At 70.3% G+C, this 55,300-nt stretch carries 46 protein-coding genes and 2 pseudogenes; 25 read left to right on the plus strand and 23 right to left on the minus strand.

Annotation, left to right across the window (positions count from 1 at the left end):
• Positions 1–96 precede the first annotated feature (96 nt).
• Positions 97–978, plus strand: a complete 882-nt coding sequence (locus AB0M47_RS20600) for a diacylglycerol kinase family protein (protein WP_363415901.1) — start codon at positions 97–99, stop codon at positions 976–978.
• Positions 979–1,023: 45 nt separating this feature from the next.
• Here the strand turns inward: AB0M47_RS20600 and AB0M47_RS20605 are convergent, their stop codons facing one another.
• Positions 1,024–1,737, minus strand: coding sequence for an HAD-IA family hydrolase (locus AB0M47_RS20605; protein WP_363416007.1), 714 nt, complete (start codon positions 1,735–1,737; stop codon positions 1,024–1,026).
• Between the two features lie 134 nt (positions 1,738–1,871).
• Between AB0M47_RS20605 and AB0M47_RS20610 the strand changes: the two genes are divergently transcribed.
• Positions 1,872–4,628, plus strand: coding sequence for a DEAD/DEAH box helicase (locus AB0M47_RS20610; protein WP_363415904.1), 2,757 nt, complete (start codon positions 1,872–1,874; stop codon positions 4,626–4,628).
• Positions 4,629–4,739: 111 nt separating this feature from the next.
• Positions 4,740–5,591, plus strand: a complete 852-nt coding sequence (locus tag AB0M47_RS20615) for an MHYT domain-containing protein (protein ID WP_363415907.1) — start codon at positions 4,740–4,742, stop codon at positions 5,589–5,591.
• Here the strand turns inward: AB0M47_RS20615 and trxA are convergent.
• The 4 genes from trxA to AB0M47_RS20635 form a co-directional block, all read right to left on the minus strand.
• Positions 5,560–5,904, minus strand: a complete 345-nt coding sequence (gene trxA / locus AB0M47_RS20620) for a thioredoxin (protein WP_363415910.1) — start codon at positions 5,902–5,904, stop codon at positions 5,560–5,562. The two genes, AB0M47_RS20615 and trxA, sit on opposite strands and share 32 nt — an antisense overlap.
• The gene (locus AB0M47_RS20625) at positions 5,901–6,248 is read right to left on the minus strand and encodes a MerR family transcriptional regulator (RefSeq protein WP_363415913.1); all 348 of its coding nucleotides are present in this window, start codon (positions 6,246–6,248) and stop codon (positions 5,901–5,903) included. Before AB0M47_RS20625 ends, trxA begins: the two co-directional genes overlap by 4 nt.
• A gap of 34 nt (positions 6,249–6,282) precedes the next feature.
• Positions 6,283–6,489: a hypothetical protein gene (locus AB0M47_RS20630; protein ID WP_363415916.1), complete on the minus strand. Its 207-nt coding sequence runs from the start codon at positions 6,487–6,489 to the stop codon at positions 6,283–6,285.
• Between the two features lie 69 nt (positions 6,490–6,558).
• A complete protein-coding gene (locus AB0M47_RS20635) occupies positions 6,559–7,704 on the minus strand; it encodes a geranylgeranyl reductase family protein (protein ID WP_363415918.1) in 1,146 nt (381 codons plus the stop codon).
• A 58-nt stretch (positions 7,705–7,762) separates the two neighbouring features.
• On the opposite strand from AB0M47_RS20635, the gene AB0M47_RS20640 reads away from it, so the two are divergent.
• Positions 7,763–8,557, plus strand: coding sequence for a hypothetical protein (locus AB0M47_RS20640; RefSeq protein ID WP_363415921.1), 795 nt, complete (start codon positions 7,763–7,765; stop codon positions 8,555–8,557).
• Between the two features lie 27 nt (positions 8,558–8,584).
• Here AB0M47_RS20640 and AB0M47_RS20645 read toward each other — a convergent pair whose 3' ends face one another.
• Entirely contained in the window at positions 8,585–9,697 is a 1,113-nt protein-coding gene (locus AB0M47_RS20645; protein ID WP_363415924.1) for a neutral zinc metallopeptidase, read from the minus strand.
• A 96-nt stretch (positions 9,698–9,793) separates the two neighbouring features.
• Between AB0M47_RS20645 and AB0M47_RS20650 the strand changes: the two genes are divergently transcribed.
• Complete coding sequence (locus AB0M47_RS20650; protein WP_363415926.1) at positions 9,794–11,395, plus strand: ABC-F family ATP-binding cassette domain-containing protein; 1,602 nt, start codon at positions 9,794–9,796, stop codon at positions 11,393–11,395.
• Positions 11,396–11,411: 16 nt separating this feature from the next.
• Here the strand turns inward: AB0M47_RS20650 and AB0M47_RS20655 are convergent, their stop codons facing one another.
• Complete coding sequence (locus AB0M47_RS20655; protein WP_253762146.1) at positions 11,412–12,473, minus strand: hypothetical protein; 1,062 nt, start codon at positions 12,471–12,473, stop codon at positions 11,412–11,414.
• Between the two features lie 395 nt (positions 12,474–12,868).
• On the opposite strand from AB0M47_RS20655, the gene AB0M47_RS20660 reads away from it, so the two are divergent.
• The 3 genes from AB0M47_RS20660 to AB0M47_RS20670 all read left to right on the plus strand — a co-directional run bounded on the left by AB0M47_RS20660 (position 12,869) and on the right by AB0M47_RS20670 (position 15,938).
• Entirely contained in the window at positions 12,869–13,096 is a 228-nt protein-coding gene (locus tag AB0M47_RS20660) for a helix-turn-helix domain-containing protein (protein WP_027343421.1), read from the plus strand.
• A gap of 39 nt (positions 13,097–13,135) precedes the next feature.
• Entirely contained in the window at positions 13,136–13,927 is a 792-nt protein-coding gene (locus AB0M47_RS20665; protein ID WP_253762147.1) for an enoyl-CoA hydratase/isomerase family protein, read from the plus strand.
• Positions 13,928–14,006: 79 nt separating this feature from the next.
• A complete protein-coding gene (locus tag AB0M47_RS20670; protein ID WP_363415930.1) occupies positions 14,007–15,938 on the plus strand; it encodes an ABC transporter ATP-binding protein in 1,932 nt (643 codons plus the stop codon).
• Between the two features lie 182 nt (positions 15,939–16,120).
• Here the strand turns inward: AB0M47_RS20670 and AB0M47_RS20675 are convergent, their stop codons facing one another.
• The gene (locus tag AB0M47_RS20675; RefSeq protein WP_363415933.1) at positions 16,121–17,032 is read right to left on the minus strand and encodes an RIO1 family regulatory kinase/ATPase; all 912 of its coding nucleotides are present in this window, start codon (positions 17,030–17,032) and stop codon (positions 16,121–16,123) included.
• A 202-nt stretch (positions 17,033–17,234) separates the two neighbouring features.
• Here AB0M47_RS20675 and AB0M47_RS20680 point away from each other — a divergent pair, with 202 nt between their 5' ends.
• The gene (locus AB0M47_RS20680; protein WP_363415936.1) at positions 17,235–17,648 is read left to right on the plus strand and encodes a hypothetical protein; all 414 of its coding nucleotides are present in this window, start codon (positions 17,235–17,237) and stop codon (positions 17,646–17,648) included.
• Between the two features lie 175 nt (positions 17,649–17,823).
• Here AB0M47_RS20680 and AB0M47_RS20685 read toward each other — a convergent pair whose 3' ends face one another.
• On the minus strand, positions 17,824–18,396 hold the full coding sequence (locus tag AB0M47_RS20685; RefSeq protein WP_363415939.1) for a helix-turn-helix domain-containing protein: 573 nt from the start codon (positions 18,394–18,396) through the stop codon (positions 17,824–17,826).
• Positions 18,397–18,506: 110 nt separating this feature from the next.
• Here AB0M47_RS20685 and AB0M47_RS20690 point away from each other — a divergent pair, with 110 nt between their 5' ends.
• Both AB0M47_RS20690 and AB0M47_RS20695 read left to right on the plus strand, forming a co-directional pair.
• Complete coding sequence (locus AB0M47_RS20690) at positions 18,507–19,361, plus strand: carbon-nitrogen hydrolase family protein (RefSeq protein WP_363415942.1); 855 nt, start codon at positions 18,507–18,509, stop codon at positions 19,359–19,361.
• A gap of 42 nt (positions 19,362–19,403) precedes the next feature.
• Positions 19,404–20,060 (plus strand): HAD family hydrolase, encoded by a 657-nt coding sequence (locus tag AB0M47_RS20695; protein ID WP_253762154.1) that lies wholly within the window; start codon positions 19,404–19,406, stop codon positions 20,058–20,060.
• 3 nt (positions 20,061–20,063) lie between these two features.
• On the opposite strand, the gene AB0M47_RS20700 is transcribed toward AB0M47_RS20695, so the two are convergent.
• The 5 genes from AB0M47_RS20700 to acnA form a co-directional block, all read right to left on the minus strand.
• Complete coding sequence (locus tag AB0M47_RS20700) at positions 20,064–21,152, minus strand: glycerophosphodiester phosphodiesterase (RefSeq protein WP_363415945.1); 1,089 nt, start codon at positions 21,150–21,152, stop codon at positions 20,064–20,066.
• Between the two features lie 73 nt (positions 21,153–21,225).
• Entirely contained in the window at positions 21,226–21,783 is a 558-nt protein-coding gene (locus AB0M47_RS20705) for a hypothetical protein (RefSeq protein WP_363415948.1), read from the minus strand.
• A gap of 120 nt (positions 21,784–21,903) precedes the next feature.
• Positions 21,904–23,682: a glycosyl hydrolase family 18 protein gene (locus tag AB0M47_RS20710; protein ID WP_363415951.1), complete on the minus strand. Its 1,779-nt coding sequence runs from the start codon at positions 23,680–23,682 to the stop codon at positions 21,904–21,906.
• 206 nt (positions 23,683–23,888) lie between these two features.
• The gene (locus AB0M47_RS20715) at positions 23,889–24,254 is read right to left on the minus strand and encodes a group 1 truncated hemoglobin (protein WP_363415954.1); all 366 of its coding nucleotides are present in this window, start codon (positions 24,252–24,254) and stop codon (positions 23,889–23,891) included.
• 195 nt (positions 24,255–24,449) lie between these two features.
• Positions 24,450–27,194: an aconitate hydratase AcnA gene (gene acnA / locus AB0M47_RS20720; protein ID WP_363415957.1), complete on the minus strand. Its 2,745-nt coding sequence runs from the start codon at positions 27,192–27,194 to the stop codon at positions 24,450–24,452.
• Between the two features lie 172 nt (positions 27,195–27,366).
• Between acnA and AB0M47_RS20725 the strand changes: the two genes are divergently transcribed.
• From AB0M47_RS20725 to AB0M47_RS20735, 3 genes are all read left to right on the plus strand, one after another.
• The gene (locus tag AB0M47_RS20725) at positions 27,367–27,726 is read left to right on the plus strand and encodes a glyoxalase (RefSeq protein ID WP_363415960.1); all 360 of its coding nucleotides are present in this window, start codon (positions 27,367–27,369) and stop codon (positions 27,724–27,726) included.
• Positions 27,727–27,789: 63 nt separating this feature from the next.
• Positions 27,790–28,674: a septum formation family protein gene (locus tag AB0M47_RS20730; RefSeq protein WP_363415963.1), complete on the plus strand. Its 885-nt coding sequence runs from the start codon at positions 27,790–27,792 to the stop codon at positions 28,672–28,674.
• Positions 28,675–28,713: 39 nt separating this feature from the next.
• Positions 28,714–29,202 carry a glutathione peroxidase gene (locus AB0M47_RS20735; RefSeq protein ID WP_253762167.1) on the plus strand — a complete coding sequence of 163 codons (489 nt, stop codon included), beginning with the start codon at positions 28,714–28,716 and terminating at the stop codon, positions 29,200–29,202.
• A 49-nt stretch (positions 29,203–29,251) separates the two neighbouring features.
• Here the strand turns inward: AB0M47_RS20735 and AB0M47_RS20740 are convergent, their stop codons facing one another.
• The 3 genes from AB0M47_RS20740 to AB0M47_RS20750 all read right to left on the minus strand — a co-directional run bounded on the left by AB0M47_RS20740 (position 29,252) and on the right by AB0M47_RS20750 (position 33,500).
• Entirely contained in the window at positions 29,252–31,228 is a 1,977-nt protein-coding gene (locus AB0M47_RS20740; protein ID WP_363415966.1) for a discoidin domain-containing protein, read from the minus strand.
• A gap of 222 nt (positions 31,229–31,450) precedes the next feature.
• Positions 31,451–31,600, minus strand: coding sequence for a hypothetical protein (locus tag AB0M47_RS20745; RefSeq protein ID WP_363415969.1), 150 nt, complete (start codon positions 31,598–31,600; stop codon positions 31,451–31,453).
• 313 nt (positions 31,601–31,913) lie between these two features.
• Positions 31,914–33,500, minus strand: coding sequence for a gamma-glutamyltransferase family protein (locus AB0M47_RS20750; RefSeq protein WP_363415972.1), 1,587 nt, complete (start codon positions 33,498–33,500; stop codon positions 31,914–31,916).
• 95 nt (positions 33,501–33,595) lie between these two features.
• Between AB0M47_RS20750 and AB0M47_RS20755 the strand changes: the two genes are divergently transcribed.
• Positions 33,596–34,480 (plus strand): septum formation family protein, encoded by an 885-nt coding sequence (locus AB0M47_RS20755; protein ID WP_363415975.1) that lies wholly within the window; start codon positions 33,596–33,598, stop codon positions 34,478–34,480.
• 41 nt (positions 34,481–34,521) lie between these two features.
• On the opposite strand, the gene AB0M47_RS20760 is transcribed toward AB0M47_RS20755, so the two are convergent.
• Complete coding sequence (locus tag AB0M47_RS20760; RefSeq protein ID WP_363415978.1) at positions 34,522–35,709, minus strand: FAD-dependent monooxygenase; 1,188 nt, start codon at positions 35,707–35,709, stop codon at positions 34,522–34,524.
• A gap of 55 nt (positions 35,710–35,764) precedes the next feature.
• Here AB0M47_RS20760 and AB0M47_RS20765 point away from each other — a divergent pair, with 55 nt between their 5' ends.
• The 5 genes from AB0M47_RS20765 (at position 35,765) to pulA (ending at position 44,202) form a co-directional block, all read left to right on the plus strand.
• Positions 35,765–36,376 carry a PadR family transcriptional regulator gene (locus AB0M47_RS20765; RefSeq protein WP_363415980.1) on the plus strand — a complete coding sequence of 204 codons (612 nt, stop codon included), beginning with the start codon at positions 35,765–35,767 and terminating at the stop codon, positions 36,374–36,376.
• A complete protein-coding gene (gene mmuM, locus AB0M47_RS20770) occupies positions 36,373–37,245 on the plus strand; it encodes a homocysteine S-methyltransferase (protein WP_363415982.1) in 873 nt (290 codons plus the stop codon). Before AB0M47_RS20765 ends, mmuM begins: the two co-directional genes overlap by 4 nt.
• A 10-nt stretch (positions 37,246–37,255) precedes the next feature.
• Entirely contained in the window at positions 37,256–38,083 is an 828-nt protein-coding gene (locus AB0M47_RS20775; protein WP_363415985.1) for a phosphoribosylaminoimidazolesuccinocarboxamide synthase, read from the plus strand.
• Between the two features lie 41 nt (positions 38,084–38,124).
• Complete coding sequence (locus tag AB0M47_RS20780; protein ID WP_253762182.1) at positions 38,125–38,415, plus strand: hypothetical protein; 291 nt, start codon at positions 38,125–38,127, stop codon at positions 38,413–38,415.
• 174 nt (positions 38,416–38,589) lie between these two features.
• On the plus strand, positions 38,590–44,202 hold the full coding sequence (gene pulA / locus AB0M47_RS20785; RefSeq protein WP_363415988.1) for a pullulanase-type alpha-1,6-glucosidase: 5,613 nt from the start codon (positions 38,590–38,592) through the stop codon (positions 44,200–44,202).
• A 180-nt stretch (positions 44,203–44,382) separates the two neighbouring features.
• On the opposite strand, the gene AB0M47_RS20790 is transcribed toward pulA, so the two are convergent.
• Together AB0M47_RS20790 and AB0M47_RS20795 are read right to left on the minus strand one after the other, a co-directional pair.
• Entirely contained in the window at positions 44,383–44,505 is a 123-nt protein-coding gene (locus AB0M47_RS20790; RefSeq protein WP_363415991.1) for a hypothetical protein, read from the minus strand.
• Between the two features lie 75 nt (positions 44,506–44,580).
• The gene (locus tag AB0M47_RS20795) at positions 44,581–46,074 is read right to left on the minus strand and encodes an aminopeptidase P family protein (protein ID WP_363415994.1); all 1,494 of its coding nucleotides are present in this window, start codon (positions 46,072–46,074) and stop codon (positions 44,581–44,583) included.
• A 133-nt stretch (positions 46,075–46,207) separates the two neighbouring features.
• On the opposite strand from AB0M47_RS20795, the gene asnB reads away from it, so the two are divergent.
• Entirely contained in the window at positions 46,208–48,151 is a 1,944-nt protein-coding gene (asnB, locus tag AB0M47_RS20800) for an asparagine synthase (glutamine-hydrolyzing) (protein ID WP_363415997.1), read from the plus strand.
• Between the two features lie 6 nt (positions 48,152–48,157).
• Positions 48,158–49,102 carry a PfkB family carbohydrate kinase gene (locus tag AB0M47_RS20805; RefSeq protein ID WP_363416010.1) on the plus strand — a complete coding sequence of 315 codons (945 nt, stop codon included), beginning with the start codon at positions 48,158–48,160 and terminating at the stop codon, positions 49,100–49,102.
• 104 nt (positions 49,103–49,206) lie between these two features.
• Here AB0M47_RS20805 and AB0M47_RS20810 read toward each other — a convergent pair whose 3' ends face one another.
• On the minus strand, positions 49,207–50,082 hold the full coding sequence (locus AB0M47_RS20810) for an MBL fold metallo-hydrolase (RefSeq protein ID WP_363416000.1): 876 nt from the start codon (positions 50,080–50,082) through the stop codon (positions 49,207–49,209).
• A 191-nt stretch (positions 50,083–50,273) separates the two neighbouring features.
• Positions 50,274–50,651, minus strand: a pseudogene (locus tag AB0M47_RS20815) (hotdog domain-containing protein); the annotation flags it as partial.
• Between the two features lie 120 nt (positions 50,652–50,771).
• On the opposite strand from AB0M47_RS20815, the gene AB0M47_RS20820 reads away from it, so the two are divergent.
• Together AB0M47_RS20820 and AB0M47_RS20825 are read left to right on the plus strand one after the other, a co-directional pair.
• Positions 50,772–51,986, plus strand: a complete 1,215-nt coding sequence (locus AB0M47_RS20820; RefSeq protein WP_363416002.1) for an acyltransferase — start codon at positions 50,772–50,774, stop codon at positions 51,984–51,986.
• Positions 51,987–52,142: 156 nt separating this feature from the next.
• A complete protein-coding gene (locus AB0M47_RS20825; RefSeq protein WP_363416013.1) occupies positions 52,143–53,501 on the plus strand; it encodes a replication-associated recombination protein A in 1,359 nt (452 codons plus the stop codon).
• 279 nt (positions 53,502–53,780) lie between these two features.
• On the opposite strand, the gene AB0M47_RS20830 is transcribed toward AB0M47_RS20825, so the two are convergent.
• Positions 53,781–54,113, minus strand: a complete 333-nt coding sequence (locus AB0M47_RS20830; RefSeq protein WP_363416005.1) for a hypothetical protein — start codon at positions 54,111–54,113, stop codon at positions 53,781–53,783.
• Positions 54,114–54,375: 262 nt separating this feature from the next.
• On the opposite strand from AB0M47_RS20830, the pseudogene AB0M47_RS20835 reads away from it, so the two are divergent.
• A pseudogene (locus AB0M47_RS20835) lies at positions 54,376–55,300 on the plus strand (hypothetical protein); the annotation flags it as partial.

The following is a 55,300-nucleotide window of genomic DNA, read 5'->3' on the forward strand; positions in this document are numbered from 1 at the left end:
ATTGATCACCGTGGAGGGGGTGGGGGGCGGGACCGCGGCGGAAAGCGGCGGGGTGGCGGTGGGGTGAGGGCGGGAGTAGTGGGAGAGGGCGGAGTGATGGGGTCGGTGGCGGTGCTGATGAACCCGACGGCGGGTCGGGGTCGCCATGCGCATCTGCGTGATCAGGTCGCGCGGGTGCTGGGCGCCGACGCCGAGGTGCTCGCTGTGCGTACCACTGAGGAGGCGGAAGCCGCGTGCCAGGCGGCGGTCGCCGGCGGCGCACGAGCTGTGATCAGCGTGGGCGGGGACGGGACGCTGCATCGCGCGGTGCAGGCGGTGGCCGGGACGGGCGTGCCGCTGGGCATCGTGCCGGCTGGGACCGGGAACGATGTCGCCGCGTGTCTGGGGGTGCCGGCGGACCCGCGGGCAGCTCTGGAAAGCGCCGCCGCCGCGCTGCGAAGCGGGCAGACCCGTGACTTCGATCTTGCCCGGCTGGAGCGCGACGGTGTCGTGCGCTGGTCCGCGGGGGTCACCGGGCTGGGCTTCGACACGCTGGTCAACGAGCTGGCCAACCGGATGCGGTTCCCGCGCGGTCCGCGCCGCTACGACGTGGCGATCGTGCTGGAGCTGGCTCGCATGCGGCCGCGCCGCTACCGGATCACCGTCGACGGCGTCTCCGAGGAACTGGACGCCGTGCTGGTCGCGGTCGGCAATACCGCGCGGTACGGCGGCGGCATGCGGATCTGCCCGGCCGCGGACCCGACCGACGGGCTGCTTGATCTGGTCCTGGCCGGTCCGGTCTCGCGGTTCACGCTCATGCGGATCAAACCCCAGGTGTACGCGGGAACGCACGTCACCCATCCGGCGGTTCGCCAGCTGCGCGGCCGCGTCATGACGGTCGAGTGCGACGGGATCACCAGCTACGCCGACGGGGAGCAGTCGCTGCCCCTGCCGATCACCTTCACCGCCGTGCCCGGAGCGCTCCGCGTGCTCGGCTGACGGTATGGGTATGAGCGATTTATGGCCTGCCCGTTTTGGTGGGATTCAGCACGGGACTGCCAGGTTCAGGGCCGCGCTCAGGCCGTTGGCCTGACCCGGTTCGGCCGGCGGCAGGACGAGTGCGCGCAGGCCGGCGTGCACGGCTCCGGCGTCGGCCGGGGTGTCGCCGACCATCAGCGCCCGTTCCGGCTCGGCCCCGAGCGCGGCGCACGCCCGCAGGAAGATCTTCGGATCGGGTTTGATCAGGCCGACCTCGTAGGACAGCGTCACCGGCAGGTCGCCCAGGCCCCAGGCGGTCAGATGCGGCCGGATGTCGAAGCCGATGTTGGACAGCACCCCGACCGACACCCCGGCCTCGCGCAGCGCCTTGATCGTCGGGACGGCGTCGGGGTACACGACCCAGCCTTCCGGGGTCAGCACCCGTTCGTAGATCGCCTCGGCGAGTCCGTCCACCCCGGCGTCGACCGTCTCGCACAGCCCGATGTACGCCGCGCGGTGGGCGTACGCGGAGAAATCGCGATCCGACCAGACCTCGGCGAGGTGGATGGGAATCCGGGCGGTCCGCTGCGCCACGCCGGGCAGGCCGCCGGCGGTGGCGTACCGGTCGGCGAGGACGGTCAGCCGGCCGGGGTCCAGCGCCACCCCGAGCTGGACCAGGGCCGCTCCCACCCAGGTCACCGGAGGCTGTGTCGTGGCGAGCGTCCCGTGGAAGTCGAAGATCACGGCGTCGAGCAGGCGATCGGGCACTCCCGGGAGCATTCGGTTGGGCACGCCAGCACCATACCTACATGCAGGTTGAGGACCCCAGCAACTAGGCTCGGCGGTATGTTGCGCCGCCCCTCCTCGCGGAGGCCCCGGAGTTCCCATAGGCCCGCCTGGGTGAGGAGTCCGAGATGACCAGCCCCGCGGAGCAGTACGCGGCCGCCAAGCGCCGGGCCGAGACGCCCCGGCTGACCGAGTTCATCGCCGGTCTGGAATTCCAGCTCGACGACTTCCAGCAGCGCGCCTGCGCGGCCCTGGAAGCTGGCTCGGGCGTGCTCGTCTGCGCGCCCACCGGCGCGGGGAAGACGGTCGTCGGCGAGTTCGCCGTGCACCTGGCCCTCCGCGAGGGCCGCAAGTGCTTCTACACCACGCCGATCAAGGCGCTGTCCAACCAGAAGTACCACGATCTGGTGCAGGTGCACGGCGCGGCCAAGGTCGGCCTGCTCACCGGGGACAACGCGATCAACGGCGACGCTCCGGTGGTCGTGATGACCACCGAGGTGCTGCGCAACATGCTGTACGCCGGTTCGCAGTCCCTCCACGGTTTGTCCTATGTGGTCATGGATGAGGTGCACTACCTGGCCGACCGGTTCCGCGGCGCGGTCTGGGAAGAGGTCATCATCCACCTGCCCGACTCGGTGAACCTGGTGTCGCTGTCGGCGACGGTGTCCAACGCCGAGGAGTTCGCGGACTGGCTCGTCACCGTACGCGGCCAGACCGAAGTCGTCGTCAGCGAACACCGCCCGGTCCCGCTGTGGCAGCACATGCTGGTCGGCAAGCGGATGTTCGACCTGTTCCACGACGCCGAGGCGGCCCGGTCCCACGAGGTGCACCCGGAACTGCTGCGCTACACCCGCGAGGTCAGCCGCCGCCTGGAGATGGGCGACATCCGCGGCCGGGGGCGCGGCGGCCGGGGCCGCAAGGCGATGATCTACCGCCCGGAGATCATCGAACGCCTCGACCGCGAGGGCCTGCTCCCCGCGATCGTGTTCATCTTCAGCCGCGCCGGCTGTGACGCCGCCGTCCAGCAGTGCCTCCAGGCCGGGCTGCGGCTCACCAGCCCGGACGAGCGCGCCGAGATCCGCGCGATCGTCGAACGCCGGATGAGCAGCGTGCCCAACGAGGACCTGAACGCCCTCGGCTACTGGGAATGGCTCGACGGCCTCGAACGCGGCCTCGCCGCCCACCATGCCGGGCTGCTGCCGCTGTTCAAGGAGATCGTCGAAGAGCTGTTCGTCCGAGGTCTGGTCAAGGCGGTCTTCGCGACCGAGACGCTGGCCCTCGGCATCAACATGCCGGCCCGCTGCGTCGTCCTCGAACGGCTGGTCAAGTACAACGGCGAAGCCCACGTCGACCTGACCCCGGGGGAGTACACCCAGCTCACCGGCCGGGCCGGGCGGCGCGGCATCGACGTCGAGGGCCACGCCGTCGTCGTCTGGGGACCGGACGTCGACCCCCGGCACGTCGCCGGGCTGGCCTCGACCCGCACCTATCCGCTGCGGTCCAGCTTCCGGCCGTCGTACAACATGGCCGTCAACCTCGTCGGCTCGGTCGGCGCCGACCGAGCGCGGGACCTCCTGGAGGCCTCGTTCGCCCAGTTCCAGGCGGACCGGTCGGTCGTCGGCGTCGCCAAGCAGGTCCAGCGCAACATCGAGACGATGGACCAGTACGCCCACGAGGCCGGCTGCGACAAGGGCGACTTCGCGGAGTACTTCGCGCTACGGGTGGCGATCGCCGACCGGGAACGGCACCTGGCCAAGCAGACCCAGCAGCACCGCCGGTCCGAGGTGGCGCGATCGCTGGAACAGCTCAAGCCCGGCGACGTGATCCGGGTGCCGTCCGGCCGTCGCGCCGGGCTGGCCGTCATCCTCGACGCCGGCGTCGGCGGATTCGGCGAACCCCGGCCGCTGGTGGTGACCGAGGACCGCTGGGCCGGCCGGCTGGCCGCCGGGGAGTTCAGCGTCGCCGTCGAGGTGCTCGGCCGCGTACGCCTGCCCAAGCACGTCAACCACCGCAATCCCGGGGAACGCCGGGACATCGCGGCGAGCCTGGCCGCCCTCGGGCTCGAACGCGGGCGGGGCTCCGGTCGGCGAGGCGGCCGGGCCAAGGCGCCCACCGGCGACGACGACGAGCTGCTGCGCCTGCGCCACCTCATGCGCAAGCACCCCTGCCACGCCTGCCCCGAACGGGAGGACCACGCCCGCTGGGCCGAGCGGCGGCATCGGCTCGAACGCGACACCGACCAGATGCGCGCCAAGGTCGCCAGCCGGACCGGATCGCTGGCGCGTACCTTCGACCGGGTCTGCGACCTGCTCACCGCCCGTGGCTACCTCGTGCCCGGGGTGTCGGCGCTGGACGGTGGCGGAGTCACCGACGCCGGGCGGATGCTGGCCCGCATCTGGACGGAGTCCGACCTGCTCATCGCCGAGGCCCTGCGGGACGGCGTCTTCGACGGGCTCGGCCCGGCCGAGCTCGCCGCCGCCGTGTCCGTCGTGGTCTACGAGGCCCGCCGCGAGTCCGAGGACCGGGCTTCGCTGCCACGCGGCCCGGTCACCGACGCGGTCGAAGGCGTCCTGCGCGTCTACGGCGGGCTCATCGGCGAGGAACGCGACCGCGGCCTGCCGCTGACCAGGGAACCCGACCTCGGCTTCGTCTGGCCGATCTACCGGTGGGCCCGGGGCGAACCGCTCGCCAAGGTGCTGGCCAGCGCGAACGCCCTCGAGGGTGAACTGCCGGCCGGCGACTTCGTCCGCTGGGCCCGCCAGGTGGTCGATCTGCTCGGCCAGATCGGTGAGGCCAAGGGCACGCCCGACGGCGTACGCACGACCGCCCGCCAGGCCATGGATCTCATCAACCGTGGCGTACTGGCCTATACCTCAGTCGGGTGATCGGCTGAGGCGGAGACCCCTTCCGGCTCTGTTACCTTGACCCGGGCCCCTGTCATCGGCGTGAAACAGCCGCCAATGCGGGGCCCGGGGGGCACGGTTCGAGGGGGAGGCATGGCCGGAGTCTTGTCGGCTGAGATTCACCATTTCACATACGGTCCGATCACACCGATCCTCGCGTACGCGGTGTCGGTGCTCGGCTCGCTGCTCGGGTTGACCTGCACCGCCCGCGCCCGCCGGCTCGATCCGGGTGCGCGTCGCGGCGGGTGGCTGATGCTGGCGGCCTGGGCGATCGGCGGCACCGGCATCTGGACCATGCACTTCATGGCGATGCTCGGCTTCGGCGTGAACGGCGTCGCCCTGCGCTTCGACATCCCGATCACCGTCGCGTCCGCCGTGCTCGCCGTCGCGGTCGTCGGCATCGGACTGTTCATCGTCGGCCTCGGCAAGCCCAACGTGCTCCGGGTGCTGTTCGGCGGGCTGTTCACCGGGCTCGGCGTCGCCTCGATGCACTACACCGGCATGGCGGCGCTGCGCGTCGACGGCTCGATCACGCACAGCCGCAACCTCGTCATCGCCTCCGTGGTCATCGCGGTCGTCGCCGCCACCGTGGCCCTCTGGTTCACCCTGGTCGTCTCCAAGCCCGGCACCACCTTCGCGTCGGCCCTGGTCATGGGCATCGCCGTGTGCGGCATGCACTACACCGCCATGGCCGGCGTACGCGTCAACGCCAGCCAGCCGACGCTGCACCTGCACGGGGCGACCGCCGGCACCATGCTGCTGCCGATCATCGTCCTCGTCGTGCTGGTCGTCGTGCTGCTCTTCTACGCACTGCTCTCCGAGCCGAAGGAGGAGGACGCGGCGGCCCGCGCCTTCCTCGATCGGCAGGCCGCCGAGCGCCTCGCGGCGCAGCAGTCGGCCCCGGCGGCGCAGCCTATCGGCGTACGCCGGACGCGGCTGCGCTGATCGCCTCGTCGAGCTTGGCCCGCAGCCGGCCCGCCGGCTGAGCGCCGACCACCTGCCAGACGACCTCGCCGCCGGAGAACAGCGCGAACGTCGGCATCGCCATGATCCCGTACGCCCGAGCGGTGGCCGGGTTCTCGTCCGCGTTGAGCTTCGCCACCTGGGCGCGGTCGGCGTACTCGCCGCTGAGCTGGTCGAGCACCGGCGCCATCTTGTGACACGGCGGGCACCACTCGGCCCAGAACTCCACCAGCACGGGTGCGTACGCCCCCAGCACCTCGTCGGCGAAAGTGGCGTCGGTGACAGACAGGGTCATGAGTTCTCCTCCAGTTCCAGGCTCACCCGGCGGCGGATCTCGACCAGCCGCCCGATGCTCGCATCCAGATCGGCGAGCTTGCGGCCGAGCACCGCGACCGAGCCCGGGCACTGCCCGCCCGACGCGTGTCCTGATCGGAGGCACTCCACGAACGGCCGGGTCTCCTCCAGCGAGAACCCGATCTCCAGCAGCGACCGGATCTCCTGGACGAGGCGCAGATCGTCCTCGCCGTACTCCCGATAGCCGTTGGCGGTCCGGCGGGCGCTGAGCAGCCCGTGCTCCTCGTAGTACCGCAGCGTGCGGGCGCTCGTCCCGGCCTGGTCGGCCAGCTCACCAATGCGCATGGGGCAACGGTAAACCTTGACGCCCGCGTCAACGCTACTGTGACGCCGGTCGCCATTCGCCCGTCGAGAGCACGCCGGTGGCGTAGTCGCTCGCCTGCCCGGAGTCGTCGAACCACCGGATCGCCCGGCGTCCACCCGGCTCGGTCAGCCGGACCTCCCACGCCCCGAGAAGGCTGCTCCGGACGAGCAGCTCCAGCGGCGTCCCCTCGACGTCACCGATCCAACGCCCCGCAACGGTCATCAGAAGAGGGTAGAAAACGGGCCTTCAGGACGGTCAAGCTCGACGCGCCCGACGCGTGTGCCGACGCCGTCAGATGGCGCTCAGCAGAGCCATCCCGGCGCGCAGCGAGCGGCGCTCCATCGCGTCCGCGAACGTCAGCTCGCCCCGGCACATCCCCGCGAACGCGCGCCAGCCCGCCTTGGTCGCCATCACGGTGTGGAAGGGCGCCGGGTGCTTGCGGAACGCCGCCAGCAGCCGCCGTCCGGCCGCCATCTCCGGCAGCAGGTCCTCGCTCACCATCCGCGCGTACGCCCCGACCAGCTCCGCGGGCCGGTTGCGGTGGGTGGCGGCGGCCTGCCCGGCCAGCCGTCCCGAGCGCAGCGCGAAGCTGATGCCCTCGCGTGTCCACGGCTCCAGCAGCCCGGCCGCGTCGCCGGTCAGCAGCACCCGGTCCAGCCCCAGCGGCGAGTCGTCGGCGCGGCACCGGGTCAGGTGGCCCGAATCGTGCATCGGCTCCAGCCCGTCGAGCCCGAGTCTCGTCACGAAATCCGACAGGTACGCCTTGAGCCCGGACCCGTCGCTGCGGTCCCCGATGACTCCGACCGTGAGCCGATCCCCCTTCGGGAAGACCCAGCCGTACGACCCGGGCAGCTTGCCCCAGTCGATCAGCATCCGGCCCTCCCAGTCGCGGGCGCGGGCCCGGGTGACGGGAAGTTCGACCTCCAACCCCACGTCGACCTGGGAGAACGTCGCTCCGACGTGGCGCGCGGAGACTCCGCCGGAGCCGTCGGCGCCGATGATGACCCGGGAGGTCACCGTCTCGCCGCTGACGAGCCGGGCGACCGCCCGTTCCGGGTCCTGCCCGATCGATCGGACCAACGCCTGCTCCCGGATGACCGCGCCCGACTCCTGCGCCGCCTTCCGCAGCGCGTGGTCGAACTCGTCGCGTACCACCATGGAGATCAATGGCTGGTCCATTTCGCGGGTGAACTCGCGGCCCCCGCGCAGCGTGAAGGTCGACGCGCGCACCTGTGCGCGAGCCGGGACCGAGATCCAGCTGGACGCGACGCCGAGTGAGGTGGAGACGAGCCCGCCGCCGCACGTCTTGTAGCGCGGGTGGGTGGCGCGTTCCAGGACCACGGTGCGAGCGCCGCCACGGGCGGCGGTGATCGCCGCAGCGAGGCCCGCCGGCCCGGATCCGATGACCGCCACGTCCCAGTCTGCCGCTCGTGTCACGCTCGCCAGCATATGCGTGGGAGTGATTCCCGGAGTGCCGGGGTGAATCTTCAACCAGATGCTGGATTACCGCATTTCAAATGTCCTATCTAGAACTATTGTCCGCTCGTGTCCGATCGGCGTAGCGTCAACGCCCGTCAGAACCCGCCGCACGGGCGGGTTCTTCGCTGGGGGGAGGAGTCCAATGTCGGTCGATGTGGACAGGCAAGCCGAGGAGAACCTGCGGGGTCTCGTGGACGGCTGGCGAGCGGGACTCGACGCACCGAGGGTGGAGTACCTTAAGCCGGTGGCGGAGTTCGTGTTGAGCAGGCATCTGCAGGGTGAGCGCGTGCTCCAGCTCATCGATGCAAGCTTCGACAAGGTGAACGAGCGCTTCGATCGGGTCGACAAGAGCCTGAAGGGCGTGGGCGAGCAGCTCTCGGTGGTCGATAAGCGCATCGATCGGCTTGAGACCGGTCAGGAGGCGCTGCGGACCGAGATGAACCACGGCTTCGCGGCGATCGACCACCGGTTCCGGAGCCTGGAGATCGTCAACTCCGCGACGGAGCGTCGGCTCGAGCTGGTCGAGGAACGGCTCGACGCCCTGAACGAGAAGGTCGACAAGCGGTTCGAGGCCGTCGACAAGCGGTTCGCGGCGATGGACGACAAGTTCGACAAGCGGTTCGCGGCGATGGACGACAAGTTCGCCGCTATGGACGACAAGTTCGCCGCCATGGACGACAAGTTCGAGAAGCAGATGGCCGCCATGGGCGACCGGATGACCGCGCAGTTCGAAGAGTTCGCCGGGCGGATCCTGACCGGCGTGCAGGCGCAGCTGGCGACGGCCGGAGTCGGCCGCTCAGACCGCGAGTAGCGGGACAGCCCGGGGCTGGCCGCCGGCTCAGCCGAAGGTGTTGCACTGCTGGGGATCGCCGGTCTGATACCCCTGCGTGAACCACTGCTGACGCTGCGCTGAGCTGCCGTGGGTGAAGCCCGCCTCGTTGATCTGTCCGCCGGACTGCTGCTGGATGCGGTCGTCGCCCACCGCGGCGGCCGCGTTCAGCGCCTCCTGGAGGTCGGCCGTGGTGAGGCTCTTGAAGATCGGTACGCCGCTGGCGTCGGTCGTCCCGGACGCGGCCTTCGCCCACACCCCGGCGTAGCAGTCGGCCTGGAGTTCCATGGCGACGGAGTACTTGTTGGCGTTGGCCGGGTCGCGTTGCTGCGCGCGGCGTACCTGGGCTTCGGTGCCGAGCAGGTTCTGGACGTGGTGGCCGTATTCGTGGGCGAGGACGTAGGCCTGCGCGAAGTTGCCGGGCGCGCCGAACCGGTTGGCCAGTTCGTCGTAGAAGCTGAGGTCGATGTAGACGCGTTTGTCGCCGGGGCAGTAGAACGGGCCGACGCCGGACGTGGCCGCTCCGCAGGCGGTGGAGACCTGGCCGGAGAAGAACCGGGTCGGCACGATCTCGTAGTTCTTGCCCATGGTCTGCGGCAACGACTTCTGCCAGTACGCCTGGATCGAGTTGATGTACGCCAGGTTTCGGCAGGCCGGGTCGTCGAACCGGTTCGGGTTGCTCTTGGCGCACGTCGAGGCGAGCGAAGAGCTGTTCGCGCTCGGATTGGTACCGCCGAGTCCGCCGAGGTCGCCGAGGCCGGACAGGTTGCCCCGGCCGAGGCAGCAGAACAGGCCGATGCAGACGACCGCCACGAGCACGATGATCAGCAGCCCGCCCCTGCCCATCTTGCGGCCGCCCTGGCCGGCCTGCCCGCTCTGGCCCGCCTGGTTCTGGCCGCCGCCGCGGAAGATCATCGGCAGTAGGCCGCTCAGGCAGCCGGCCATGCCCGCGCCCCCGCCGCCGAGACCACCGCCGCCCCCGCCCCCGCCGCCCGATGAGCCGGGGAAGTTCATGCCCGGGAAGCCGCCGCTGGGGGGCTCGCTCCCGCTGCCGCCACCGCCGGAGCCGCGAATGTCCTCGACTTGACTCGGGTCGAGGTCGGCGTTCTCGTTGAGCGACATGCGCCTATTGTCGCGGTTTGCGAGCGATGTGCGGGCGGTTTCACAGCCTCTGCGCTGGAAAACCGCTTCGGGCCCCCCGGTAGACTCGGGGCCACCATGATTACCGCAACCGGGCTCGAGCTGCGCGCCGGCAGCCGCATCCTGCTCTCCGACGCGATCCTCCGAGTTCAGCCCGGCGACCGGATCGGTCTGGTCGGCCGTAACGGCGCGGGCAAGACGACCTCGCTGAAAGTGCTCGCCGGCGAGGGCCAGCCTTACGCCGGGAAGCTGGAGAGCCGGGGACCCGTCGGCTACCTCCCGCAGGATCCGCGTACGGGGGATCTTGAAGTCACCGCGCGCGACCGGGTGCTGTCGGCCCGTGGGCTCGACGCGCTGCTGCGGGAGATGAAGGAACTCGAGCTGCTGATGGCCGACGGCGACGACCGCGCCGTCCGCCGTTACGGAGCGCTGGAGGACCAGTTCGCCGCGCTCGGCGGGTACGCGGCCGAGGCCGAGGCCGCCCGGATCTGCGCCAACCTGGGTCTGCCCGACCGAGTGCTGGCCCAGACCATCGGTACGCTCTCCGGCGGTCAGCGGCGCCGGATCGAGCTGGCCCGCATCCTGTTCCGCGACCTGGGTCAGCCCGGCGGCGGCATCCTGCTCCTCGACGAGCCGACCAACCACCTCGACGCCGACTCGATCACCTGGCTGCGCGGCTTCCTCGCCGGGCACAAGGGCGGTCTCGTGGTCATCTCGCACGACGCCTCGATGCTGGAGGCGGTCGTGAACAAGGTCTGGTTCCTCGACGCCAACCGGGCGACCGTCGACGTCTACAACGTCGGCTGGAAGAAGTACCTGGAGCAGCGGCAGACCGACGAGCGGCGGCGGCAGCGGGAGCGCGCCAACGCCGAGAAGAAGGCCGGCGCCCTCATGGCACAGGCCGACAAGCTGCGGGCCAAGGCCACCAAGACGGTCGCCGCGCAGAACATGGCCAAGCGCGCCGAGAAGCTGATCGGCGGGCTCGAAGAGGTGCGATCCGCCGACAAGGTCGCCAAGGTGCGGTTCCCGACTCCGGAGCCGTGCGGGAAGACGCCGCTGACGGCGTCCGGGCTGTCGAAGGCGTACGGGTCGCTGGAGATCTTCACCGGCGTGGACGTCGCCGTCGACAAGGGCTCCCGGGTCGCCATCCTCGGGCTCAACGGCGCGGGGAAGACCACGCTGCTGCGCATGCTGGCCGGCGTACTGTCGCCCGATACCGGCGAGGTGCTGGCCGGGCACGGGCTGCGCATCGGTTACTACGCCCAGGAGCACGAGCAGCTCGACGTCCAGCGCACGATCCTGGACCACATGCGGTCGGCCGCGCCCGACCAGACGGACACGGACCTGCGGCGGATCCTCGGCGCGTTTCTGTTCAGCGGGGACGACGTCGACAAGCCCGCGGGCGTGCTGTCCGGCGGCGAGAAGACCCGGCTGGCGCTGGCCACCCTGGTCTGCTCCGGGGCGAACGTGCTGCTGCTCGACGAGCCGACGAACAACCTCGACCCGGTCAGCCGGGAGCAGGTGCTCGACGCGATCGCCCGCTACCCGGGCGCGATCGTGCTGGTGACGCACGACCCCGGCGCGGTGACGGCGCTCAAGCCGGACCGGGCGATCCTGCTGCCCGACGGCGTCGAGGACGCCTGGAGCGACGACCTGCTGGAGCTCGTCGAGCTCGCCTGACAGGTCATTGCCGGAATCACCACGGCGTCGCCAGCACCGCCTCCACGACGACGGCGGTGAGCGCCCCCACCCCGGCCAGCACCAGCGGCGGGGGTGGGATCGGCCCGCCGCGCTGCTCCGGCGCCACCGCGGCGACCGTCAGCCAGGGGAAGTACGCCAGCCACGCGTGCTCGATGCCGCCCCGGGCCAATCCGGCGGCCACCGAGAAGACCACGGCGGCCCCTGCGCCCGCCAGGAACGGCCATCCGGGCGTGTTCCGCAGTTTGCGTATGCCGGGCACCAAAGCGGGTCCTGCGGCCAGCAGAAGGGCAACGAGGCTGATCGCCGCCCAGGGCAGGGCGGGCCGGGCCGGTTCGACGCGGACGGCGAAGTCGTTGTGGGCGCTGAGCAGTCCGTCCAGCCAGTTGAACCCGGCGGCCCAGGCAGCCAGCACGGGCAGCAGCACGCCCAGGCCGCCGGCCCAGTTCAGGGCGGCCCGGCGACGGGCGAAGTTCAGGCATACCACCGTCAGGCCCAGCCACGCCGCGGCGTACGAGAAGAGCGCGGCCGTGCCGAGCGCGATGCCGGAGACGAGCGACCAGGCCAGGGCGCGGGTGCCGTGTCTGATCGTGGCGCGAACCCCGGCGGCGATCGTCGCCGCGCCCAGCGTGCCCACCAGGGCGTCGATCGAGACCGCCAGCCAGACCGCCCAGGTGGCCAGCAGGAGCAGCGGGGCGTAACTGCGGGCCGCCGCCTCACCGCAGACCTCGCGGACCGCGGACAGCACGAGCGGGGCCACCAGCGCGCCCAACGCCGTGACGGCCAGGCCGAGCAGCAGATGGTCGGTCAACCCGGCCCGCTGCAACGCCCAGAGCAGCATCACCGGGCCCGGCGGGTGCCCGCGGCTGGCGATCGACTTCTCCGCGGCGGTGGCGGTGTAAGCGCGCAAGTACTCCCAAGGGTGATCACCCATCGCGGTGACATCGGTCAGGTAACTGTCCGGACTCAGCAGTGCGCGGGTGAATCCGTCGGCACCGTCCACGTAGGCCAGACCGACCGACCAGAGGAGCAATCCGCAATAGGAAACGATTACGAGCATTCCCCACCGTGCGGAATGGAACCAGCCGCGATGCGCAAAAGTAAGGACCGAAAGCGCAATCAGTGGTGCCAGCACCGTCGCCGGGCCGATCTCAACTCGATAACGGCCGAGAAATGGCGCGCTCGCGGTACCGAGTGCGACTCCGGCGCGAACAGCTAGCCAGGTCGCGGCGGTACCCACCGTGACCAGCGCCAACCAGGTGAAAAGGTCGTCACGTTCACGTCTGCGCGCGCCTGCGAGGTCATCGGTCACCACGGCGGATCAGGCTATCGGGTAGCCGACAGTGGCGTGCGTGTCGGTTGGCGTGTAGTTGATATCTAGCGCATGATCGTTCCAGGCGGTCTAATAGATGAGACCGCGTAACCGCACCATCTTTCGGACGTGAGGGATTCACGATGGCAGCCACCGGCACAGCTACCACCACAGAGAAGGGTCGCCGGATCGTCGGGACCGAGCGGCAGACCCTGGCGAAGGACCTCGTCAAGCGGTACACCTCCGGGGAGAGCATCCGCGCTCTGGCCTCGTCGACGGGCCGTTCCTACGGGTTCATTCACCGGGTGCTCACCGAGGCGGGCGTCCAGCTGCGTCAGCGGGGCGGCGCCCGTCGCCGCAAGAAGGCCTGACCGCCTTTTCCCCCGGACAAGCGGATACGATCTGCAGGCATGACCTCGCGATCGCCACAGGACGTGCACCCGGCCGGCGACACCCCGCCGGCCGGTGTACGGATGGAGGCTGACGGTCCGATCGCGACGATCACGCTTGATCGTCCCGAAGTTCTGAATGCGCAGACCACGGCGACGTGGGAAAGCCTGCGCGACATCGGTTCGGCGCTGCGCGCCGACGTCAGAGTGGTGGTGCTCCGCGGCGAGGGGCGGGCCTTCTCGGCCGGATTAGACCTTGCCCATGCCCAGGCCAACCTGGGTGAGCTCGCCGCGGTGCCCCCCGACGAGGCCGAAGTCCGGATCGGGCGCTTCCAGGAGGCGTTCTCCTGGTTGCGCCGCACCGACATCGTGACCATCGCCGCGGTGCAGGGCCATGCCATCGGAGCCGGTTTCCAGCTCGCGCTGGCCTGCGACTTCCGGGTCGTCGCCGACGACGCCCGGTTCGCCATGAAAGAAGTGACCTTGGGCTTGGTGCCCGATTTGACGGGCACCAAGCGCCTCGTCGACCTCGTCGGCTACTCGCGCGCCCTCGAACTCTGCGCGACCGGGCGTACGGTCGGCGCGGAGGAGGCCGAGCGGATCGGGCTGGCCACTGTTCGCGTACCGCGAACAGAGCTGGACCAGGCTGCCCGGGATCTGGCGGCCGCGCTGCTCGCGGCCGATCGCAACGCCCTCATCGAGATAAAGGCGCTGATCGCGGGCGCTTCCCACCGGTCGTACGCCGAACAGGCGCTCGCCGAACGGCAGGCTCAGGTACGCCGCATTCGGGAGATCGCCGGGCTGGGCGAGTAGCGCCACCCATGCGCCCGGGCGGGAATGTCAGCCTCGCCTTGTAGGTTTGCCTTTCAGGATCTTCCTGGGAGGGCGACACATGTCGATGATGGGCGGGGGCGGCGGGGGCTGGGGCATGATGCGTGCCCTCCGCGAGGAGGACGCGGTCAAGCAGCACAAGCTGACCAGCGGCACGTTCAAGCGCGTCATGCGCTTCGCCCGGCCATACCGGCGCGACATCACCATCTTCCTCATCACCGTGGTGGTGTCCGCCGCGATCGGGGTGGCGACCCCGGTCCTCGCCGGTGACGTCGTCAACGCCATCACCAGCAACAAGGCCTCGGCCGGCGCCACCGTCATCCGGCTGGCGATCATCATCGCCGGGCTCGCCATCGCCAGCGCCGGCCTCTCCCTCGCCCAGCGGTGGTACTCCGCCCGCATCGGCGAGGGCATCATCTACCGGCTGCGCAGCGAGGTCTACGACCATGTCCAGCGGATGCCGCTGCAGTTCTTCACGCGTACGCAGACCGGCGCGCTCGTCTCCCGGCTCAACAACGACGTCCTGGGCGCCCAGCGGGCATTCACCTCGACGCTGTCCGGCGTGGTCAGCAACGTCATCCAGCTGGCTCTGACGGCCGGCGTGATGCTGAGCCTCAACTGGCAGATCACCGCCCTGTCGCTGGTGTTGCTGCCGGTCTTCATCCTGCCCGCTCGCCGGGTCGGACGCCGGCTGGCCGCCATCACCAAGGAGTCCTACGAACTCAACGCGACCATGAACGCGACGATGACCGAGCGCTTCGGTGTCGCGGGGGCGTTGCTGGTGAAGCTGTTCGGGCGACCCGAGTCGGAGTCGGAGCGGTTCGGCGACAAGGCCGCCCGCGTACGCGACATCGGCATCACCTCGGCGATGTACGGCCGGGCCTTCTTCGTCGCGATGATGCTGGTCGCCTCGCTGGCCCAGGCGCTCGTCTACGGTCTGGGCGGCTGGTTCGCCGTCAACCAGACGATCTCGGCCGGCACCGTGGTCGCCCTGGCGTTGCTGCTGACCCGCCTCTACGGCCCGCTGACCGAGCTGTCCAACGTACGCGTGGACGTCATGAGCGCCATGGTCAGCTTCGACCGGGTCTTCGAGATCCTGGACCTGCCGCCGGCCATCGCGGAGAAGCCGGACGCGGTCGAGATTCCGAAGGGCTCGAGCCGGGTCGACTTCCGCGACGTCTGGTTCCGCTATCCCACCGCGGCCGAGGTCTCCCTGGCCTCCCTGGAGGACGTCGCGACGCTGGACCGCAAGCAGACCGAGCCGGTGCTGCGCGGGGTCTCCTTCACCGTCGAGCCGGGCCAGATGGTGGCCCTCGTCGGCCCGTCCGGCGCCGGCAAGTCCACCACGTCGATGCTCGTCAGCCGGGTCTACGACGTGACCGAGGGCTCGGTGGCGGTCGGCGGGGTCGACGTCCGCGACGCCTCCCTCGCCTCGCTGCGCGACACGATCGGCGTCGTCACGCAGGACGCCCACCTGTTCCACGAGACGATCGCGGCGAACCTGCGCTATGCCAAGCCCGACGCGACAGACGACGAGATCTGGGCGGCGCTGCGCGGAGCCCAGGTCGAGGAGCTGGTCCGGGCGTTGCCCGATGGACTGGAGACGGTCGTCGGCGAGCGCGGCTACCGGTTCTCCGGCGGCGAGAAGCAGCGCATCGCGATCGCCCGGCTGCTGCTGAAGGCCCCGTCCATCGTCATCCTCGACGAGGCCACGGCACACCTGGACTCCGAGAGCGAGGCGGCGGTGCAGCGAGCGCTGTCGGTCGCACTCGCCGGGCGTACGGCGCTCGTCATCGCGCACCGGCTGTCGACGGTCCGGGAAGCCGACCAGATCCTGGTGCTCGACGACGGCAAGATCGTCGAACGGGGCACCCACGAGGAACTGGTCGCCGCGGGCGGGCTGTACGGCGACCTCTATCGGACGCAGTTCACCGCGTCGCCGATCGACTCGCCGCTGACGACGGGCCTGCCCGCGAGCCCGGCCGCCGCCTGAGCACTCGCCCGAGTACCGCCGGACCCAGGATGACGCTGCGCCCGCACGCGGAGGACAGCGTCATCCCGGATATCGCACGGTGCCGCACGGGCGGTGGCCCGCCGGTCGATGGGGGCCGCGCGGCCGTGGAGGCCGCACGGCCATAGGAACTGCCCGGCCGCCGGACCGCGCCGAGGGCGGGTTCAGCGGATCCCCGCCTCGTCGCACAGGAACTGCACGACCTCGGTCTCATCCACACCGGACAGTCCCCGGGAACGGAACCAGGTCAGCACGTTGTGCACGTCCCGAGTCAGGAACCGCCGCCCGTGCGGGTTGGCCACCACGTCCACGATCTGCGGCAGATCGATGACGACCAGCCGTCCCTCGTGGACGAGGATGTTGTACGGCGACAGGTCGCCGTGGGCGTACCCGCTGCGGGCCAGGACACGCAGCCCGATCAGCAGCTGCTCCCACAGATCGGTCAGATTCGCGTCCTCCGGCCGGACCGCGGCCAGCCGTGGCGCGGCCACCCCGTCGGGCGTACCGATGAACTCCATGAGGATCTCGGTGCCGAGGATCTGCACCGGATAAGGCGTGAACGGGGTCACGTCCAACGACTGGGCGGTCTCCCAGAGCTTGCACAGCGCCCCGAACTCGGCGTACGCCCACTGCCCGGCGATCGCCTCCTTGCCGAAGGCGGTGCGGGCGGCGACGGCCCGGTTGACCCGGCTGTCCCGGGTCCGCCGGCCCTCCAGATATCCGGCGTCCCGGTGGAACATCCGGTGGTCGCTGTCCCGGTACCGCTTGGCCGCCATCAGCGTGCCGTAACCGGTCTCGGGCACCTCCCGCCGGATCAGGAAGACGTCGGCTTCCTTGCCGGTCTTGAGCATGCCGCGCTCGGTGTCGACCGCGGCGAGCTCAGTGACCACCCACTCGGGATGCGGCAGCGGGCCGCGCTCGGTGGGGGAGGACAGGTCCCAGGTGGACCAGCGGTCGCCGGTCTCCGGGCCGTCCGGATTCTCATCCCATTCGGGATCGTGATCGAGGAACTTCTCGAAGGTGTCGGTATCGGTCAGCGAGAAGTCGTCGTCGTCGAACTTGCGCTGTTTGCGCACTTCAGCGGCTCCTTGAGCGAAGAGGAAAGGGAAACGGCACAGGGCAGGGCAAAGACAGCCATCTGGCTCCCCTCCTCTCACTCGCACACCACGCCGACGCAAGACGGGCTGTGGTGGCAGCCATGATCAACGCCGACCAGTGTAGGCGGCGGGGGCGGACAGGTGTCAACCGATTTTCCGCGTGACGCCCTACACTCCCGGGATGTCGACCGCACAGGTCTCCCTCGCCCCGACACCGTCGCGCGGCGTCGTGGTGCTCCTGGTCATCCAGTCCGCCTTGGTCGCGGTCTTCTACCTCGGAGCCTGCGGCTTCTATCTCGTCGTCAGCGCAACGGCAGGCTGGCCGGATTCGCTCGGCCCGGAGCACGATCCCAAGGACTACTGGCCGGCGCTGCTGTGGTCGGCGTACCCGATGGTCGTGCTGTCGGCACTGGTGGGCCACATCCTCGCCGCCGCGCTGGTGCCGGCCGGGCTCTGGACGCTCGTCCAGCCGGGCGTACGCCGTCAGCGCCGGCTCGCGTGGGCGCTCGCCGCGACCACCGCGCTCTGCGCGGGCATGGTGGTGCTGATCATGACGCCGGTCGGCCAGCACCTCCAGAACTGGATGCTCGACTGACCACTCGCTTGCGGAGTTGATCAGGTTGCTTACCCCCTCGACACGCCGTCGACGCCACAGTTAACTCCATGATCAACGGGGCGAGCGCGGCGAGCGCGGCGAGCGCGACGAGCGCGACGAGCGGCGGCGGGGCGAGCGGGGCGCGGCGAGCGGCGAGCGGCGAGCGGCGGGGGGGTCAGCGTTTGCGGACGGTTTCTTCGACGAGGTCGAGGACCGGTCCGAGGTCACCGGCGGGCCGTCCCATCGCCAGGTGCAGCACGAGCCCGTCGTAGGCCAGTTCGAGGAACCGCATGAGCGCGTCCAGCGGCACGTCGTCACGTAGCACTCCGGCGTCGCGTTGGCGCTTGAGTCGTTCGGCGGTGGCGCTTTCGATCGCGCTGGTGCGCTGGACCCAGCGTTCGGCGAAGCCGGGGTCGGTGCGGACGCGGCGGGACACTTCCAGCTGCGTGCCCAGCCAGCCGGCCGCGTCGGGGTCGGTGGCGCGGGTCAGCAGGTCGCGCATGACCTGGACGAGTCCGTTGCGGGCGACCGTTTCCACCATTTCGGCGGCGTCGTCCTCGGCGACCGCGAGGAACAGCGAGTCCTTGTCGCGGAAGTGGTGGAAGATCGCGCCCCGGGACAGCCCGGTCGCCTCTTCGAGTCGCCGGACGGTGGCGCCTTCGTAGCCGTAGCGCGCGAAACAGGCACGGGCGGCGGTGAGGATCTCCTCCCGCCGGGCTTCCAGCTGATCCTGACTCACCCTCGGCACACTACGATCCTCCCAGGTCAACCAAGTCTTCGCAATCCGTACGTACGGCTTGCTGCGCGCGGCATCCCAGCGAGGCAGGCGGCCAGGCGGGGCGGGCTAAGGTGACCCCCATGGTGACCCCGTTGACCCCGCTCACCGTCGCCGCCGTCCAGGCGCCGTCGGTCCCCGGCGACGTCGCGGCCAACGCGAAGGCCGGCGCCGAGCTGGCAGCGCAGGCCGCCGACCAGGGCGCCCGGCTGTGCGTACTGCCCGAGCTTTTCCTGCCCGCGTACCATCCGCCGGCCTTGGAAGATCTGGCCACCGACGTCGCGGCCGTGGGCGGTCAGGTGGCGGACGCGAGACTCGATCCCGTCCGGGCCGTCGCGCGCGACCGGCAGATCGTCATTCTGCTAGGGGCAGCGGTACGCGACGAGCAGGACCGGCGTACGTGCGCCGTCGTGGTGGCCGACGGCTCCGGGCGGATCCGGGTGGCGTACGAGAAGAACTTCCTGTGCGGACCGGAGGAGAAGGCGCTCTTCGTGCCGGGTTCCCGGGGCGCGACGCTGCATCTGGACGGCTGGCGGCTCGGGCTGGGCGTCTGCTACGACGGGTGCTTCCCGGAGCACGCCCGCGCCGCCCAGGTCGACGACGTGCACGGCATGGTCTACCCGGCGGCGTACGTGACGGGCTCCGAGCATCGCCGCGATGTCTACTATGCCGCGCGCGCCTTGGACAACACGGGCTATGTCGTTTATGCCAATGCGGTCGACGGTGTCGCGCCGTGGACGTTCAACGGCGGCGCGGCCGTCTACGACCCGGAGGGCCGGGCGATCGTCCGCGGCCCGAACTCCGGCACGTCCGTGCAGGTGGCGACGCTGTCGCCGGAGGACCTGCAAGCGACCCGCGCCGGGCACACCATGTTGGCCGATCGACCGGCGGCGATGTCAGAAAACCTTGGAGTCGGGCGGGATCAGGTCTATACGTGAGGACCCTTTCCTAGTGAGGCGCAGGTCACGTATTGTGCGGCCGTGCCATTGCTGCTCCTTGACCTCGACAACACCCTGATCGACCGCACCGGGGCGTTCAAGGCCTGGGCCGAATGGTTCCTGCCGGAGATCGGCGCGCCCGCGTACGACGTGGATTGGTTGCTCGACGTGGACGCGGACGGGCTGACCGACCGTTGGGACGTGGCCGAGGCCATCCGCGACCGGTACGCCATCCGCGCGTCCATCGTCGATATGGTCGACGAGCTGTCCGAGGGGATGGTCGAGCACACGCGGTTCGATCCCATGGTCGGCGCGGCGCTGCGGATCGCGGCGGACGCGGGCTGGGTGCCGGTGATCGTGACCAACGGCAGCACCCGCATGCAGGAGGCGAAGATCCGCCGGACCGGGCTGGACCGATTCGTGGCCGACTGGGTGATCTCCGAGGAGGTCGACTGCCGCAAGCCCAATCCGCGGATCTTCGAGATCGCGGCCGAACGCGCCCGGCTACGGCTGCGCGGCGCGTGGATGATCGGCGACAGCCCCGAGTCCGACATCGGCGGCGCGGCCGGACTGGGGCTGCCGAGCGTCTGGCTCCGGCGGGGACGGGAGTGGACCGAGCGGCGGTTCGCGCCCACCCGCGCGGTCAACGGCGTCATCCAGGCCGTGGCGGCCGTGATGTCGCTGGCCCACTCCCGGTAGCCGCTACCGGAGGGAGCGGGCCAGGACGCCGATGTCGGCCTGGTCGGTGAAGAGCCCGTCGATCCCGGTACGCAGGAACGTGATCTGCTCGTCGAGGGCCTTGCCGTACGCGTTGGGGTCGGTTCCGACCCGGTAGTCGGCCGGCAGGAACTGGTTCTCTGCCCGGAACGTGTACGGGTGCACGACCAGCCCGGCCGTGTGCGCGTCGGCTACCAGCGAGGTGGGGGCGGCCAGCGTGCCGTCGGCGTTGCGCGGGATGACCAGCGACTTGTCCGGTCCGATGCCGTCGGCGTACGCGGCCAGCTCGGCGAGCCCGGCCGGGCTCAGGTACTCGCGATACGTCTTGGGATCGGCGAACGGCGTACCGCTGGCACTGGCGAGGAAGACCAGCGGGACGCGGAGGCCGAGCTTCTCGCGGAGGTCGCGCAGGTTGGCCGCCTCGAAGGACTGGACGAAGACCGGCGCGTTGCGGCGGTCGAGGCCGTGCTTGCGCAGCGCCTGGACCAGCGGGGCCTCCAGGGCGAGGCCGGCGGCCCGGAAGTAGCTCGGGTGCTTGGTCTCCGGGTAGACGCCGATCTCGCGGTCCAGCTCCTTGCTGAGCCGCTCGCGCAGCTTGAGCACCTCCTCGAAGGTGGGCACCTCGAAGAGTCCGTTGTAGAGGGTGTTGCGCTGGCGCACGGCGGGCAGCCGCTCCACCGCGCGCAGCGTCTTCAGCTCCGTGAGGGTGAAGTCCTCGGTGAACCAGCCGGTCACCGGCACGCCGTCGATCTGCTTGGTCGTCCGGCGCGCCGCGAACTCCGGGTGGTCGGCCACGTTCGTCGTGCCGGAGATCTCGTTCTCGTGCCGGGCGACCAGCACGCCGTCCTTCGTCGACACGAGATCCGGCTCGATGAAATCGGCGCCCATCCGCGCGGCCAGCTCGTACGACGCCAGGGTGTGCTCGGGCCGGTAGCCGCTGGCCCCGCGGTGCCCGATCACCAGCGGCCCACGCCGCTGCGGCTTGTCGGACGCGACGGCCGGAGCCGCCGCCAGCAGGGGCACGGCTCCGGCCGCGATAGCACTCACCTTCAACAAACTACGCCTGTCAGCCATGCGGCTCATTCGAGACGACCTAGGGGTACGCCGAAAGGCGAGCACCTGGCCGGTAGGCGAACATCGGGGCCGACTACAGCACCTGGGTGGGCGGCTCGCTGGACTCGGTCGGCGGGGTGTGCTGAGCCGGCGGGGTGTGCCGGGCGCTGAAGTCGGGCAGGGTGCCGCCGAGCGACAGGAAGATCCGGAGCACGGCGTACGCGACGAGGGCGGCGACGCCGAGTTCGGCCAGCCCCATCACGAAGTGCTCCAGCGCGCCGAAGGCGGATCGGGCGCTGTTGACGTAGTCGAACGTCCGGCCCAGCCCGAGCAGGAACGAGATGAGCCCGAAGAAGAGCACTACGAGGTACTCGACCAGCGCGATCGCCGCCATCAGCTTGCTCACCGCCAGGATCGGCGTGATCTGGGTGGCGATCAGCAGGGCGAGCAGCGGAAGCACGATCGTGTACAGCGTGACGAAGCCGGCCGACGCCGACCGGGAGCTGAAGGTGGTGTCCCGCGACGGCAGCAGCCAGCCGAAGAAGGTGAAGAACAGCTGCAGGGCGACGTAGCCCAGCAACGCCCAGGCGAACAGCGGCCGCAACGCCTTCACGGCGCTGCCGGGCGAGGAGGGAACCGAGGGGGTGGTCATGGGCGTAATGAATATCGGTAACCGGCCGGGCCCGCAAACGCTGAGCGCCGGCGCAGAGACTGCTCGGCCGGTGCGACGAGCGCCGCACCGGCCGAGCTCACCTCGACTGAGCCCTGGTTATCAGCCGAGGCCGCTCTTCATGGCGGTGATCAGCTCACCGCCGGTGGTGTCGCCGGAGAGCTCCCAGAAGAACGCTCCGCCGAGACCCTGGTTCTTGCTGTAGGTCATCTTCCCCGAGATGGTGCTGGGGGTGTCGTAGCTCCACCACTGCCCACCACAGAAGGCGTACGCGGTGCCCGCGACCGTGCCCGTGGTCGGGCACTTCGTCTTGATCACCTTGTAGTCCTCGATGCCGGCCTCGTAGGTGCCAGGTGCGGCACCGGTCGCGGTGCCACCTGGTGCGGCCTGGGTGACGCCGGTCCAGCCGCGGCCGTAGAAGCCGATGCCGAGCAGCAGCTTGGATCGAGAGACGCCCTTGGCGACGAGCTTCTGGATCGCCGCGTCCGAGTAGAACCCGGAGATCGGGATGCCCGAGTACGACGTCAGCGGCGAGTGCGGAGCGGTCGGGCCGGTCGTGGCCCAGGCGCCGAAGAAGTCGTACGTCATGACGTTGTACCAGTTCACGTACTGCGCCGCGCCGGCGTAGTCGGCAGCGTCGATCTTGCCGCCGGTGGTGCCGTCCGCGGTGATCGCGGCGGTGATGAGGTAGCTGGAGCCGAACTTCGTCCGCAGCGCCGACATCAGGTTCTTGAAGGCCGCGGCGCCACTGGTGTCACAGGACAGACCACAGGCGTTCGGGTACTCCCAGTCGATGTCGATGCCGTCGAAGACGTCCGCCCAGCGCGGGTCCTCGACCAGGTTGTAGCAGGAGTTGGCGAACGCCGTCGGGTTCGCCGCCGCCTGGCCGAAGCCGCCGGACCAGGTCCAGCCGCCGAACGACCACAGGATCTTGATGTTCGGGTAGAGCTTCTTCAGCTTGCGCAGCTGGTTGAAGTTGCCGCGCAGGGCGCCGGCGTCCCAGGTGTCCGTGGTGCCGTCCACGCTGGACGAGGCGTCGTAGAACTTGTCGTAGTCGGCGTACGCGTCGCCGATCTGGCAGGAGCCGCCGGTCACGTTGCCGAAGGCGTAGTTGATGTACCCGAGCTTCGCCGCGGAGCCGCTGGTCGCGATGTTCTTCACGTGATAGTTGCGCTGGTAGACGCCCCAGTTGGTGAAGTAGCCGAGCAGCTTGTTGCCACCGCCGCCGGGCGGCGACGTGGTCACCGACGGGCTGGGCGACGCCGTGGTGGGGCTCGGGCTCGGCGAGGCGCTCGTCGGGCTCGGGGACGGCGACGAGGTGGACGCCGACGGCGACGGCGAGGAGGTGCTCGCCGACGGCGACGGGTTGCCGCCCGGTCCGGTCACGACGAAGTCGTCGGCCCAGTAGGTGCCGGTGCCGTACCAGCCGTGCACGTTGACGGTCAGCGTGGTCTGCGACGCGCCGGTGGTGAAGGTGGTGCTGAGCTGGGTCCAGGCGCTCGCGGCCGCCGGGTTCCAGACTTCGGTGCCGCCGGTGACGCCGAGGTAGACGTAGCCGCCACCGCCGTTGACCCACGCCGACACCGTGTACGCCGTGCTGGGCTGGACCGAGACGGTCTGGCTGCACTGCGCGTGGTTGGACGCGCTGGCCGCGCCATGGAGGCTCTTGGTGCCACTGTGCACCGGGGTGCCGACGACGCTGCCGAGGTTGCCGGCACACGTCCACGGCGACAGCGCGCCGGTTTCGAGGCCCGGGTTGGTGAGCAGGTTCGTCGCGGCGTCGGCGGTGGTCGCGAAGACCAGCGAGACGCCGCCGGCGAGGACGGCGGCCGCAGTGGCCGCCACCAACCGGAGTCGGGGAGTGAGATGTCTGAGGTTCATCTGATGTGCCACCTGCCTGGGGGAATGGGGACAGATTCACATGGATCGGGGTAACCCTCAGGCAAAGATAAATTAAAGTCCCCTAACAGTAAAGAGACCTTCCAGTGATCGCTGTGCCAACGATGACATCGCTCAGACGGAACTCCCGGGTCCGCCGACGACGGCTGATTCGTCGATGAGCCCAGGAGTCCAGGTGATGTCGCAGGTCAGTGCGTGACGATCTGCGGAGAGACCGACGTGAGCGTCTCGGTCACCGAGGCGATCACGTGCTCCGGTACGCCGAGCTCCGCCAGCACGGCCACCAGATGCCCGCCGACCTTCGCGTACGCCTGGGCGTCGATGGCCAGGTGAGCGTGGGCCTCGCCCAGATCCCGCCCCGTGTAGTTGCTCGGTCCACCCAGGACCATCGAGAGCAGGTCGACCTGATGCCGCTTCAGGGTGGCCAGGTCCACGCCGCTGAAGAAGCCGGCGAGCTCGGGATCGGCGACCAGCCGGTCGTAGAAGCGGCGTACCGCCTCGCGGACCGCCGGCGTTCCGCCGATCAGTTCGAAGTGGGTCACGACAGCAGTCATGAGAACCTCCAGCCCATGCCGCCCGACACGACGATTGGGCGATGGTTCTGCGACGTTCCCGCACGTCATGCCATCCATTTATGTAATTGACTATAGAGATGGATTGCGTTACTGGGAAGTAGTTCAGCCGACGAAAAACACGGAGGGCAACCAAGCGGTTGCCCTCCGTGCAATTTGCAGAATGCCTGGTGGCGGTCAGCCCTCGAGCATCTTGCGGAGCACGAACTGCAAGATGCCACCGTGGCGGTAGTAGTCCGCCTCACCCGGCGTGTCGATGCGGACCACCGCGTCGAACTCGACCGGCGCGCCCGCCCCGGTCGCGACCACGCGGACGGTCTTCGGCGTCACGCCGTCGTTCAGCGCGGTCACCCCGGTGATCGAGAAGGTCTCCTCGCCGCTGAGGCCGAGCGAGTCCGCCGTCTGCCCGGCCGGGAACTGCAGCGGCAGCACGCCCATGCCGATCAGGTTGGAGCGGTGGATCCGCTCGTAGGACTCGGCGACGACGGCCTTGACGCCCAGCAGCGCGGTGCCCTTGGCCGCCCAGTCACGCGACGAGCCCGAGCCGTACTCCTTGCCCGCCAGCACGACGAGCGGAAGCCCGGCCGCCTGGTAGTTCACCGAGGCGTCGTAGATCGAGCTGACCGGCGCGCCCTCGACGGTGAAGTCCCGGGTGAAGCCGCCCTCGGTGCCGGGCGCCACCTGGTTGCGCAGGCGGATGTTGGCGAACGTGCCCCGGATCATCACCTCGTGGTTGCCCCGGCGGGAACCGTAGGAGTTGAAGTCCCGGCGCTCGACGCCGTGCTCGGCGAGGTACTTGCCCGCGGGCGAGTCCGCCTTGATGGAACCGGCCGGCGAGATGTGGTCGGTGGTCACCGAGTCGCCCAGCTTGGCCAGCACCCGCGCCCCGGCGATGTCGCCGACCGGCGCCGGCTGCGCCTGCATGCCCTCGAAGTACGGAGGCTTACGCACGTACGTCGAGGAACCGTCCCAGGCGAAGGTGTCACCGGTCGGCGTCGGCAGCGACTGCCACCGCTCGTCGCCCGCGAAGACGTCGGCGTAGTCCTTGGCGAACATCTCGGAGTTGATCGAGGAGTTGATCGTCGCCTGGACCTCGGCCGGCGTCGGCCAGATGTCGCCGAGGAAGACCGGCTTGCCGTCCGCGTCGGTGCCCAGCGGGTCCGTGGCCAGGTCGATGTCCATGGTGCCGGCGATGGCGTACGCCACGACCAGCGGCGGGGACGCCAGGTAGTTCATCTTGACGTCCGGGTTGATCCGGCCCTCGAAGTTGCGGTTGCCGGACAGGACCGACACGACCGCCAGATCGTTGTGCTGCACCGCGGCGCTGATCTCCTCCGGCAGCGGGCCGGAGTTGCCGATGCAGGTCACGCAGCCGTAGCCGACCAGGTGGAAGCCCAGCTTCTCCAGGTACGGGGTGAGCCCGGCCTTCTCGTAGTAGTCCATGACCACCTTGGACCCGGGGGCCAGCGTGGTCTTCACCCACGGCTTGGCGTGCAGGCCCCGCTCGACGGCCTTCTTGGCCAGCAGCGCGGCGCCCAGCATCACCTGCGGGTTGGACGTGTTGGTGCACGAGGTGATCGAGGCGATCACGACGGCGCCGTGGTCCAGCTCGTAGACCGTGCCGTCGGCGGCGGTCACCGGGGTGGGCTTGCTTGCCCGGCCGTTGGTGGCCCGCGAGTTCGAGGCGGGCGGGTCGGACGCCGGGAAGCTCTCCTCGGCCTCCTCGTCCGTCTCGTCGTTCTTCACGTAGTCCGGCAGGACGGCGCGGAACGAGGTCTTGGCGTTGCTCAGCTCGACCCGGTCCTGCGGCCGCTTCGGGCCGGCGATCGACGGGACCACGGTGCTCAGGTCCAGCTCCAGGTACTCGGAGTAGACCGGCTCGACCGCGGGGTCGTGCCACATGCCCTGGCGCTTGGCGTACGCCTCGACGAGGGCGAGCTGCTCCGGCGACCGGCCGGTCAGGCGCAGGTATTCGATGGTCTCGCCGTCGATCGGGAAGATCGCGCAGGTGGAGCCGAACTCGGGGCTCATGTTGCCGATCGTGGCCCGGTTGGCCAGCGGGACGGCGGTCACGCCGGAGCCGTAGAACTCCACGAACTTGCCGACGACCCCGTGCTTGCGCAGCAGCTGGGTGATGGTCAGCACCAGGTCGGTAGCGGTCGCGCCGCTGGGCAGCTCGCCGTGCAGCTTGAAGCCGACGACCCGGGGGATGAGCATCGACACCGGCTGGCCGAGCATGGCCGCCTCGGCCTCGATGCCGCCGACACCCCAGCCCAGTACGCCCAGGCCGTTGACCATCGTGGTGTGCGAGTCGGTGCCCACCACCGTGTCCGGGTACGCCTGCCCGCCGCGGTCCATGACGACGCGCGCCAGGTGCTCGATGTTGACCTGGTGCACGATGCCGGTGCCCGGCGGGACGACCTTGAACTCGTCGAACGCGGTCTGGCCCCAGCGCAGGAACTGGTAGCGCTCCTGGTTGCGTCCGTACTCGATCTCGACGTTGCGCTCGAAGGCGTCCGGGCGGCCGAACACGTCGGCGATGACCGAGTGGTCGATGACCAGCTCGGCCGGGGCCAGCGGGTTGACCTTCGAGGTGTCGCCGCCGAGGTCGCGCACGGCCTCTCGCATCGTGGCGAGGTCGACGACGCAGGGGACGCCCGTGAAGTCCTGCATCAGCACCCGGGCCGGGGTGAACTGGATCTCGACGCTCGGCTCGGCCGCGGCGTCCCAGCTGCCCAGCGCGCGGATGTGGTCGGCGGTGATGTTGGCGCCGTCCTCCGTGCGAAGCAGGTTCTCCAGCAGGATCTTCAGGCTGTAGGGCAGGCGCTCGTGGCCCGCCACCTTGTCGATCGTGAAAATCTCGTAGCTCGCGTCGCCGACGCCGAGCTGGCTCTTCGCACCGAAGGTGTCGAGGCTGGCCACCGTCTTGCTCCTTCTGTCACACCATCCACTGGGCACAAGTCTTTCGCACGCCAGGCCGACCGGGGGCGGTTAGGGCGGACTTACCCCACGACGCGGCCCGTCAGGGCATGCCGACAATGCATACCGTACGTCCGTCTTGTTTTTTTGGCAACCTCATCCTATCGTCTGGATCATGCTTCATCACGCTCAGATCGCCTGTCCGCGCGACAGCGAAGAGGCCCTTCGCTCCTACTACGTCGGCGTACTCGGGATGACCGAGAAGCCGAAGCCGCCGCTGCTGGCCGTCCGGGGCGGCTGCTGGTTCGTCGACGCCGAGGGCGCCGAGCTGCACCTCGGGGTCGAGGACGACTTCCGCCCGGCCCGCAAGGCGCACCCCGCCCTCACCTGCGCCGACCTCGACGGGCTCGCCGCCCGGCTGACCGCCGCCGGGTACCCCGTGGTCTGGGCCGACCCGGCCGAACAGCCGGGCATCCGCCGGTTCCACACCAACGACTGCCACGGCAACCGCATCGAGTTCGTGACGGCCGAATAGCCGATCGCCCCGGGCCTCGGCGCAGTCCTAGACTGCCGCCGCAGACTTTGGGGAGGAAGTTTCATGACGGGGCGGCGACGGCTGGCGGCCGGCTTGACGGCGGCGGTGGTGCTGATGGGGCTGGCGGGCTGCGGCCTGCCCAGCGGGGTCGACGGGAAGCTGGCCAACCAATGGTCGATGCCGCCCGCGGCCCAGGAGGTCCAGGCGAAGGTCGGCGACTGCCGCACGGCCACCCAGGAGCAGGTCAACCCGGTCACCGAGTCGATGGTGCCCTGCACCGGCTCGCACAACCGGGAGGTCGTGTACATCGGCGAGTTCACCGGCGCCTCGGCTGCCCTGACCACGCCGCCGACCCTGCAGAAGAAGGCGACCGGCGCGGCGGCCACCGCCCAGGCCGAGGCGTACGCCGAATGCAGCAAGCAGGCCAGCGCGTACGTCGGGCACAGCTGGTACCACCCGCGGCTGGATCTCAACGTCGTGCTGCCGACCAGCGCCGCCTGGACGGCCGGACGCAAGTGGTATCGCTGCGAGCTGCAGCAAGTCGACTGGTACTCCTACGACGACGAGACCCGCGAGGGCACGCTGAAGGACTTCACCTACCCGATCGCGTGCATGAACTTCGGCAACGACGAGTCCCGGGTGGTCGGCTGCACCGCCAAGCACAACGGCGAGTACGTGGGCAGCTTCACCGCCCTGAGCCAGGCGCGGCCGAACACCACCGCGCAGTACGCCCCGTACCACACGAAGTGCCGAGCGCTGGCCGGCCCGTACCTCGGGGTGACCGCCGCCCAGGTGAGGTACCTCACCGGCACCTACGTCTGGTTCTCCTACAACGAGGACTACGCCGCCTCCGGCCGCCAGGACGTCCACTGCTTCCTCTGGTACGGCGAGAAGAAGTCGATGACCGGCACGGCCAAGGGCAAACGCGGCACGAACCTGCCCAAGTGAACGGATCATCCGGCATGCCGGCGAGATAGGCTCGCCGGCATGTCCGTCTTCGACATCGAGATCTCTTCCCTGGCCGGGCAGCCCGGCGAGCTGGCCCGCCTGCGCGGCAAGCCGGCCCTCATCGTCAACGTCGCCTCCCGGTGCGGGCTCACCCCGCAGTACGCCGGGCTGGAGCACATCGCGGCGAGCACCCCCGGGCTGACCGTCATCGGGGTGCCCTGCAACCAGTTCGGCGGCCAGGAGCCGGGAACCGCCGACGAGATCGCCGAGTTCTGCTCGGCGACCTACGGCGTCACCTTCCCGATGACCGAGAAGGTCGAGGTCAACGGGGACGGCCGCCACCCGCTGTACGACCAGCTCACCCGCGTCGCCGACGCCGAGGGCCACGTCGGCGACATCCGGTGGAACTTCGAGAAGTTCCTCGTCGACGCCGACGGCGCGGTCGTCGCCCGGTTCAGCCCGCGGGTCGAGCCCGAGGCGCCCGAGCTGGTCGCCGCGATCGACAAGCTCGTCTCCGCGGCGAAGTAAGCCGTCGCGCTCGGCGCCGGGCACGTGATGACCGGCGCCGGGCGCTGCTTTAGGCGTACACCTCCAGCTCGGCGACCTGACCCGCCGGCCAGCCGGTGTTGCCCGTGATCTGGATCCGCACGTAGCGGGCGCTCGCGGCCCCGAACGTGACGGTGACCGTGTTGCCGGTGGCGGGATCGAACGCGTAGCCGCCGCTGGCGAGGGTCGTGAACGACGAGCCGGCGACGCTGCCCTGCACCGAGAAGGTCTGGGTCCGGATCTCCCAGGACGACGGCAGCTTGAGGACGACACGACTGATCGTGGTGGCCGCGCCGAGGTCGACCTGGAGCCATTGCGGGAACGCGCTGTTGGCGCTCTCCCAGTAGGTGCCGGCGTTTCCGTCGACGGCGTTGCCGGAGCTGTAGCTCTGCGTGTGGCTGCTCTCGCCGGTGGCCTTGCCGCGGGCGAGGTTCGTGCTGGGGGCGGCGTCGGTCGTGACGGTGACGGCGTTCGACGCGGCCGAGGTGTTGCCGGCGGCGTCCTGCGCGGTGACGGTGAACGTGTAGGCCGTGGCCGGGTTGAGGCCGCTGACCGTGGCGGTCGTGCCGGTGACCGTGGCGACCACCGCGCCACCCTGCCGCACCTGGTACGCCGTCACCCCGACGTTGTCCGTCGACGCCGACCAGGACAGCGACACGCTGCTGGACGTCTTGCCCGTGACGGTCAGATTGGCCGGAGTGCTCGGAGCCTGCGTGTCGGCGGTCGTCGCACCGTAGACCTCGAATGCCGACAGCTGGCCCGCGGGCCAGCCCGTGTTGGCCGACATGGTCACCCGGACGTAGCGGACGGACTTCTGGGCGAACGTGACGGCCACGGTGTTGCCGCTCGCCGGATCGAACACATAGGAGCCGCTCGCCAGCGCCGTGCCGGTTGCTCCGTCCTGGAGGGAGATCGTCTGCGTACGCGCGCCCCAGGACGCCGGGAGTTTGAGCACCACCCGGTTGACCGCGGCGGCGGCGCCGAGGTCGACCTGCACCCACTGCGGGAACGCGTTGTTGGCGCTCTCCCAGTAGCTGTTCTGGTCGCCGTCGACCGCGTTGGCCGCCACGAATCCCTGGTTGTGGCTGCTCTCGCTGGTCGGCTTGCCGCTCGCCAGGTTGCCGGTCGCCGGCGGCGTGCCGACGACAGGTTGCGTCGGGCGGACAGCGGTCAGCGCGATCTGGCCCTTGAGCATCTTGCCGCCGTCGGCGGTGATGCGCAGGTAGTAGTCGGACGAGCAGGCGGTGCCGTCCTCGTCCAACGTCACGAAGCTCGACCCCGCCGGGATGAAGGCGGCCGACTCGGCGGTCTTCGCGATCTGGTTGCCCTCGTTGTACTCGTCGAACATCGAGACGTAGAGGCCCTGGGCGCCCAGCCGGATCATGTTGTAGAGGTGCCGCCAGTAGAAGTCGCCGTGGTGGCGGGCGTGCGACGACAGGTCGCCGGGCATGACACAGGGCTGGTAGTCGATGCCGCGGGCGTTGCACTCGGCCTGGTCGGCGAGGTTGACGTTGGTGTAGAACCAGTCCAGCCCGTCCAGCGTGCCGGTCCGGCCGACCATCCACGGCGAGATCATGTGGAAGGCGGTGTAGACGTCGAAGTATCCGGCGCGGGAGTCGTTGATGCCCTGCCGCCAGTAGGTCGGCACGCCGCCGATCACGTAGCAGCCCTGGTTCTTGAACCAGTTCACCACGTCGAGGCAGGCCGCGGCGCTGAACGGGCGCCCGTCGTCGTTGAAACCGAAGCCCCAGACGCACACCACCGGCTTGCCGTTCTGCTTCGCGTACGCCGAGGACGCGGTGTGCGCCGACATCTTCTGGGTCCAGTCGGTCTTGATCTCCGACTGCATGTTGGTCCAGTTGGTGACGTCGTACATCACGTAGAACCTCCGGCCGGTCGCCTCGGCCGCGGTGCGTACCTTGGCCGCCATCGCGTCGCGGATCGCGCCCTCGCCGCCGAACGGGTTGAACCGCTGCAAGGCGGCCGTGTCGCAGCCGTTGTCGCGCATCCATTGGAAGTGTGTGTCGACCGTCTGCTGGTCGTAGTGGGAGAACAAGGCGGCGGGCTGACCGTTGCCGAGATTCGCCCAGGCCGTCGGGTAGGTCCGGGGGTAATCGCGTACGTCGGGCCAGGAGACGATCGAGTTGTTGGACGGCGACGGGGTCTGCCCCCAGTTCTGCGCCCAATGCCACCAGCCGTTGATCGGCGAACCGTCCCCGGCCGCGGCGAATCAGCCCTGGTAGCCGACCGTGATCTTGCCGACGACGTCGCCGGGCGGGCTGGCCGCGGCCGCCGCCCCGGGCAGCTCGATCGCGGCGGCCGCCGCTGCCGCGGTTCCTGCCGCCGCGGTGGCCAGAATCTGCCTGCGTGTGACCGTCATGGCGCTCCCTTGTGTCGAATGTGGACAGGGATGCGGCGACGCCCGGCCGCCGGGCCATCATGCCAGCGGGCGACACGAGAACGCAATACTTAGATATTCGTACGCAACATCGCGACAACTCGCGTGCAATCTTGCGGCGCAGCCTTGGCGCGCTTCGGTGACGTTGGCGATCTTGAACGGTTGCCGTCGCTATGACGACGTTTTCTGTTCAAGATCATGGTGCGCATGGTGATCTAGGCGCGAAATGGTCGCCAGGGCCGCCATTTCGCGCCTAGATCACCACGCGGCCGCGCCGAGAGGCGGAACGGGCGGATCAGCAGGGGGCGGCTTGGCCGTCCGCCCGGGGTTCGGATCCGGCGACATAGCCGTGGGGCGTACGCCAGATGGCTTGGCCCATCCCGAAGGTGCTCACCTCGGTGGCGACGCTGATCCGGTGCCCGCGCGCCGACAGGTCGGCCAGGATCGCCCGGTCGAACGACGGCTCGACCACCACGTCGAGCCCGCTGGTCCAGTACCACCGGGGCTGGGCCAGTGCCGCCTGCGGGTCCAGGCCGCCGTCCACCGTGGCGGTCACGAGTTGCAGGTGACCTTGCGGCTGCATGTGCCCGCCCATCACGCCGAACGGCCCGACCGGTACGCCGTCGCGGCTCAGGAAGCCCGGGATGATGGTGTGGAACGGGCGTTTGCCCCCGGCCGCCACGTTCGGGTGGGCCGGGTCGAGGCTGAAGCCCGCGCCCCGGTTCTGCAGGCCGAAGCCGTACTCGGGGATGGTGACGAACGAGCCGAACCCCATGTAGCTCGACTGGATGAGCGACACCATCATGCCGCTCGCGTCGGCGGTCGCCAGGTACACCGTGCCGCCGCGCATCGGGTCGCCGGGCGGGGGATCGGCCGCCCGCTCGCCGATCAGCGTACGGCGACTGTCTAGGTAGGACGGATCCAGCAGGTCGGGCGGGGTGCCGAACAACGGGTCCGCGACGTAGGCGTGCGCGTCGGCGAAACCCAGCTTCATCGCCTCGATCTGCTGATGCGTACCGGGGACGCCGGGCAGCCCGTCGAGCAGCGCGAAGGCCTGAAGCGCGGCCACACCCTGCCCGTTGGGGGGCAGCTCGTGCACCTCGTAACCGTGATAGCGCGCGCTCATCGGCTCGACCCAGGTCGACTCGTGGCCGGCCAGGTCGTCGCCCGTGAGCAGGCCCGCCGTGTTCCAGGCGTGCCGCACCATGGCCGCGGCCACCTCGCCGTGGTAGAAGTCCCGCGCGTGCGATCCGGAGATCAACCGCAAGGCCCGTCCCGCGTTCGGATTCGCGAACCGCTCACCCGCGGCGGGCGCCCGGCCGTCGAGGGTGAACGTCCGCGCCCAGTGCGCACACGCCTCATCCGACAGCCCAGCGTGTACGCCTACCGCAGCGGCCCAGTTCCGGGCAGTGGCCGGCGAGACCGGGAAGCCGCCTTCGGCGTACCGGATGGCGTCGTCGAAAAGCCGCTCGAACGGCAGCCGGCCGAATCGCGCGTGCAGATCCGCCCACCCGGCCGGTGCGCCGGGAACGGTGACCGGCAGCCATCCCCGGGCCGGGGGAGCGGTGGCCGCGGCCGCCTGCGCGCCGCCGAGCGCGGCGGTGGGCGGCAGCGCCGAGGCCGCCATCAGCTCCTGGGTCAGCGCGGCGGGGGACCGGCCGGAGGCGTTGAGGCCGTGCAGTTGCCGGCCGTCCCAGACGAGGGCGAACAGGTCGCCGCCGAGATCGTTGGAGCCGGGCTGCACGACGGCGAGCGTGATGGCCGCGGCGACGGCGGCGTCGACAGCGGTGCCGCCCTCCCGCAGCATGGCCACTCCGGCCTGAGCCGCCAGCGGCTGGCTGGTCGCGACCACTCCGTTCGGGGCGTAGACAGGGGTGCGCACGACCCCTATCCTCCACCTTTCTGGGGCGCGGGTGGGGTGGGTGCGCGGCTGACCTAGACTGCCCAGCAGAGGACGACCTGGGGAGGGGCCCTTTCATGAGACACAAGCGTGGGATCGCGACCATCGCGCTCGTGCTGGCGGCTGGGCTGGGAATGTCCGGCTGTAGTGCGTTGACCGGCACCGACGGCGATCTGGCCAACGACTGGTCGGCACTGCCCGCGCCGAAGAGCTTCGTTCCCGACCTCGGCTGTCACGCCCGGGAGACCGACGCCTCGGCGAAGGCGACCGAGTTCGCGGTGGTCGACTGCACGAAGAGTCACGAGACCGAGACGGTCTACGTCGGCGAGTTCAGCGGCTCCGCCGCGAGCGCCTCGACGCCGCCGGAGACGGACTCCAAGGACGCGGCGGACGCCTTCAACACCTGCGAGGAGCAGGCCGACAAGGTGCTCGGCCAGGACTGGCGGGACCTGCGGGTGGAGCTGAAGCTCGTGACCCCGTCCAGCGCGGCCTGGAAGGGCGGCGCGCACTGGTTCGCCTGCGACGTCATCGAGCTGGCCGACCTGGAGAACGCCGAGACCAAGGCGCGGACGGCGGCCATCAAGGAGGGCGTCGACAAGCTGCCGCTGGGTTGCTTCACCGCGACCGAGAGCGGCGGCGACCTGAAGATGGCCGAGGTGGAGTGCAGCTCGTCGCACAACAGCGAGTACGTCGGCTCGTTCGAGCCGGCCGCGGGGGTGGCGTACCCGACCACCGACGCGGGCTGGGACGTCCTGCACGAGAAGTGCGACGAGGTCGCGGCGGCGTACATGGGCATCTCGGGCAGCCAGTTCGACAAGAGCTACAGCGAGATCGCCTGGGCCACCTCGAAGAAGTACTGGGCGGCCGGCAACAACAACGTCCGCTGCTTCCTCTGGCTGGGCAAGTCGAAGATGAGCGGTTCGGCCAAGGGCAAGAAGACCACCGTGCCGAAGTGGTCCTGACGTTCGCATGACAAAGGCGCCGGCCGCGGCCGGCGCCTTTGTCATGCCCAGTGGATCTCGTGGGTCAGCAGCCAGTCGTCGCCGCCTGACTTGGCGCGCTTGGCGAAGACGAGCGGCAGCACGGCGTCCCGGATGAGCCGGCCGACCGGGCCGGGCATCTTGTCCGCGCTGAGTTTCTTCGCCTCGGCGACGACGCGTTCGACCCGGCCCCGGCGTTCCCGCTCGTACGCCGAGAACGCCGTAGCCGCGTCGGGCGCGTCCCGCAGCGACTTGGCCAGCACCAGGGCGTCCTCGATCGCCAGCGACGCCCCCTGCCCGGAGGTCGGCGACGCGGCGTGCGCGGCGTCGCCGACGAGCACCATCCGGTCGTCGTGCCAGGTCGGCACGCTCGGGAAGTCGTAGGTGTTCCACGGTTGGGCGATCTGCTCGGTCGCCTCGACGACGGCTCGCGCCGGGGTCGCGTCGACGGCGAAGGTCTCGATCAGCCGCCGCCGCCACTGCTGGGGCGTGATCGCCGCCAGTTCGGCCGGGCTCAGCTCGCGTACCTGCGGGATGTTGGCGAACCACCAGACGACGCCGTCCGGGGCGAGCATGTGGCAGAAGAAGGCGTCGCGCCCGAAGTACATCACCATCGTGCCGGGCTCGCCGGGCACCGCCGTCCGAGTGAATCCGCCGGTGTTCAGCAGCGGCACGTAGCGCGGCTTCGGCGCGGCCGCGTCGATCAGCTCTCGCGTACGCGACAGCAGGCCGTCGGCGCCGACGAGGATGTCGGCGGTGAACCGGGTGCCGTCGGCGAACACCGCGGTGACCCCATCGCCGCCGCGCTCGGCGTCGACGAGGCGCTTGCCGTATTCGACGGTCACGCCGCGCCGCAGGGCCTCGTCGCGCAACGCCTCGTAGAGGTCGGTCCGGCGCAGCGTACGGCTGGTCAGGCCGTCGGATCGGCCGTTGGGCGCGGCCGGGAAACCGCCCAGCGGCTTGCCCTTGCCGGACACGAACTCGAAGCGCGGGCAGTCGAAACCGTGCTGCTGGACCAGGTCCAGCAGATCCAGTTCCCGCAGGGCGCGCTGGCCGTTGACCGCCACCGTGAGGAACGAGCCGACGCCCTCCGCGCCGTGGGCGTACGCCTCGAAGACGGTGGCCTCGATGCCGGCCCGGCGCAAGGCCATGGCGGTGACGGGTCCGGCGACGCCGCCGCCGATGATCGCTGCGGTGCTTGGCGTAGTCATGAGATAACTATACATGGAATGACTATCGGGCGGTCAAGGTCGTACGATGTGATCCATGGCAGAACGGCGCTCCCCGCTGGCGATGGTGATCTTGTCCCTGCTGGCCGAGGAGCCCATGCACGCGTACGGCATGCAGCAGAAGATCAAGGGTCGGCGCAAGGACGAGGTCGTCAACGTCGCCCAGCGCAACAGCGTCTACCAGGCGATCGAGCGGCTGGTCCGGGACGGCTACGTGCAGGTGCGGCACACCGCCCGGGACTCCGGCCGGCCCGAACGCACGGTGTACGAGCTGACCGAGACCGGCCGGGACACTCAAACGGCCTGGCTGCGATCGATGCTCGCCACCCCGGCCCGGGAGTTCCCCGAGTTTCCGGCGGCCCTGGCCTTCATCGCGATCCTCGACCCGGACGACGCCCGGGAGCAGCTGGAAAAGCGCGCCGAGATCCTGCAGAGCCGCCTCGACCAGTACGCCGACGGCCTCCAGCGCAGCCAGGAGATGGGCCTGCCGCGGCTGTTCGTCGTCGAGGACGAGTACGCCCACGCCGTCACCACCGCCGAGCTGGGCTTCGTGCGTACGATGATCAAGGATCTGGCCGACGGCGAGCTGACCTGGAACCGCGAATGGCTGGCCGAGATCGCCGCGAAGTTCGAAGGAGCCCCCGCATGACCGGGCCGCAGGCGGCCGCGCAGCCCACGCGGATCATCGACGGCGGCCTGTCGACGGAGTTGGCGGCGAACGGGCACGACCTCAGCGATCACCTCTGGTCGGCCCGGCTGCTGCGGGACGAGCCCGACGCGATCGTCGCCGCCCACGCCGCCTTCCTTCAGGCCGGGGCGACCGTCAGCACCACCGCCAGCTATCAGGCCACTTTCGACGGCTTCGCCCGCAGCGGCATCGACCGGGCCGAGACCGAGCGGCTGCTGACCCGCAGCGTCACCCTGGCCCGCCGGGCGAATCAGGAGACGGGGATCGACGCCCTGGTGGCGGCCTCGGTCGGCCCGTACGGCGCGATGCTCGCCGACGGTTCGGAGTACCGCGGGAACTACGGGCTCAGCGTGGCCGACCTCGTCCGGTTCCACCGGCCCCGGCTGGAGGTGCTGGCGGCGGCCGGCCCCGACCTGTTCGCCCTCGAAACCGTGCCCGACCTGGTCGAGGCCGAGGCGCTGCTGATCGCGCTCGACGGGCTGGGCGTACCGGCTTGGCTCTCCTACACCGTCGCCGGGGACACCACCCGCGCCGGTCAGCCCCTCGCCGACGCCTTCGCCCTCGTACACGGCGTCGACGCGATCGTGGCCGTCGGCGTGAACTGCTGCGATCCGGCCGACGTCGGGCTCGCCCTGGCGACCGCGCGCGTGGTGAGCGGCAAGCCGCTCATCGCGTACCCGAACAGCGGCGAAGTTTGGGACGCGGCCGAGCGGTCCTGGGCCGGGACGGCCGGGGCGTGGCTGGCCGAGGCTCCGGCCTGGGAGGCGGACTGGCTGGGCGGCTGTTGCCGGGTCACGCCCGCGGACATCGCCGAACTGGCCCGACCGTAGGATCATCTCCGTGGAGCTGCTGCACTCGGGCAAGGTCAGAGACGTGTACGCCGACGGCGAGGACCTGATCCTCGTCGCCTCCGATCGGATGTCGGTCTTCGACGTCGTGCTGCCGACGCCGATCCCGGACAAGGGCGCGATCCTGACGCAGCTGTCGCTGTGGTGGTTCGAGCAGCTCGCCGACCTGGTCCCGAACCACGTGATCTCGCAGGACGTGCCGGCCGAGTGGGCCGGGCGGGCGATCCGCTGCCGCCGCCTGAAGATGGTCCCGGTCGAGTGCGTGGCCCGGGGCTACCTGACCGGGTCGGGTCTGCGCGACTACGAGGCGACCGGGGTCGTGTCCGGCATCGAGCTGCCGGCCGGACTGGTCGAGAGCTCCCAGCTCGCCGAGCCGATCTTCACCCCGTCGACCAAGGCCGCGATGGGGGCGCACGACGAGCCCATGACGTTCGCCGAGGTGATCACCACCGTCGGCGCGGCCACCGCGGAGCAGTTGCGCGACATCACGCTCGCGATCTACCGGCGGGGGGCGGAGGTCGCCGCGGAGCGCGGGATCCTCATCGCCGATACCAAGATCGAACTGGGCTGGGACGCCGACAGCCAGCTCGTCCTCGGCGACGAGGTGCTCACGCCGGACTCGTCGCGTTTCTGGCCGGCCGAGGACTATCTGCCGGGCAAGGTGCAGGACAGCTTCGACAAGCAGCCGCTCCGCGACTGGGCCGTGGGCCTCGGCTGGAACAAGGCCGCCCCCGGGCCGGAGGTGCCGGCCGAGATCGTCGACCGGACGCGCGCGCGGTACGTCGCGGCGTACGAGAGGCTCACCGGCCGTACTTGGTGACTCCGCCGCGCCGGTGCGGGGATCGGCGGACAATGGGAGTCATGTACGGCACCGTGATGATCGGGAAACTCAAGGTTCCCTACGACGAGGTGGTCCGCGCCGAAGAGAAGTGGGACACCGAGCGCAAGGTACAGGGCTACGTGCGTGGCGATCTGCTGCGCGCTGACGACGGCCAGACGATCGTGATGGCCGTTCAGTTCGAGAGCAAGGAGCAGTACGTCGCCCTTGCCGACGATCCCAAGCAGGACGAATGGTGGCGCACGGTGATGGCGCCCATGCTCGACGGCGAGCCGACCTGGATCGACGGGACGTGGGAGTCCCAGGTTCGCTGACCCGCCATCGATCCACCATAGATCCACAACTGATCCACTGGGCCTGCAAGAGGTGCAAGATCTTGCAGGCCCATCTGCTGTGAAAGAGCAAGTCTTGCGGTGAGCTTTCAGTAACGCGTATGTTGCGGCGGACGCTTCGCAGTGATGTGTGCCACCGAGCCCCCGAGGTACGCGATGAATCTCCGCAGGTTGCTGCCGCTCGCCCTGATCCTCCCCATGATCGTCGTCCCACCGGTGGCCGCCCAGGCCGCGCCGCAACCGGAGCCGCCACGGGCGCCCAAGCGGGCCGAGCAGTTCTACTTCGTCCTCCCCGACCGGTTCGCCAACGGCGACAAGTCCAACGACAAGGGCGGCTACGCCGGCGACCGGACGAAGACCGGCTACGACCCGGCGGACAAGGGCTTCTATCACGGCGGCGACCTGCAGGGCGTGATCGACAAGCTGGACTACATCCAGGGTCTCGGCACGACCTCGATCTGGCTCGCGCCGGTGTTCAAGAACCGTCCCGTCCAAGGGACCGGGGCCGACATGAGCGCCGGGTACCACGGCTACTGGATCACCGACTTCACCCAGGTGGACCCGCACTTCGGCACCAACGCCGACCTCAAGCGGCTCGTCGGCAAGGCGCACGACCGGGGGATGAAGATCTACCTCGACGTGATCGTCAACCACACCGCCGACGTCCTCCAGTACGCCGAGAACAAGTACGACTACGTGGACAAGAAGACCAGCCCCTACACCGACACGCAGGGCCGGTCCTTCGAGGACGCGAACTACGCCGACGGCACCCAGGGCTTCCCGAAGACCGACGGGACGGCCGGGGCGTACACCCCGGTCTTCCCGACCGCCGCCGACCGGACGGTGAAGAAACCGGCCTGGCTCAACGATCCCGCGATGTACCACAACCGGGGCAACTCGACGTTCGCCGGCGAGAACTCGGCGTACGGGGACTTCTATGGGCTGGACGACCTGTGGACCGAACGGCCCGAGGTCGTCTCCGGGATGACGAAGATCTACCAGGACTGGATCGGCACGACCGGCATCGACGGCTTCCGGCTCGACACCGTCAAGCACGTCGACATGGCGTTCTGGCCCCAGTTCAGTCAGGGCGTCACGAGCTACGCGAAAGACCACGGCAAGCCGGGCTTCTTCATGTTCGGCGAGGTCTACAGCGCCGACGCGGCGTACGCGTCGACCTTCGTGCGTCAGGGCAAGCTGCCCGCCACCCTCGACTTCGGCTTCCAGGCCGCCGCGCAGGGCTTCGTCACCGGCGGCAGCGGCCAGGGCCTGGCCGACCTCTACACGATGGACCCGTACTACACCGCGCCCGGCACGGACGCGAACGCGCTGCCGACCTTCCTCGGCAACCACGACATGGGCCGGATCGGCTCCTTCATCAGCAAATCCAGTGTGGACGCGGCGACCTATCTCGACCGCGACAAGCTCGCCCACGAGCTGATGTTCCTCACCCGCGGCCAGCCGGTCGTCTACTCCGGTGACGAGCAGGGCTTCACCGGCCCCGGCGGCGACAAGGACGCCCGTCAGGACATGTTCGCGAGCAAGACCACCGACTACCTCGACGACGACCTGCTCGGCACCGATCGCACCCACGCCGTGGACAACTACGAGACCACGCACCCGCTCTACCAGACCATCGCGGCCCTCAGCCGCCTCCGCGCGGCACATCCCGCGTTGGCGACTGGTACGCAGAAAGTCCGCTACGCGGGTGGCGGAGTCTTCGCGTTCAGCCGGGTCGACGCCGGTGAGCAGGTGGAGTACCTCGTCGCGCTGAACTCCTCGACGCAGGCGCAGACCGTGACCCTGACGACCTCCTCGGCGCCCGGTACGCGGTTCGGCCGGCTCTACCCGAGTCTGGGCGACGGCCCGGCGTCCGACGCCGACGGCAAGGTCACCGTCACCATCCCGCCGCTGTCGTCGGTGGTCCTGCAGGCGCGGCAGCCCGTGACGGCGGCCGCCGGCACTCCGACGATCACCATCAGCTCGCCCGGCGACGGCGCGAAGGTCCCCACCATCGCCAAGGTCAGCGCGACCGTCGGCAACGCGTCGCCGACCGCGACGGTCAGCTTCTCCGCGCAGGTCGCCGGCGGTCGCTGGCAGGCGCTGGGCACCGCGACGCAGCCGGACGCCGACGGCCGGTACACGGTCTACCACGACCTGACCGGGCTGGGCGGGACGACGCCGATCGCGTACAAGGCGATCGTGGACAGTGGGGGAGTGAAGGCGACCGACACCACTCAGGTCACCGTGGCGACCCCGGTCCAAGGCGCGCAACGCGAGTACGTCCTGGTGCACTATCGGCGTACGGACGGCGATTACGCCGACTGGGGGCTCTACAACTGGGGCGACTCCGACCCGTCGTCGCAGCATGGTTGGCCGGTCGGGCAGCCGTTCGCCGGTGAGGACTCCTACGGCCGGTGGGCCTGGGTCAAGGTGAAACCGGGCGCGACCAACGTCGGCTTCCTCGTCGTGAACTCCCAAGGCGTCAAGGATGTCGACGCCGACCGCAGCCTCGATCCCAGCCGGGTCGGCGAGGTCTGGCTCAAGCAGGGCGACGCCACGATCTACTCCTCCCCGGCGGCCGCGCTCGGCTACCAGACGATCCGATACCACCGTGCCGACGGGAACTACGCCGGCTGGGGCCTGCACCTGTGGGGCGACGGGCTCGGCATCTCCGTCGACTGGGCCAACCCGATGCCGCCCATCGGGACGGACTCCTTCGGGGCGTACTGGAACGTGCCGTTGACCGACCCGGCCAAGGTCGTCAACTTCATCGTCCACAACGGAGATACCAAGGACCCGGGGCCGGACCAGTCGGTCGACCCGACGCAGGGCGCCGACGCCTTCGTGACCAGCGGCGACGCCACCGTGTACGCCTCCGAGGCGGCCGCCTCCCACGTGGCGGTGCTGCACTACCGGCGGACGAACGGCGACTACGCGGGCTGGGGACTGCACCTCTGGGACGGCGCGGCCACCCCGACCGACTGGGGCACACCGATGCCGCCCACCGGCACGGACGCGTACGGGGCGTACTGGCGGGTGCCGTTGGCCGACGGGGCCACCGCGTTGAGCTACATCGTGCACAACGGCGACGAGAAGGATCTTCCGGCCGACCAGAAGCTCACCTTCGCCACCAGCGGCAACGAAGTGTGGTTCCAGCAGCAGACGCCCGGCTATCTGCGGCCGGGGGTCAAGAGCGCGCCCAAGGACATCGACCTCGGGCACAGCTACGCGCAGTGGATCGACCGCACCACCATCGCCTGGAACAAGGGCGACACCGACGGCAAGGTCTACGACCTCGTCATCGCCCCGAACGGCGGACTCGGCGTGGCCGACGGGCACCTGACCGGCGACTACACCACGATCCGGTTGAGCGCTCGGGCCGACGGGCTCACCGAGGCGCAACGCGCTGCCTGGCCACACCTTTGGGCGTACCACTCCTTCGGACTGAGCGCGGAGCTGAAGAAGGTCAAGGCCGCGCTCACCGCGCAGCTGGTCGTGACCGAGAGCGACCACGAGGGCAACCTGTTGTCGGCGACCGGCGTGCAGGCGCCGGGCGTCCTGGACGACGTGTACGCCGCCGCGACCAGCGCGAAGCTTGGCCCGGTCGTGACGCGGGACCAGACGCGGATCTCGGTCTGGGCACCCACGGCTCGCAACGTCCAGCTGGAACTGATGTCGACGCCGACCAGTACGCCCACCCTGGTCACGATGAAGCGGGACGACGCGACGGGCATCTGGCGGGCGACCGGGCCGACGGCCTGGAAGGGGAAGTTCTACCGATTCCGGGTCACGGCGTGGCAGCCCGCCACGCACACCTTCGTCACCGCGAGCGTGACCGATCCCTACTCGCTGGCGCTGGCGGTGAACTCGACCGCGAGCCAGATCGTCTCGCTGGACGACGCGTCGTCGAAGCCGGCCGGTTGGGACTCGCTGCGCAAGCCCGCGGTGACCGGGCGGCCGCAGATCCAGGAGGTCTCGGTACGCGACTTCTCGATCGCCGACACGACCGTCGCGGCCGCCGACCGGGGCACGTATCGGGCGTTCACCGGCTCGTCGGCGGGGATGACGCAACTGCGGTCGCTGTCGGCGGCGGGGGTGACCCATCTGCATCTGCTGCCGACGTTCGACTTCGCCACCACCCCCGAGGAGCGGTCGGCCCAGGCGACGCCCGCCTGCGACCTGGCGTCGCTGCCGCCGGACTCCGATCAGCAGCAGGCCTGCGTGGCGGCGGTACGCGACACCGACGGCTACAACTGGGGCTACGACCCGCTGCACTACACCGTTCCCGAAGGCGGGTACGCCGTGTCGCCGGCGAACCGGACGCTGGAGTACCGGCAGATGGTGCAGGGCGTCAACAACGCGGGGCTGCGTGTGGTGGCCGACGTCGTCTACAACCACACGTCGGCCGCGGGCGTCGCGCCCGGGTCGATCCTGGATCAGCTCGTGCCCGGCTACTACCAGCGGCTGCTCGACGACGGCACGGTGGCGAACTCCACCTGCTGCGCCAACACCGCCCCGGAACACGCCATGATGGGCAAGCTCGTGGTGGACTCGGTCGTCACCTGGGCGCGTGAGTACAAGGTGGATGGATTCCGGTTCGACCTCATGGGACACCATCCCCGCGCCAACATCCTGGCCGTACGCAAGGCTCTCGACGCGCTGACAGCGGCTCGCGACGGCGTGGACGGCAAGTCGATCCTGCTCTACGGCGAGGGCTGGGACTTCGGGGAGGTCGCGAACAACGCCCGGTTCGTCCAGGCGACCCAGCGGAACATGGCCGGAACCGGTGTCGGCACGTTCACCGACCGGCTGCGAGACGCCGTACGCGGTGGCGGCCCGTTCGACGCCGACCCCGGAATCCAGGGCTTCGCCTCCGGCCTCACCGACCCGGCTGCCTTGGCGCACGCGCAGGATCTGATCCAGCTGGGGCTGGCGGGAAACCTGGCCGCGTACGAGTTCCGGTCGTCGTCGGGTGCGGTCGTACGCGGCGATCAGGTCGACTACAACGGCTCGCCAGCCGGGTACACCGCTTCGCCGTCGGAGGCGGTCACCTACGTGGACGCCCACGACAACGAGATCCTGTACGACGCGCTGGCGTACAAGCTGCCCCGGTCCACCTCGGCGGTGGATCGGGCGCGGATGCAGGTTCTGGCCCTGTCCACCGTGGTGTTCTCGCAGGGGACCGGGTTCGTGACCTTCGGATCCGATCGGCTGCGGTCCAAGTCGCTGGACAAGAACTCCTACAACTCCGGCGACTGGTTCAACTCGATCGAATGGGACTGCTCGGCGGGCAACGGGTTCGGCCGGGGACTGCCGCCGGCGGCGGACAACTCGTCGCGCTGGTCGTACGCCCGCCCGCTGCTGGCAGATCCCGCGCTGGTGCCGAACTGCGACGTGATCAACCTGGCCTCGGCCCGGTACGCCGAACTGTTGCGGATCCGTGCCTCGTCGCCGGTGTTCAGCCTGACCTCGGCCGCGGCGGTGCAGTCGCGGGTCGCATTCCCGGTGTCGGGGACGTCCGCCGCGCATCCTGGCGTGATCGTCATGTCCCTCGACGCGCGCGGACTGGCCGGCGGGTTTGGGCGGTATGTGGTGATCTTCAACAGTACGGCGGAATCGGTGACGCAGTCGGTGCCGGGGCTGACGGGGGCCTACTCGTTGCACCCCGTCCTCGCGGGCTCGGCGGACGCCTCGCTTCGCTCGGCCGCCGCCTCCGGCTCGTCCTTCACGGTTCCAGCGCGGTCGGTGACGGTCTTCGTCTCCTGATCGCTTTTTCGGCGCTGGGCTTTTGGGCGCTGGGCTTTTGGGCGCTGGATCAGGGTTCTGGGTCGAATCTTGGCCGAAGATTCGACTTGGATCCCTGATCCAGCGCCAAGTCCAGCGCGATGCCGGACAGCCGACCGCCGCCGGAGACCTGACGTCACGGCGGCGGGCGGCGGTCAGTGTTTATCCGCCGATGTGGATCCACACCGGGCCGATCTGCAGCAGATGGCCCAGACCCACGAACAGTCCGATGAACACGCGAAACACCCCCCACACCTTGAGTGCCTTCGGGTTGAGCCTAGGCACTTCATCGATGGTGTGGAGGGCGTTTGCGAAAGAAGTTCGCGCAGGGAGGTACGCGTACTCCCTTGTCGTGGTTCGTCAGGCGGGCAGGCGCGGCCCGGCCTCACGCTGCTCGGCCAGCCAGGTCTCGACCTCGGCGCTGGTCCGGGGCAGCCCGGCGGACAGGTTGACGCAGCCCTCGGCGGTCACCAGGACGTCGTCCTCGATGCGTACGCCGACGCCGCGCAGCTCCTCGGGCACCAGTTCGTCCTCGGTCTGGAAGTACAGCCCGGGTTCGACCGTCAGCACGTAGCCCTCGTTCAGCTCGCCCTTGTTGTAGTGCTCCTTGCGGGCGTTGGCGCAGTCGTGCACGTCGATGCCGAGCATGTGGCCGAAGCCGTGCAGCGTCCACCGGCGGTAGAGCATCGAGTCCTTGTCCATCGCCTCCTCCACCGACACGGGCAGGATGCCCAGGTCGTGCAGGCCCTCGGCGAGCACTCGCATGCACGTGGTGTGCACGTCCTCGAACTTCACGCCCGGCTTGATGAAGTCCATGCCGGCCTGCTGCGAGGCGTACACCACGTCGTAGACCTGCTTCTGCAACGGGGTGAACTGGCCGCTCACCGGCACCGTCCGGGTCACGTCGGCGGTGTAGAGGTTGCGGTTCTCCACGCCCATGTCCATGAGCAGCAGATCGCCCGGCCGCGTACGCCCGTCGTTGCGGATCCAGTGCAGGATCGTGGCGTGAGCGCCGTTGCCGACGATCGACGAGTAGCCGACGTCGTTGCCGTCGTGCCGGGCACGCAGCCCGAACACGCCCTCGATGAGCCGCTCGGACACCGCCCGGTCGGCGGGCAGGATGCGCGCGACGTCCTCGAAGCCGCGCACGGTCGCGTCGATGGCGTCTTGCAGCTGTGCGATCTCCCACGCCTCCTTGACCAGCTTGTGCTCGGAGATCGTCCAAGCCAGCTCCTGGTCCCGGTCGAGGTCGGCCGTGCTCCACGGCAGTACGCCGGCGTCGACGCCCGGGTCGAAACCGCGCAGCACGCGGGTGCCCTTGGCGGTCAGCCCGGCCAGCACCTCGGGCAGGTCGGCCAGGTTCGCCGTCTTGACCCCGAGTTCGGCTTCCTTCTCGGCCAGCGTGTGCCGGCGGCCGATCCACAGCTCGCCGTACATCCGGTCCTTGAAGAACTCGTCGGTGTCGCGCGGCGAGCGCGGCCGGACGAACAGCGTGGCCTCGCCGTCGGGGCGGACGACCAGCACGCTCTCCGGGTCGAACTCGCCCGTGAGGTAGAAGAAGTCGCTGCCCGGCCGGTAGTTGTATCCGGTGTCGTTGGCCCGGACCTTCTCGTGGCCGCTCGGGATCACGAGCGTCTCGCCCGGGAACGCGGCGGCCAGCCGCGCGCGGCGGGCGGCATAGTTCGGCGCCCCGTCGGTCCCGGTCACCGCAAGCTCCGCGTCCCGCCATCCGGTACGCATGAACTCGAGGAACTTCTCCGGGTACGCCGGGTCGTGGGTCTGCTGGGTCTTGGTCTTCCCGTTGCCTGCCTCGGTGTCGGCGGCTTCCGGGGTGGCCTGGTCGGCCTCGGTCATGGTGATGTACCTCCCTGTGGTGTTCACCTGGCCTCGACCCTACCCGGATCATGAACACCGCATAATCGCCGACCGGATGTCTCGCCCCGGGGGTTGGCCCGCGCGCGATCATCCGCGTGACAAGATGGTGGCCATGTGCGGGATCCTTGCCTTCTTCAGCGCCACCGGCGACGCGTACCGGCACGAGCAGTCCCTGGCCGGGGCGCTCGAGTGCCTGCATCACCGGGGCCCCGACGAGACCGGCCTGGAACTGGTCGGCGCGGACGCGATCTTCGCCCACAAGCGGCTGTCGATCATCGATGTGGCGCTCTCCCATGAGCCCATCCCTTACCTCAACGGCCGTTATGTCCTGACCTTCAACGGTGAGATCTACAACTACCTGGAGCTGCGCGAGGAGCTGGCCCGGGAGTTCGGCGCCGAGTTCGCCACCAACGGCGACGGCGAGGCGGTCGTCGCGGGCTTCCACTACTGGGGCGAGGCGGTCCTCGACAAGCTGCGGGGCATGTTCGCCTTCGTCATCTGGGACCGGCAGGAGCGGCGTGCGTTCGGCGCCCGCGACCCGTTCGGCATCAAGCCGATGCACTACCTGACCACCCCGGACGGGCTCTACCTGGCCAGCGAGAAGAAGGCGCTGATGCCGTTCGCCCCGTCGGCCGAGGCCGGCGACAGCGGGGTCGACACGGCCAACCTGTCGCACTACCTGACCCTGCAATACGTGCCGGAGCCTCGCACCCTGCACAAGGGCATCGCGCGGATCGGCTCGGGCGAGTGCCTGTCGTGGTCGGCCGCCGAGGGCGTGCGTACCCGGCGCTACTACCAGCCGACCTTCCGGCCCACCCCGACCGACAACCCCGAGGCCCTCTACGCGCGGATCCGCGAGACGCTGCGGGAGAGCGTACGCATGCACATGCGCTCGGACGTGCCGGTCGGCGCGTTCCTGTCCAGCGGCATCGACTCGACCGCGGTGGTGGCGCTGGCCCGGGAGTTCAACCCGAACATCCTGACCTTCACGGTCGGCTACGACGTCGACGGTTACTCCGAGATCGACGTCGCCCAGGACTCGGCCCGCCACCTCGACGTCACCACCATCCCGACCAAGATCGGGCCGGCCGAGATGATGGAGGCGCTGCCGAAGATCGTCTGGCACCTGGACGACCCGGTCGCCGACCCCGCGCTCGTGCCGCTCTACTTCGTCGCGAAGAAGGCCGCCGAGCACGTCACGGTCGTCCTGTCCGGTGAGGGCGCCGACGAGTTCTTCGGCGGTTACACGATCTACCGGGAGCCGCTGTCCCTGGCGATGGTCAACGACCTGCCCGACCCGCTGCAGAAGGGTCTGCGCGCGGTCTCCAAGGTCATCCCGCAGGGCGTCAAGGGCAAGAGCTTCCTGGAGCGCGGCACGACCCCGATCGAGGCCCGCTACTACGGCAACGCCCGGATGTTCAACGAGGCCGAGAAGCAGAAGCTGCTGCGCCGGTACGACCCGTCGGTGCGCTACACCGACGTCACCGCGCCGATCTACGCCGAGGTCCCCGACCTCGACGACGTGACCACGATGCAGTACGTCGACCTCTACACCTGGCTGCGCGGCGACATCCTCGTCAAGGCCGACCGCATGTCCATGGCGCACTCGCTCGAACTGCGGGTGCCGTTCCTGGACAAGGAGGTCTTCAACGTGGCCTCGATCATCCCGGTCGACCTGAAGCTGCCGCCGCGGTCCGAGCAGACCAAGTTCGCGATGCGCCAGGCCCTTCAGCAGGTGGTGCCGCCGGCCATCGTCAGCCGGAAGAAGCTGGGCTTCCCGGTGCCCACCCGCGTGTGGCTGGCGGGCGAGATGTACGAGTGGGCGCGGCATGTCATGGCCAGCTCCGGCGCGGGCCAGCTGCTCGATCTGGCGTACGCCGACAAGCTGCTCCAGGAGCACAAGGCGGGCACCGCCGACCACTCGCGCAAGATCTGGACCGTGCTGGTCTTCTGCATCTGGCACGCCATCTTCGTGGACCGCACCCTCGATCCCGGGATCGCCCGGAACCAGTCGGCACTGCTCACCAAGCCGGTCGTCGGGTCCATGGTCTCCTGAGCCGTGATGCCCCCCTCGGCGGTCGTACTCGGTGAAGCGCTCATAGATCTCCTGGAACAGCCGGACGGAAGTTTCCGTCCGGCTGTGGGCGGCGCGCCCCTCAACGTCGCCGTCGGCCTGGCCCGGCTCGGCACGCCCACCCGGCTCGTCACGGGGGTGGGCACCGATCCGTTCGCGGCCACCATCCTCGGTCTGCTGTCGGCGTCCGGGGTCTCGCTGGCCTCGGTCGCCGAGGTGACCGGACCGAGCCCGCTCGCCGTGGCGAGTTTCCAGGGCGCGGAGCCGTCGTTCTCGTTCTACGGCTCGCTGCCGGTCCCGGCGCTCGATGCGGCGGTCGTGGCCGCGGCGCCGGTCGTCTATTGTGGATCGATCGCGCTGTTGACGCCGTTTCTGGACGTCGCCCGGGCCGCCTGGGCGATCCCCGGCCCGCAGCGGATCTTCGACCCGAACCTGCGGCCCTTCCTGCTCGCCTCGTCCGGCGTCGACCGCGTACGCGAGATCGTGGAGGAGTTCGCGGCATCGGCCGACGTGCTGAAACTGTCCGACGCCGACGCCCGGCTGCTCTATCCGCACCTGTCACCGGTGTCGACCGCGTTGTGGCTGCGGTCGCTCGGCGCGCGTACGGTCGTGGTGACGCTGGGCGCGGGCGGGGCGGTGCTGCTGCGCCCCGACCGGGGTGCGCGTCCGTCGGCGATGGCCGACAGTGCGATCCACTCCACCGACACGGTCATCGGCCTGCGTACGCACCCGGGACCGGTGGTCGACACCACCGGCTGCGGCGACTCCGTGTCGGCCGCCCTCATGCACTGTCTCGCGTCCGGGCTGCCGGACGAGGACGCCGCCTGGATCTCGGCCATGCAGTTCGCGCTCCGTGTCGCGGCGTACGTGGCGGCCCGGCCGGGCGGCGCGGTCGCGATGCCGTCGCTGGCCGAGGTCCCAGCCCCGCTCTGACCTCCCGCTTTAACGCGCAGATCAGGGATATGCAGCCTTCCCCGGCTGGCTTTGGCCTGCGTAACCGTTATCTGCAGCCAACGGGGCGGGTGAGCGAGGGCGGGCTAGTGGGAGTTCGAGGGCTGCTCTAGTTCCTCGTAGCCGCGGATGATCGCGAGCTGGGCCTCTTTCAGGCCCCGCTCGCCGAACCGGGCCAGCGTGGTGTTCCGGGCGACCTTGAGCGGGTCGCCGCCATCACCGTGGGCTTCGCGGATGAGCCAGGAGAGCTGGCTGAGTTCGCTGTGCTGCGCCTGGACGAAGTCCGGCCCGACGACCGCGCCGTGACCGGGCACGATCTGAGTCTGCGGGCCGAGCCGAGTCAGCAGGGCGGCCAGCGTGTCCGGCCACGAGATCGGGTAGGAGTCGCCGAATCCGGGCGGCGCGCCTTCCTCGACCAGGTCGCCCGCGACGACCACGTCCACGTCCGGCACCTCGGCCACGAGGTCGCCGATCGTATGGCCGCGCCCGAGGTGCCGAAGCACCACGACCCGTCCGCCCACGTCCAGGCTCGTCACATTGTGGACGATCTGATCCGGCGGCCGGATCACACACTGGCCGAGCGCGTCGGCGAAGGCGAGATCCTGCGGCAGCATCTCCTCGTACCACTGTCGCTGAAGCACCGGCCCCTGGTCGCGCAGCAGCGCGGCGGCCTCTACGTGCGCCCAGATCGGCGCATCCTGCGGCGGCCGTCCGCCACCGGTCCCAGCCGCTACGACGGCGTTGCCGAACGCGTGGTCGTAGTGATGGTGGGTGTTGACGACGGTCAGCGGGTCACCGGTGATTCCGCGTACGGCGGCCAGCAGTTCCTTGGCCTGGCCGTCGTGGGACAGCGTGTCGATCAGCAGTGCCTGGCCGTCGCCGACGATCAGCGTCACGTTGACGCTCACGATCGGCTCGACCGCGACCAGGACCCGGTCCGCGATCTCGGTGAACGTGATCATCCTGCCGCTCCACCGGAAGCCGCCGACCCATCGGAAGCCGCCGCCCCGCCGGACGCCGCCGCCCCACCGGAAGCCGCCGACCCACCGGAAGCCGCCGACCCATCGGAAGCCGCCGACCCATCGGAAGCCGCCGCCCCACCGGAAGCCGTCGCCTCGATGGACGAGGGAGCCAGCCCGTCGAGGGCGTCGGTCGCCTTGGCGATGAAGCGCTGCCGGTCGACCAGGATCCGCTCCACCCGGCCGTCGGCCACGACCAGATCCTCGTCGCGTACGGTGACGTCGAAGATCAGCCGTCGACCGTCCACCTTGACCAGCAGGGCTTGGGCGACGACGGTGCGGCCCACCGCGGTCGGCGAACGGTGATCCAGCTCGGCGCGTACGCCGACGGTCGTCGCGTCGGACGGCATGTGCCGCGCGGTCGCGGCGACGGTGGCCGCTTCCGCCAGGGCCAGCACCCGCGGCGTGCCGAGCACCGGCACGTCGCCGGAGCCGAGGGCCTGCGCGGTGTCGGCGTCCGAGACGCGAAGCTGCACCTGGGCGGTCAGTCCGGCGGCCAGGGAGTGCTCCATGCGCTCACTCTAGGCAACGAAGCCGACTCGGGCCACTCTCCCGCACAATTCCCACATTCGCGGGGGAAGGTGGGCGACTCCGATATGACCGACTGAGGAGATTCGCCTATGCTCGGCACGATGCGGTCGCAGGAGATGGCACCCCCGGCGCACGCCGCGCCTCCGGCACAAGCGACACCCGAAACACGCGAAGCTATACCTGAAGCGCGACAAGTCTCCGCTTCCGTTCGGCAGACGCTACCGGCTCGGCCGGAAGCGCCGGCGGACAGCTCCCCGGAAGATCGCCGACCTGCGAACAAGCCCCGGCTGCGGGTCCTGGACGGACTGCGGCTGCTGGCCGCGCTGGCCGTGGTGGCCTGGCATCTGATCGCCGCGCCGACCGCCGGCTGGGCCGAGGCCGGCGTACGCGACTTCGGGCCGTTCGCGGCGGTAGCCAAGTACGGCTGGCTCGGCGTCGAGCTGTTCTTCCTCATCTCCGGCTTCGTCATCTGCCTGAGCAGCTGGGGTCGGCGGGTCGGCGACTTCGCGGCGTCCCGCGTCATGCGCCTCTATCCCGCGTACTGGCTGGCCGTGCTGGCCTCGGCGGCAGTGCTGGCGCTGTTCGGCACGCGGGAGGTGACCTGGCCGCAGACGGCGGCGAACCTGACGATGCTCCAGAACCCGCTGGGTGTCGCCGATGTGGACCCGTCGTACTGGACCCTCGCCGTGGAGCTGCGGTTCTATCTGCTCTTCGCGATCGTGGTGGCGCTCGGCGTGACCTACCGCCGGGTCGTCTACTTCTGCGTCATCTGGCTGGCCGTCTCGGTCTTCGTCTCCGGGCAGCCGTGGCTGGCCTGGCTGATCTCGGCCGAGAACGTGCCGTACTTCGTGGCGGGCATGGCGTTGTTCCTGGTCCACCGGTTCGGCGGGACGCCGCTGCTCTGGGGCATCGTGACCGCGAGCTGGCTGATCGCCCTCTACCGGGTGGACTCCCATGTCACCGCCGCGCTCGGTGAGCACGGACCCGACGAGTGGATTCCCGCCGCCCTGATCGTCACCGGCTTCTTCGCGCTGATGAGCCTGATCGCGGCCGGCTTCGGCAGCCGGATCAGCTGGCCCTGGCTGGTCACCGCGGGGGCGCTGACCTATCCGCTCTATCTGCTGCATCAGTCGCTGGGCGTGACCGTGATCGGCGGACTGCGCGGGCACGTCCCCGGCTGGCTGATCCTGATCGCCCTAGTCGCCGGGCTGCTGGGGCTGGCCTGGCTGGTGCATCGTTACATCGAGCGACCGGTCGCGGCCTGGCTCAAGCGGGCCGCCGCGTCCTCCCTGGTAGCGATGCGCACCGCTCGCTGAGCGCGAGGAACGTCGGTTACGGGGAGTATCCTTCTGCCGATGGAATCCCAGCCCGCGGAGATGGACGGCCTCTTCGCCATCCCCACGACGCCCGGCTTCGGCGGCCCTGACGCCGGTTTCGCCGAGCCCGGCCCGGACGCGCCGCTGGCCGTCCGGATGCGGCCGGCGAGCGTCGACGAGCTGGTGGGACAAGGTCATCTGCTGGCGGCCGGGGCCCCGCTGCGCCGGCTCGTGGGCGGCGGCGCTCCGATGTCGGTGATCCTCTGGGGCCCGCCCGGCAGCGGCAAGACCACGATCGCGCACCTCGTCGCGCGGGCGAGCGAGCGCCACTTCGTCGCCATGTCCGCGCTGACCGCCGGAGTCAAGGACGTGCGGGCCGAGATCGACGCCGCGCGCGCCCGCCGTCGCCGGGGTGGGCCGGCCACCGTCCTGTTCCTCGACGAGGTGCACCGCTTCTCCAAGGCACAGCAGGACTCGCTGCTCGCGGCGGTCGAGGACCGCACGATCACGCTGCTCGCCGCCACCACGGAGAACCCCTACTTCTCGGTCATCTCGCCGCTGCTGTCCCGCTGCGTACTGCTCACGCTCAAGCCCTTGGACGACGACGGCGTCCGCGGCCTGGTGCGGCGCGCGACCACCGACGAGCGCGGTCTGGGCGGGGCCGTCACGCTCGCGTCCGATGCCGAAGATCATCTGGTACGCCTCGCAGGCGGTGACGTCCGTAAGGCGCTGACGGCGCTGGAAGCGGCCGCTGGGTCGGCCGCGGAACTCGGCGTGACCGAGATCGACCTGGCCATCGCCGAGAAGGCGGTGGACACCGCGGCCCTGCGCTACGACCGGGCCGGCGACGAGCACTACGACGTGGTGAGCGCGTTCATCAAGAGCATGCGTGGCTCGGACGTCGACGCCGCGCTGCACTATCTGGCCCGGATGCTCGTCGCGGGGGAGGACGCCCGGTTCATCGCCCGGCGCATGGTCATCTTCGCCTCCGAGGACGTCGGGATGGCCGATCCGACGGCGCTGATGGTGGCGACCGCCGCCGCCAACGCGGTGGAATACGTCGGTCTGCCGGAGGTGACGCTCAACCTGTCGCAGGCGGTGATCCACCTGGCCACCGCGCCGAAGTCGAACTCGGCCACCACCGCGATCGGCAAGGCGATGGCCGACGTACGCGCGGGCCAGGCGGGCAGCGTGCCGAAGCACCTGCGCGACGCCCACTATCGCGGGGCGGCCGGGCTCGGGCACGGAGCCGGCTACCGCTATCCGCACGACGATCCCCGGGGTGTGGTGACCCAGCAATACGCCCCGGACGCGATCGCCCGGACCGATTACTACGAGCCGACCGACCACGGCGCGGAGCGTGCCGTCGCCGCCCGGCTGCCCAAACTCCGTTCGGTGGTACGCGGTGTCCCGGTGCCGCCGTCCGACCGGCACAATGGCGCGAATGCCGGTTCGGGTGCCGAACCGGGCCAGACCTCAGCTGACCGAGAACCGGAGAAGGGGGAGGGTCGGTAGATGGCGCGCGACGCGGAGCGACCCGACGACGGCCGAGGCCGTCGCAAAGGCCGCGGCGGTGGCGAGCCGCAGGAGGTGCCCCAGGAGGAGACCGGCTGGCTCGACGACCTGCGGCACGCCAAGGAGGCGAAGGCCGACATCGGCCCAGGCGGCACGCCCGGCGGCCCAGGCGAGAAGACCCGCGGCGGCTCCGGCGACTCCCGGTGGGCCGCGTTGCGGGGCGAGTCGGGTCCCGGCGCCGCTGGATCGCCGCCCGCCGCACCGCCCGCCACCGGACCGTCACCCGCCGGACCGCCGCCGACCGGCCCCGCCCCCAGCGGCCCGGCCCAGGCGATGCCCGGATCTCCGATCGCCCGTCGCCGGACCGAGGACACGCCGCCGCCTCCGCCGGCCGGTCGGCGCCGCGCTGACGAGCCGGGCGGCGAGCCCACCTTCGGCGGCGGACGCCGTCGAGCCGACGATGACGCCGGTGAGCCGACCTTCGGCGGGGGCCGCCGGCGCGGGGACGAGCCGTCCGGCGATGTGATGGCCGGTCGACGGCGTGGCGAGGAGCCCTCCGGCGATGTGATGGCCGGTCGCCGACGCGCCGAGGAACCGGTGTCCGGCGGGCATCGCCGCGACGACGAACCGCCTGGTGAGCCGACCTTCGGCGGAGGCCGCCGTCGCGGGGACGAGCCGTCCGGCGACGTGATGGCCGGACGACGGCGGGCCGACGAGCCGACCGGTGGCTTCCGCCGGGGCGACGAGCCGTCCGGCGACGTCATGGCCGGTGGGCGCCGACGCGCCGAAGACCCCCCACCGCCCCCGGCCGGCCGTCGGCGGGCCGAGGACACTCCTCCTCCTTCTTCACCTCCGCCGCCGGCGGGTCGACGCCGTGCCGACGAACCGGTGGACGAACCGACGTTCGGCGGTGGCCGCCGTCGGGCCGCAGAGCCGGCGGAACCGCCTCGGACCGGCCATCGGCGCGACGAGCCTCCGGCGCCCCCGTCCGGTCCACTGTCGACTTCCGGCGTACGCGCCGAGCCGCCCGCTGACGGACCGCAGGGCGCAGCCGGTGCACCGCCGCCCGGTCGCCGATCCGGCGCACTCGGCGACCGTTTCGTGCCGCTGGGTCGCCGCGACGCTTCCGGTCCCGCGGAGCCCCCGAGCGGGCGAGGCGGCCCGGTATCCAGCAGCCCGGCGGCGCCGGGTGTCGGTCCGGCCGGTCCGGCCGCACCGGGTCGTGGTGGCGTACCGGGTGGGCCGCGCGGGGCGGAGCGTCCCCGCGACGGCGAGCCCGGCGGTCGCGGAGCCGGCCCCGGCGCGCCCGGGGCTCCCGGTCGAGGCGGCCCCGCCGCCGGTACGCCCGGCGGCCGTCCCACTTCCGGCCCCGGTGGCGGACTGGGCTCTCCGCCCGGCAACCCGCCTCCGCCGGTCGCCGGTCGCGGCGGTGCTCCGGCCGGTCCCGGTGGTCCCGGTGCTGGTGGCGGTCTTGGTAGTCCGGTCGCTCCCGGTCGTGGTGGCGTGCCCGGTGGGCCGCGTGGGCCGCGCGACGCAGAGCCCGGTGGACCTGGTGGGCCGCGTGGTCTCCGTGACGGTGAGCCCGGTGGACCTGGTCGCGGTGGTGCTCCGGGTGGTCCCGGTGCTGGTGGTGGACTTGGTAGCCCCGTTGCTCCGGGGCGTGGTGGCGTACCCGGTGGGCCGCGCGACGGCGAGCCCGGCGGACCCGGTCGTCCTGGTGCTGGTGGTGGACTTGGTAGCCCCGTTGCTCCGGGGCGTGGTGGCGTACCCGCTGGTGGGCCCGGGAGCCCCGTTGCTCC

This window comes from Hamadaea sp. NPDC051192 (assembly GCF_040682475.1).
Taxonomy (GTDB): Bacteria; Actinomycetota; Actinomycetes; order Mycobacteriales; family Micromonosporaceae; genus Hamadaea; species Hamadaea flava.

Excerpts from the sequence above, each read along its gene's own strand:
- AB0M47_RS20600 (WP_363415901.1), top strand. The coding sequence starts at position 97 with ATGGGGTCGGTGGCGGTGCTGATGAACCCGACGGCGGGTCGGGGTCGC.
- AB0M47_RS20605 (WP_363416007.1), bottom strand. The coding sequence starts at position 1,737 with ATGCTCCCGGGAGTGCCCGATCGCCTGCTCGACGCCGTGATCTTCGAC.
- AB0M47_RS20610 (WP_363415904.1), top strand. The coding sequence starts at position 1,872 with ATGACCAGCCCCGCGGAGCAGTACGCGGCCGCCAAGCGCCGGGCCGAG.
- AB0M47_RS20615 (WP_363415907.1), top strand. The coding sequence starts at position 4,740 with ATGGCCGGAGTCTTGTCGGCTGAGATTCACCATTTCACATACGGTCCG.
- trxA (WP_363415910.1), bottom strand. The coding sequence starts at position 5,904 with ATGACCCTGTCTGTCACCGACGCCACTTTCGCCGACGAGGTGCTGGGG.
- AB0M47_RS20625 (WP_363415913.1), bottom strand. The coding sequence starts at position 6,248 with ATGCGCATTGGTGAGCTGGCCGACCAGGCCGGGACGAGCGCCCGCACG.
- AB0M47_RS20630 (WP_363415916.1), bottom strand. The coding sequence starts at position 6,489 with ATGACCGTTGCGGGGCGTTGGATCGGTGACGTCGAGGGGACGCCGCTG.
- AB0M47_RS20640 (WP_363415921.1), top strand. The coding sequence starts at position 7,763 with ATGCTGGATTACCGCATTTCAAATGTCCTATCTAGAACTATTGTCCGC.
- AB0M47_RS20645 (WP_363415924.1), bottom strand. The coding sequence starts at position 9,697 with ATGTCGCTCAACGAGAACGCCGACCTCGACCCGAGTCAAGTCGAGGAC.
- AB0M47_RS20650 (WP_363415926.1), top strand. The coding sequence starts at position 9,794 with ATGATTACCGCAACCGGGCTCGAGCTGCGCGCCGGCAGCCGCATCCTG.
- AB0M47_RS20655 (WP_253762146.1), bottom strand. The coding sequence starts at position 12,473 with ATGCTCGTAATCGTTTCCTATTGCGGATTGCTCCTCTGGTCGGTCGGT.
- AB0M47_RS20660 (WP_027343421.1), top strand. The coding sequence starts at position 12,869 with ATGGCAGCCACCGGCACAGCTACCACCACAGAGAAGGGTCGCCGGATC.
- AB0M47_RS20665 (WP_253762147.1), top strand. The coding sequence starts at position 13,136 with ATGACCTCGCGATCGCCACAGGACGTGCACCCGGCCGGCGACACCCCG.
- AB0M47_RS20670 (WP_363415930.1), top strand. The coding sequence starts at position 14,007 with ATGTCGATGATGGGCGGGGGCGGCGGGGGCTGGGGCATGATGCGTGCC.
- AB0M47_RS20680 (WP_363415936.1), top strand. The coding sequence starts at position 17,235 with ATGTCGACCGCACAGGTCTCCCTCGCCCCGACACCGTCGCGCGGCGTC.
- AB0M47_RS20690 (WP_363415942.1), top strand. The coding sequence starts at position 18,507 with ATGGTGACCCCGTTGACCCCGCTCACCGTCGCCGCCGTCCAGGCGCCG.
- AB0M47_RS20700 (WP_363415945.1), bottom strand. The coding sequence starts at position 21,152 with ATGGCTGACAGGCGTAGTTTGTTGAAGGTGAGTGCTATCGCGGCCGGA.
- AB0M47_RS20705 (WP_363415948.1), bottom strand. The coding sequence starts at position 21,783 with ATGACCACCCCCTCGGTTCCCTCCTCGCCCGGCAGCGCCGTGAAGGCG.
- AB0M47_RS20710 (WP_363415951.1), bottom strand. The coding sequence starts at position 23,682 with ATGAACCTCAGACATCTCACTCCCCGACTCCGGTTGGTGGCGGCCACT.
- AB0M47_RS20715 (WP_363415954.1), bottom strand. The coding sequence starts at position 24,254 with ATGACTGCTGTCGTGACCCACTTCGAACTGATCGGCGGAACGCCGGCG.
- AB0M47_RS20725 (WP_363415960.1), top strand. The coding sequence starts at position 27,367 with ATGCTTCATCACGCTCAGATCGCCTGTCCGCGCGACAGCGAAGAGGCC.
- AB0M47_RS20730 (WP_363415963.1), top strand. The coding sequence starts at position 27,790 with ATGACGGGGCGGCGACGGCTGGCGGCCGGCTTGACGGCGGCGGTGGTG.
- AB0M47_RS20735 (WP_253762167.1), top strand. The coding sequence starts at position 28,714 with ATGTCCGTCTTCGACATCGAGATCTCTTCCCTGGCCGGGCAGCCCGGC.
- AB0M47_RS20740 (WP_363415966.1), bottom strand. The coding sequence starts at position 31,228 with ATGCGCGACAACGGCTGCGACACGGCCGCCTTGCAGCGGTTCAACCCG.
- AB0M47_RS20745 (WP_363415969.1), bottom strand. The coding sequence starts at position 31,600 with ATGACGGTCACACGCAGGCAGATTCTGGCCACCGCGGCGGCAGGAACC.
- AB0M47_RS20755 (WP_363415975.1), top strand. The coding sequence starts at position 33,596 with ATGAGACACAAGCGTGGGATCGCGACCATCGCGCTCGTGCTGGCGGCT.
- AB0M47_RS20760 (WP_363415978.1), bottom strand. The coding sequence starts at position 35,709 with ATGACTACGCCAAGCACCGCAGCGATCATCGGCGGCGGCGTCGCCGGA.
- AB0M47_RS20765 (WP_363415980.1), top strand. The coding sequence starts at position 35,765 with ATGGCAGAACGGCGCTCCCCGCTGGCGATGGTGATCTTGTCCCTGCTG.
- mmuM (WP_363415982.1), top strand. The coding sequence starts at position 36,373 with ATGACCGGGCCGCAGGCGGCCGCGCAGCCCACGCGGATCATCGACGGC.
- AB0M47_RS20780 (WP_253762182.1), top strand. The coding sequence starts at position 38,125 with ATGTACGGCACCGTGATGATCGGGAAACTCAAGGTTCCCTACGACGAG.
- pulA (WP_363415988.1), top strand. The coding sequence starts at position 38,590 with ATGAATCTCCGCAGGTTGCTGCCGCTCGCCCTGATCCTCCCCATGATC.
- AB0M47_RS20795 (WP_363415994.1), bottom strand. The coding sequence starts at position 46,074 with ATGACCGAGGCCGACCAGGCCACCCCGGAAGCCGCCGACACCGAGGCA.
- asnB (WP_363415997.1), top strand. The coding sequence starts at position 46,208 with ATGTGCGGGATCCTTGCCTTCTTCAGCGCCACCGGCGACGCGTACCGG.
- AB0M47_RS20805 (WP_363416010.1), top strand. The coding sequence starts at position 48,158 with ATGCCCCCCTCGGCGGTCGTACTCGGTGAAGCGCTCATAGATCTCCTG.
- AB0M47_RS20810 (WP_363416000.1), bottom strand. The coding sequence starts at position 50,082 with ATGATCACGTTCACCGAGATCGCGGACCGGGTCCTGGTCGCGGTCGAG.
- AB0M47_RS20820 (WP_363416002.1), top strand. The coding sequence starts at position 50,772 with ATGCGGTCGCAGGAGATGGCACCCCCGGCGCACGCCGCGCCTCCGGCA.
- AB0M47_RS20825 (WP_363416013.1), top strand. The coding sequence starts at position 52,143 with ATGCGGCCGGCGAGCGTCGACGAGCTGGTGGGACAAGGTCATCTGCTG.
- AB0M47_RS20830 (WP_363416005.1), bottom strand. The coding sequence starts at position 54,113 with ATGCCCGCCGGACACCGGTTCCTCGGCGCGTCGGCGACCGGCCATCAC.